The following is a 49,551-nucleotide window of genomic DNA, read 5'->3' as shown; positions in this document are numbered from 1 at the left end:
TGGGGCTCGCCACCGAGCGCGCCCTGGGGGGGGGGGTCGTGCTCTCCAGTTGGGGGGGAGGGTGACGTCCGCGACCACGCCACTGAGGGCCCGTCCGGACGAGGGGGATCGCCCGTCGGGCGGATGAACGGGGGAACGGCATGACGGATGCGTCCGTCTCCGGCGGCGGTCGGCTGATCGTGTACGTCGGAGGACTGATCGAAAAGCGCCACGACGCCGACGAGTTGTTCGAGAAGCTGCAGGCCGAGCCGGGGCACGCCGACGACGAGGTCTGGGTGTACCCGGACTGGATCAGGCCGTTGACGCGCGGCTCACTCGCCGTTCTGGCCGACACGCTCAACCAACGCATCGGCGCCCTGTGGGCGGAGGGCGGACGCGCCCGCGAGATCGTCCTCGTCGGTCACAGTGCCGGCGGGGTACTGCTGCGCTACGCCTACCTGTGCGGGCGCGGCCGTCTGGACGGCCATCGGTCGGCGTGGGTCCACCAGGTGACCCGGATCGTGCTGCTCGCCGCTCCCAACCGAGGCGTCCCGCCGTCCCGGCTCAATGGGCCGACCCGTGTCGCCGCGATCATGGCGGCCGGCACGTTCCGCAGGTTCGCCGCGCTCGAACTCCTCGCCGGTGCCGCCTTCATGACCGACCTCCGGCTGGAGTGGATCAGGCTGTTCAACGAACTGGGCGCCGAGGCACCGCTGGTGGTCCAGGTGCGCGGCGCCGCCGACCCATTGGTGCGGCCGGAGGACAGCAGGGACGTCGAGGGCCGGGCGACCGGGGCCGACCTCTACATCCCGCAGGCCGACCACCGGGACATCATGAAGGTGTCCAAGGTCCCCCAGGACAGAGAGGGACAGCGGTACGACATCCTGCGCCGGGCCGTCCTCGGCACGGTCGAGATCACCGAGCCGGCGGCGCTGCCCGAGCAGGAGGCCGAGGTGACCGACATCGTGTTCCTGCTCCACGGCATCCGCGCCGGGATCAACAGCTGGGTCACCGACCTCGAACGGGCGCTGCAGAACGGAACCACGAGCCGGACCCTGGTGGTCACCGCCTCCTACGGATGGCTGTCGGCGTTCAACTTCGCGTTTCCGGTGAGCCGTCGGCGAACGCTGCGCTGGTTCCAGGACCAGTACAGCTACCAGTTCGCCCGCCACCCGGACGCGCGGATCCACTTCGTGGGTCACAGCAACGGCACCTATATGTTCGGCCAGTCCCTGCGCCAGGTGCGGACCCTGCGCTTCGACCGGGTGTACCTCGCCGGCAGCGTGCTGCCGCGGGAGTTCGGCTGGCGCGACTTCGCCGACCGGCTGCAGATCGCGACTCTGGTCAACGCCTGTGGTTCCAGGGACAAACCGGTCGGATGGCTGTGCAGCGGTCTGCGCGGGCTCGGCATGCGCGACATCGGGCTCGGCGGGTTCGCCGGCTTCGACGTCACCCCCTCCGGCACGGTCCAGTTCCTCCATCTCGACGGCGGTCATGGCGCCGGGCTCACCGCACAGCACCTCCCGGCCGTCGCGGAGTACATCCGTGACGGCAAGCAGCCGAACCCGTCCGTCACCGAGCCTTCCCAGCTGTTCAGCCAGGTGTCCCGGCTCGCCCCGCTCCTGGCCGTGCTGCTCGTGCTCGGTCTCCTCGGCATGGTGGCGTGGACGGTGGTCGCCTTCAGCCTCGTCAAGCTGGTCGCGGTGCTCGGCGGGGCGGCCGCGGCCTGCCTGATCCTGAAGGCCGTATAGGGAAAGACACCGCGCGCTCACGGGCCTGCTGACACCGACGGTCCGGTCAACGGCCCGGCGGCAGACCCTCCGCCGGGCCGTTCATCAAGTGGCCGTCGGCCGGGCCGGGTTCACCCCATCTCCACGGGCACACCCACCAGCGAGCCGTACTCGGTCCAGGAGCCGTCGTAGTTCTTGACGTCCGGGTAGCCGAGCAGCTCGTGCAGGGCGAACCAGGTGTGCGAGGAGCGTTCGCCGATACGGCAGTACGCGATGACCTCGCTGTCCGGGGTGATGCCCTTGGCCTCGTACAGGTCGCGCAGTTGCGCCGCCGACTTGAACGTCCCGTCGTCGTTGGCGGCCTGCGCCCAGGGGATGTTCGCCGCGTGCGGAATGTGGCCCGGCACCTGCGCCTGTTCCTGCGGAAGGTGTGGAGGCGCCAGCTTCTCGCCCCGGAACTCCTCGGGGGAACGTACGTCGACCAGGCCGATGCCGGTTTCCTCCTTGGCCAGCACCTCGTCGCGCAGGGCACGGATCTCGGGGTGGGCCGGCCCGGTCACCTCGAAGGAGGTGCGCGGATGGTCCACGGTCTCCCGTGTCATCGGGCGGCTCTCCAGCTCCCACTTCTTGCGGCCCCCGTCGAGCAGCTTCGCCTTCTCGAAGCCGCGCAGCCGCAGGACCCAGTAGGCGTAGGCGGCGAACCAGTTGTTGTTGCCGCCGTACAGCACGACGGTGGTGTCGTCCGCCACGCCGGCCGCGCCGAGAAGTTCTGCGAGGCCGACGCGGTCGACGTACTCCCGGCCGACCTCGGTGTGCAGGTCGGTCGTCCAGTTCCAGCCGACGGAGCCGGGGATGTGGCCGCTGTCGTAGGCGCTGGTGTCCTCGTCGACGTCGATGATCCGCAGTGTCCTGTCGGTCAGATGGCCTGCCAGCCACTCCGTGTCGACCAGCGTCTCCGGATGTGCGTAACCGTTCGTACTCATCCTGCTCTCCCTTCAATGATCGGCTGTATCAGGTCGTGTGCGCCGCCCCTGACCACCGCGGTGACCGGGATGCCGGCCCGGTCGAGGAGGCTGGCCGCGGCGGCCGCGCGGCGCCCGCGACTGCAGACCGTCCACACCTCGCGGTCCCGGGGGATCTCGGCGAGCCGCCGGGGCAGTTCGCCGACCGGAATGGCCAGTGCTCCCGGTACGGTTCCGGGCTCGTTCGGGGACCGGACGTCGAGGATGCGCACCGGGGCGCCGCGCGCGAGGAGCGCGAGCAGGTCGGCGGGGTCCGCGGTACGGAAGGAACCGACCGGGCGGCCCTCGGCCTGCCAGCATTCGATGCCGCCGTCCAGATAGCCCTCGACCCGCTCGTAGCCGATCCGCAGCAACTGGGTCACCGCTTCGGCCGCTGCCTCGCCCGCCGGTTCCGGGAGGACCAGGACCAGGGGTGTGCCGAAGGGCACGACCTGCCCGACCAGGCCGGCGAAGCCGTCGTCCAGTTCGTCGCAGAGCGATCCGGGCAGATGCGCCCGGGCGAACGTCCGGCGGTCACGGGCGTCGACCACCAGCGCCCCGCCGCCGGTCAGCCGGGCCACGGTCTCCGGCGTGAGCGGCCGGGCGCCGCGGGGCGGACCTCCGAGCACGGTGGGCCCGGCGCGGTTGATCGAGGCCATGTGCCGGTAGTACGCCGGGTACGGGGGCAGCCCGAACCGCTCGCTGACGAACTCCTCCTCGTCCACCGCCAGCGCCGGATTGGCGCGCCGCTCCGCGCCCACCGTCGTCGTCCGTTCCCCCGATGCCGGCCCGGCGGCACAGGAGCTGCCGGCCCCGTGGGTGGGCAGTACCCGGGTGCCGTCCGGCAGCAGGGCCAGCCGTCGCAGCGACCGGAACTGTGCGTGGGCGAGGCTCTCGGTCCGTTCCTCGCCCGACAGATCGGTGCGGCCCGAGCTGCCGACCAGCAGGCTGCCGCCGGTGAACACGGCCCTCGGGTCGCGCTCGCGGTCGCCGAGGACCAGGTACGAGGTGTGCTCGGCGGTGTGGCCGGGCGTCTCCATGGCCCGGACCAGCAATTCCCCGACGGTGATCTCGTCGTCCTCGGCCAGGGGAAGATGCTCGAAGGCGTAGGCGGCCCGGGCGGGTCCGGCCACGGTGGCGCCGGTGGCGGCCCGTACCTCCAGGGCACCGGAGACGTAGTCGTTGTGCACATGTGTCTCCAGGACGTACCGGACCCGCACCCCGCGTGCGTCGCAGTCCGCGAGCAGCCCCCAGCAGTCCCGCTGGGGATCGACCAGGGCGGCCTCGTCACCGCTGACCAGGAGGTAGCTGGTGTCGCCGAGCGGGGCGGTGGTGACGATCCCGATCTCGTACTCGTCCATGTCGGCCCCGCTCTCGAACTCGTCGTCAGTCGGGCTGTCCCGCGTCCCCCGGCCGGCCGGACCGTCGCCGGACCAGCACGTCCACGCCGGCCGCCGCGTTGCAGCCGTAGCCCTGGGCGTTCCACGGAGCCCGCAGCGGCTGTGTCTCGCCGTGCGCGTCACTCGCGCGGGCCTGCAGCCGGTGGTGCCCGGTCCGCCGCGGGGTCCAGCGCAGCGACCACCCCGTCCATGCATACGGTCCGCTCGGGCGGTCGAGGCGGGCCCGGTGCCATGCGTCGTCGTCCGCCCGGACCTGGACCAGCCGCACGGGTACACCGCCCGACCAGGCCCAGCCGCGGACGGTCACCGCGGTGCCGAGCGCGAGGACCGCCTCCGGCTCCGGGGCGGTGATCAGCGACTTGACGCGCAGGGTGGTGACCGGGCCGTCGGCCGTACCGCCGCGGGCGTCGCGGTAGACGTACTCGTCGGTCTGGAACACCCCGGTGAACGGTTCGGCCACGGCCCGGGCCCCGACGAGCCACTTCACATCGGCCACCCCGAACCGGCCCGGCACCACCAGGCGCACCGGGGCCCCGTGGACGGGGGCGAGCGGTTCACCGTTCATATGGGTGGCCAGCAGGGTGTCCGGGTGCAGCGCGACCTCCAGCGGCAGACTGCGTTCGAAGGCCACGCTCCGGCCGTGCTCGTCGCCGGCGTCCGCTCCGGTGAACACGAACTCCACCGCCCGCGGGTCCGGCCGGGCCCGCGCGGCGACCGCCCGGAACGGCACACCGCCGAACCGTGCACAGCCCACCGCCCGCTCGCCCCAGGGCAGTCCCGGCGGTGGCGGGGTCATCCGGCCGCGTCCGTTCCCGGCACATTCCAGCACGACGTCGAGCTCCCGCATCCCCAGCGCCGGCAGCTCGTCGTACCGGACCTCGCAGGGTGCCCCGACCAGACCGCCGAGGCGCAGCCGCCACCTCCCCGGCTCCAGCCGCGGGACTGCGAAGTGAGCGCGGACGAAGAACGCGTCCACGGGCGTGATCCATTCGGCGAGCGCGACCGCGGGGGTCTGGGCGTTGTACGGGTCGGCCGTCAGCGTGTCGGGCGTGAGGGTCCCGGGCCCCCGGGGCAGGATCCCTCCGGTCATCGCGCTCACCACGTCCAGGAACTGCTCCGGCCCTCGCGGCCGGCACTTTTCAATCTACGCCTGGAGCGCCCGCGTCGCGTCGGCGCGAGGAGCGGCCCGGAAAACGACCGAGGGCCTTGTCCCACCGAAGTGGTCCAAGGCCCTGTCCCGGACAGACAGCCGGTTCGGCTGTCGGGACGACAGGATTTGAACCTGCGACCCCTTGACCCCCAGTCAAGTGCGCTACCAAGCTGCGCCACGTCCCGGTGCGGTGCCACGGTGACTCGTGGGAACACGCAGGTGAACCCTACCTCATGCGGTCGATCCGACGTGGCTGTCGGCCTGCCGGACGGCGTTCACCAGGGTGTCCCCGGCGCGACGAAGTGTCCTGTCACCGGGGCCGGTACCGCACACTCTGTCGGCGTCCTGGCGGGGAACGATCTCGCTAGGGTCGCCGTATGACCCACAGCTTCGCCCTCCATGTCCCCGACGCCGAGCTCGAACCCGAGCCCCTCGCCCCGGAGCAGATCGTCTCCGGGACACCGGAGGTGAGCGGAAGGGTCGTCTGGGAGTCGGCGGACGGCCGCCGGATCCGGGGCATCTGGCAGATCACCCCGGGGGTGGTCACCGACACCGAGGCGGACGAACTGTTCGTGGTGCTCGGCGGTTCCGCGACCATCGAGGTGGCGGACGGGCCGACGCTGACCGTCGGGCCCGGCGACATGGCCGTGCTGCGGGCGGGCGACCGTACGACCTGGACGGTGCACGAGACGCTGCGCAAGGTGTACGCCATCAACCTGTAGGCGGCGCTCCCGTGGTCCCGCGGATCTCCAGCGCGGGCGCCGCCAGTTGGACGCGCCCCGCTCCCCCGGGCGCCTCGATACGGTCGAGGAGGCAGCGCGCGGCGCGGCGGCCGACCTCGTGCCCCGCGTTGTCGACGGTGGTCAGCCACAGATGGCGCAGCCGCGAGATGCTCGTGTTGTCGTAGCCGGTCACGGACAGGTCGTGCGGAACGCGCAGGCCGAGTTCCCCGGCGGCCGACAGCGCGCCGACGGCGGCGATGTCGTTGACGGCGATCACGGCGGTGGGCCGCACCGGGCGGCCGAGCAGACGGACGGTGGCGCGGTAGCCGCCCTCCTCCGTCATGTCGCAGGACTCGACGGCCGCTTCGGCGCCGAGGCCGTGGCCCCGCATGGTCGCCTCGAAGCTGCGGCGGCGCAGTTCTCCGACGGCTCCGTAGCCCGCAAGGTGCGCGATACGGCGGTGGCCGAGGCCGACGAGGTGCTCGGTGACCAGTCGCGTGCCCTGCTCGTCGTCACCCGCGACGACGTCGACACCGGGCGGAACCGGGTCGCGGGCGCCGGCCACCACGACCGGCATCCGCTCGGCCACCGCGCCGAGGGCGGCCGGGTCGGGCAGCGTGCCGACCACGACCAGGCCGTCGGCCCGCAGGTCCAGGAACGGGCCGGTCAGATCCTGTCCGGTACGACGGCTCAGCCGGGCGTCGGCCAGCAGCATGTGCAGGCCGTGGTCGTGCAGCAGCGGGTTCAGTCCGTCGAGGAGATCCACGTACCAGGGATTGCGCAGGTCGTGGAGGAGGACGCCGACGGTGCGGGTGCGCTGCTCGCTGAGGCTGCGCGCCGCCGCGTTCGGGCGGTAGCCGAGTTCGCGTACGGAACGCAGCACCGCCTCCCGCTTCTCCGGCCGCACCTGGGCGGAGCCGCGCAGCACCAGCGACACCAGCGACTTGGAGACGCCGGCGTGTTCGGCCACGTCGCGGATGGTCGGCGGTTTCATGTTCTGGACCGTTCCATGGGGCACGCCGGGTTGTCAAAGGGGTTGACACCACTCGTTATGAAGCTCAGGGTGACCTGGACAGGTTGTGGACCGGTCCAAAAGCGCCAGAGAAGGGCTGTCATGGTGGATGCGCTCGGTGTCGCCGTCGTCGGGTTCGGCTGGATGGGCCGGGTGCACACCCAGGCGTACGCCCGTGTCCTGCACCACTACCCGGATCTTCCGCTGCGTCCGCGGTTGGTGACGGTCGCCGAGGAGGTACCCGGCCGGGCCGAACAGGCCGCCGCGCAGTTCGGGTTCGCCTCGACGACCCGTGACTGGCGCGAGGTGGCGGCGGATCCCCGGGTGCAGGCGGTGAGCATCACCGCCCCCAACTTCCTGCACCGTGAGATCGGTGTCGCGATGGCCGGGGCCGGCAAACACATCTGGATCGAGAAGCCGGTGGGCCTGACGGCGGCCGACGCCCGTGCGGTCGCCGACGCCGTCGCCGAGGCGGGCGTCCAGGGAGCGGTCGGCTTCAACTACCGCAACGCGCCCGCCGTCGAGGCGGCCCGTGAGCTGATCGCCTCCGGCTCGATCGGCACGGTCACCCATGTCCGCATGCGGCTGTTCAGCGACTACGCGGCCCATCCCGACAGCGCGCTGACCTGGCGGTACGAGCGGGAGCGCGGCGGCAGCGGAGTGCTCGGCGACCTCGCCTCGCACGGCGCGGACCTGGCCCGGTATCTGCTCGGCGACATCACGTCCCTGACCGCCGACACCGCCGTCTTTCTGCCCGAGCGGGCCCGCCCCACCGCCGCGACCGCGGGTCACTCGCGTGCCGCGGGCGGTGAGCTCGGCCCGGTCGAGAACGAGGACTACGTCGGCTGCCTGCTGCGCTTCGCCTCCGGCGCCCGCGGTGTCCTGGAGGCCTGCCGGGTCTCGGTCGGCGAGCAGAACAACTACGGCTTCGAGGTGCACGGCACCCGGGGCGCGGTGTTCTGGGACTTCCGCCGGATGAACGAGCTCGGCGTCAGCCGCGGCACGGACTACCAGGACCAGCCCGTCAGCACGGTGTACGTCGGCCCGGGCGACGGCGAGTTCGGCGCGTTCCAGCCGGGCGCGGCGAACGCCATGGGCTATGACGACCTCAAGGTCGTCGAGGCCTGTCGCTTCCTGCGGTCCGTCGCCGAGGGCACGCCGCACGGGGCGACCCTGCGGGACGCCGTGCACAGCGCCGCCGTACTGGACGCGATGGAGCGGTCCGCCCGGAGCCGCGCGTGGGTGGATGTGGAAGGGACCTCGTGACGGCAGCCCGGCTCAGCCGGTCGTCCCGGTGGTCGCCCTGCCCCATCGCCCGATGACGATCTTGGTCGGGATCATGACGAGCCACCACAGCATGGCCACCGATCCGAACGTCAGGGCCAGGGGGATGGTGAGGAGGAAGATCACCACGGTGCTGCCGAGATCGACGGCGTAGAGGGTGGTGCCCGGAGCGGGTGCGGGTTCGGGGGTCGGTTCGCCCCGCAGCCAGGGACGCCGGGCCAGGACCAGGAGCAGCGCGAGGTGGGTGGCGCCGAGTGCGGCGACCGCCGCCGCGTAGATGGCGACCGACGCGGGCTCGGTGGCGTACTCCGCGACCAGCTTGGTGGGGAAGGGCACGAGTGCCGCGACCCCCAGGCCCAGCACGGACAGCCCGATCACCTGCGCGTCCACCTGCCGCACGCTCCGGAAGATGCTGCGGTGGCCGCGCCAGTACTCCCCCAGCACCCACAGGCTCAGCCCATAGGCCCCGAGGTTCGGCAGGAGCTCGCTGAGCGCGTCCCGGTACTCCGAGGAGCTCAGGCCCCGAGGCACCGACAGATCCAGGACGAGCAGGGTGATGGCGATGGCGTACACGCCGTCGGCGAGTGCCAGCAACCGCTCGGGCCCGCCGTCGGGGGTCGATTTCCACATACGCACGACGGTAGGAAGCCCGGACCCGCGGGAGCGGGAACACGCCCGGGCCGCGCCCCGATGTGCCGTCAGGTGTCACACGGTCGTCGTCTGCGACGGCATGTTGTACGGCGTCACCACCTGGATCGCCGACGGCAGTGTCGGGCCGGCCGGCGGCAGGGCACCATGGGCGCGCATCACGATGTGGCAGGCCTCGCGCATGTCCTGGCGCAGATCGTGGTGGAGGACCACGGACAGCCGCCTCTCGCGCAGCAGCCGGGTGTTGTCGTGGTCGAGGTCGTGCGCGATGAACACCGCGCAGCCGCGGCCCAGGTCCTCGAAGGCGCGCAGGGTGGCGATGTTGCCGCCGCCGATCGAGTACACCGCCCGGATCTCCGGGTCGCGTTCCAGCGCCGCCCGGACGAGGTTGTACTGGGTGGCGTCCAGGCCCTGGCCCTCGGCGATCTCCACCAGCATGCGCTCCGGATGCCGGGCGCGCATGGCGCTGCGGAAGCCCATCTCGCGCTCCTCCTCGTTGCGGAAGAAGCCGCTGCTGAGGCTGGTGAGCACATTGCCGGGCCGGTCGCCGAGCCACTGGCCCATCAGATACGCGGCGGTCGCCCCGGCGGCCCGGTTGTCGATGCCGACGTAGGCGAGGCGCGCGGTGGAGGGCAGGTCGGTCACCAGGGTCACCACGGGTATGCCCGCCGCGGTCAGCCGGCCGACCGCGGCGGCGACCTCGGGGACGTCCGGGGCCTTGAGGATCACGCCCTGCGAGCCGCGCCGGGCGATCCGGTCCAGGGTCCCGGTCAGCTCCCGCACCGGGCCGGTCTCCCGGAAGTGGAACCGCGAGCGCACGACGGCCGGGTGCAGCGCCGGCAGTTCGGCCTCCAGGGCGGCCCGTACGGCGGTGGAGAACCGTTCCGGAGTCTGCATCACGATGTCGACCATGAAGGTACGGCCGACGAGCCGGACCTGGGTGCGCTGCCGGTCCAGGTCGGTGATGGCCTGCCGGACCTCCCGGGCGGTGCTCTCCCGCACCCCTCCGCGGCCGTTGAGGACCCGGTCGACGGTGGCCTCGCTCAGGCCCGCCTGACGTGCGATCTCCCGGATCGGGAAGGGATGGCCCATACGGGGGCTCCTTGAGGGGTTTTTGATGGCTTCCTGCTGGTTGTTCGACGGGTTTGTACTGACAAGAATGACAGCACGGAGTCGCCCGCCGGAAGCCGGGCGACCCCCGTTGCCGCCCCTGCCACCGAGAGGACCGACGATGTCCTTCGCCTCCGTCCAGCGCCGGACCTGGCTCGCCGAGCGGGACTGCGACCTCGCCGCCTTCCGTGAGCACGTCGAGCGCACCACCGACCTCGCCGACCACCCGTACGCCGCGTCCGTGGAACGGAACGTCCTCGTCTACGACAGCGAGCGCATCCGTGCCGCCGCGGACCGCCGTGACGTCCAGGCCGAACTGGTCCACGCCCTCGCCGACGGGCCCGGCATCGTGGTCCTCAAGGGCGCCTTCCCCCGGGCGGACGCAGTCGACCGGCTCACCGACGTCTTCGACGCCCTGATCGCCGAGCAGCGCTCCTCGGGCGCGGGCGCCGGCGACCACTTCGCCAGGCCCGGCGCCAACGACCGCGTCTGGAACGCCCTGGAGAAGGCCGCCCTGTACGACCCCGAGGCGTTCGCCGGCTACTACGCCAACGACGTCCTCGCCCTGGTCTCGGCCGCCTGGCTGGGGCCCCGCTACCAGATCACCTCACAGGTCAACGTGGTCAACCCGGGCGGCCGGGCCCAGACCGCACACCGCGACTACCACCTGGGGTTCCTGTCCACCGAGGCCGCGGCCGCCTATCCCGCGCACGCGCACCGCCTCTCCCCCGCGCTCACGCTCCAGGGCGCGGTCGCGCACTGCGACATGCCGGTGGAGTCCGGCCCGACGATGTACCTGCCCCACTCGCAGTCGTACGAGCCCGGATACCTGGCGTGGCGACTGCCCGAGTTCCAGGCGTACTTCGAGACCCACCACGTCCAGCTCCCGCTGGCCAAGGGCGACGCGGTCTTCTTCAACCCCGCGCTGTTCCACGCCGCGGGCACCAACCGCTCCGCGGACATCCGGCGCATGGCCAACCTCCTCCAGGTCTCCTCCGCGTTCTGTCGGGCGATGGAGACGGTGGACCGTGAGGCGGTCGTGAACGCCGTCTTCCCCGTGCTGCTCCGGCGCCGGGCCGAGGGCGCGGGCGAGGAGTGGCTGGAGCAGGTGATCGCCGCGAGCGCCGAGGGCTACCCCTTCCCCACCAACCTCGACAGCGATCCGCCGGTCGAGGGTCTCGCCCCGCCGTCCCAGGCCGACGTCGTACGGCGGGCACTGCGCGAGTCATGGACCGCAGACGTGCTGCGGGACGCACTGCGGGCCTGCGCCGAGCGGCGCCGGAGCTGAAAGGAACCGTCCGTCCATGGGACTTCTCGACGACAAGGTCGTCCTCGTCAACGGCGGCAGCCAGGGGGTCGGTGCCGCCGTCGCGCGGGCCGCGGCCCGCGAAGGCGCGGTGGTGGCCGTGACCGGGCGGCGCCCGGAGCCGGGCGAGGCGCTGGTGGCCGAGCTGACGGCCGCCGGGAGCAAGGCGATGTTCGTACGCGCCGACCTCTCCGACCCCGGCCGGGCGAAGACCTCGGTGGCCGAGGTGGTCGCGGCGTACGGCCGTGTCGACTCTCTGGTGAACTCCGCCGGGCTGACGTCGCGGGGGACGCTGCTGGACACGACGCCCGAGCTGTTCGACCAGCACATCGCGATCAACCTCAGGGCGCCGTTCTTCGCCATGCAGGCCGCGGTCGCGGACATGGTGGCACGGGAGGCGCCCGGCACGATCGTCAACATCATCACGTCCTCGGCACACGGCGGGCAGCCGTTCCTGACGCCATACGTCTGCGCCAAGGCCGGGCTGGTCGGCCTGACCCGCAACGCCGCGCACGCGCACCGCTGGGACCGGATCCGGATCAACGGGCTGAACATCGGCTGGACCGCGACCGAGGGCGAGGACGCGACGCAGCGGACCTTTCACGCCGCGGGCGACGACTGGCGCGAACAGGCGGCCGCCGGGCTGCCGATGGGCAGGCTGGGCCAACCGGACGAGATCGCCGACTTCGTCGTCTTCCTCCTGTCGGACCGGTCGGGCGTGGTCACCGGTTCGGTGATCGACTGGGACCAGAACGTGCTGGGCGGGCTGGACTGAATCACGGAAGCCCGTCCGGCGATGGAGGACGGGCCCGAAGGGCAACGGGGTTTGAGGCAGAGCCCCGGCAACGAACAGCAACCACATACGGAAAGCAGCGGAACCCATGCGTATCGGCATCCTCGGCCTCGGCCGCATCGGCGCCTTCCACGCCGAGACCCTCTCCGGACTCGACGCGGTCGAGTCGCTCCTACTCGCCGACCCGTTCGCGGACGCCGCCAAGTCGGCCGCCGAGCGGTTCGGCGGCGAGGTCGCGGACTCGCCCGAGGCGGTGCTCGCCGCCGGGGTGGACGGTGTGGTGGTCGCCGCCGCCACGGACGCCCACCCCGGCCTGATCCTGGCCGCCGTCGAGGCCGGCATCCCGGTCTTCTGCGAGAAGCCCGTCGCCAGGACCATGAGCGAGGGCGTACAGGTGCTCAAGGCGGTCGAGACTTCCGACGTCCCGATCCAGATCGGCTACAACCGCCGCTTCGACGCCGGGTTCGTGGCCGCCCGGGCCGCCGTGCAGAGCGGCGAGCTGGGCACGCTGCACACCGTACGGTCGACCACGCTGGACCCGGCGCCGCCCCCTGCCGCGTACATCGCCTCCTCCGGCGGCATCTTCCGGGACTGCTCGGTGCACGACTTCGACATCATCCGCTGGGTGACGGGCCGCGAGGTCACCGAGGTCTACGCCGTCGGCGGCAACCGGGGCGCGGACTTCATCAAGGAGGCGGGCGACGCCGACACCACCGGCGCGGTCCTCACCCTGGACGACGGCACGATCGCGGTGGTCTCCAACAGCCGCCACAACGCCCGGGGTTACGACGTGCGCATGGAGATCCACGGCTTCCAGGACTCCATCGCCGTCGGTCTGGAGGACAAGCTGCCGCTGCGCTCCGTAGAGCCCGGCGTGACCTTCCCGGCCGGCACCCCGCACGACTTCTTCATGGACCGCTTCACCGAGGCCTACCGCGCCGAACTCACCGCATTCACCGAGGTGGCGGCGGGTCGGCGGCCCTCGCCGTGCACGGTCGCGGACGCCCTGGAGGCGGGCTGGATCGCGGAGGCGTGCACGCTGTCGCTGCACGAGCACCGGCCGGTGCGTATCGACGAGGTCCGCTCCCTCTGACGAACGGCTGCTCCCGCGGGGACCCGGTCCCTGCGGGAGCAGCGCGCGGTGCGCGCAATGCGCTTCATCTGGCCGCGGGTTGCGCCGGCAGGTCGAAGATGTGGTCCGGGGAGATGATCCGTGTGATGGCGTCGCCGAACAGGGTGCTGGGTTCCTGGCCCTTGTAGTCGATGTCGGTGTTCAGCACCACGACGAGGGTCGCCTGCTCCGACGGCATGTAGACCGTCAGGGACTCGTAACCGGGCAGGGAACCATTGTGGCCGATCCAGCCCTGCACATCGAAGATCCCGAGGCCGTACCCGGTGCCGGGCATCGGCGTCGGCGGGAACGTCAGCCGCTGCTTCTGCGTGGCGGGGCTGATCAGCGTGTCCCCGTCGGGCAGTTGGCCCGTGGCCACCGTGCGTGCCCACACGCGCAGGTCCTGCAGATCGGAGATCATGGCTCCGGCCGCCCAGGCCGAGGAGGGGTTCCAGGTCGCGGCGTCCTCGACCTGGCCGTTCGCGGTCTGGTCGGTGTAGCCCTGCGAGTGCGGCCGGGGGAACTCCGCGCCGGTCGGGAAGAGGGTGTGGTTCATGCCGGCCGGTTCGAGGACGGTGTCGTGGATGTAGTCCGCGAGCGTCTGCCCGGAGATCTTCTCCACGACCAGGCCGAGCAGGATCAGGTTCGTGTTGCAGTAGTAGAACTGCTGGCCGGGCGGGAACATCACGGGGTGTCTGAAGGAGTAGCCGAGCAGTTCCTGCGGGGTGAACGGGCGCCTGGGATTGGACGTCAGCGCCTTGAAGAAGCCCTCGTCCTGGGAGTAGTTGAACAACCCGCTGCGCATGCCGGCCAGTTGACGCAGGGTGATCTTGCCGCCGTTCGGCACGCCGTCGACGTACTTGTCGATCGTGTCGTCCAGGCTGATGCTGCCCTGGTCGACCAGTTCCAGCAGCGCCGTGACGGTGAACGTCTTGGTCTCGCTGCCGATCCGCATGTACAGGTCCGGGGACATCGGCTCGCCGGTGTTCTTGTCGGCGATGCCGAAGGACTTCACGTACTCGCCCTTGTCGGGCGTCCAGATGCCGACGGTCACCCCGGGGACCTTCGCCTGCCTCATGACCCGCTGCACGGTGAGGTCGAGCTCCCGCTTCACGTCGGGCGTGAGTTCGCGGACGTCGTCCCCGGAGGGAGACGGTGAGGGCTGGCGGGCGGCGGAGGCGACGGAGGCGGATTCGGATGAGGACGGCAGCGCCACGGCGGTCCCGGCCGCGGCCTGCGCCAGCAGAACCCCCACCACGGTGGCGACGACGGCCACCCTGCGCAGGCGCGGTCGAGTGCACGGGTGTGTCATGGGCCCACTCCCCTGTGAGGAGACACGCACCGCACACCACACTCGCGCCACTGGGCACAGCCCGGGCGGGGCCCATCACCCACCCGCGGCCGGGTGCGGCCATCACCACCAGCATAGGAGTGCCCACACACCGCCGCCTGTCGGCAGGGGCGCGCGGGCACTCCGGCGTTCACGCCCCGCAGGACCTCAGGAACGTGCGTGTGCGCACCGCGATCGGCAGCGGCCGCTCCGGCTCGCAGGGGGACATGTCCTGCTCGACGATCGCGAACAGCTCGACGCCGAGTGTCTGGGCGGCCATCAGCACCGGTCCCAACTCCGGGACACCGGAGGGCGGTTCGCACAGCACTCCACGCCACACCGCCGGGCCGAACGGTGCGGCGAGGGGGGTCCCCCCTGCTCGAATAGCTTGGGGGAGCGTGCATGGCGTCAAGTGGCAGGCGGGAGTTCAGGAGGTCCCTTCGGGCGGGGCCGACTCCGGCGCCGTGAGGTCCTTCTCGTCGGGGAGCTCCTCCACGTCGACACCCCGGACGGCGGCCAACTCGTGCTTGAGCGCGGCGAGTTCGGCGCCGCCGGCCATGTGGTTGGTCAGTTCCTCCAGGCTGACCTGGCTGCGGTCGGCGGACAGTTCGAGGGTGCCCAGACGCAGCACGCTGAAGTGGTCGCCCACCATGTAGGCGTGGTGCGGGTTGTGGGTGATGAAGATGACGCCGAGGCCACGGTCGCGGGCGGCGGCGATGTACTTCAGCACGACGCCGGACTGTTTGACGCCGAGGGCGGCGGTCGGCTCGTCCAGGATCAGGACGCGGGCACCGAAGTACACCGCGCGCGCGATCGCCACGCACTGGCGCTGGCCGCCGGACAGCGTGCCGATGGACTGCTCCAGGTCGTCGAGGACGATGCCCATGTTGCGCAGTTCGCCGTCGGCGGTCTGCTTCATCTTCTCGATGTCGAGACGGCGGACGGGCCAGGGGCCCTTGGTCATCTCCGACCCGAGGAAGAAGTTGCGCCACACCGGCATCAGCGGCACGGTGGCGAGGTCCTGGTAGACGGCCGCGATGCCCTTGTCGAGGGCCTCGCGGGGGGAGTTGAAGCGGACCGGCCGGCCGTCCACGAGGAAGTCGCCCTCGGTGTGCTGGTGCAGACCCGAGACGATCTTGATGAGGGTTGACTTGCCGGCGCCGTTGTCACCGAGCACACAGGTGACCCGGCTGGGGTGGACCTTGAGGTCGACGCCGTGCAGGGCGCGGATGTTGCCGTACGACTTGCCCGCGTTGCGCAGTTCGACGATCGCGCCGTCCTGGGCGGCGACGGTGTCCTCGAGGACGGTCCCGTGGGTGCCGGCTTTGTTGGTGGAAGTCATCGGGTCACCTCCGGGTCGCCGTACGGCTGACCCACAGATTGATCAGGACGGCGCCGAGCAGCATCACGCCGAGGAAGGCCTTGAACCAGTCCGGGTTCCAGCCGGCGTAGACGATGCCCTGCTGCACCATGCCGAACATGAACGCGCCGAAGACCGGGCCGATCGCGGAACCGGCGCCGCCGGTCAGCAGACAGCCGCCGATCACCGCCGCGGAGATGTAGATCAGCTCCTGGCCCACGCCCTCGCCGGACTGGACGGTGTTGAAGGTGAACAGCTGGTGCATGCCCACGAACCAGGCGCCGAAGCCGACCAGCATGAACAGCGAGATCTTGGTGAATTTCACCGGCACACCGACCGCTCGCGCGGACTCCTTGTTGCCGCCCACCGCGAAGATCCAGTTGCCGTACCTGGTGCGCAGCAGCACCCAGGTGGCCAGCGCGGCGAACACCAGCCAGTACAAGATGGTGATCTTGATCTGGACGCCGCCGATCTCGAAGGACGACGCGAAGATCTTCTTCGCCTGGCTGAAACCGTCCATGTCGCTGATGTCGTCGGTGGCCACGTTGGTGGTGACCAGCTTGGTCACCGCCAGGTTGACACCCTGGAGGATCAGGAAGGTGCCCAGGGTGACCAGGAAGCTGGGCAGCCCGGTCTTGACCACCATCCAGCCGTTGAGGAAGCCGATCCCCAGGGACACGGCCAGTGCGACGATCACGCCGACCCATACGTTCACGGTCAGTTGATAGCTGAACATGCTCGCGGTGAGCGCGGAGGTGATCACCGCGACACCGGCCGACAGGTCGAACTCCCCGCCGATCATCAGCAGCGCCACGGGCAGCGCCATGATCCCGATCGTCGAGGACTGGTACAGGATGTTCGCCATCGAGCTGCCGTCACGCACCGGCGGCGCCTCGACGAGGAAGAACACATACACGGCCAACGCACCGAGGAAGACCCCCACCTCGGGACGGGCGAGCAGCCGCAGCACCAGGGGGCGCTGCGCGGTCCGCCCGTCGGTCTCCTTCGGGCCGGAGGCCGGCGGTGTGGTCACCGCCGGCTCAGCCTGCTGGGTCATGCCGATCACCGAGTGCCCTTCGCGGCGAACTGCGCGACGGCGTCGACGTTGGACTTGTCGACGAAGGCCGGACCGGTCAGCACCGGCTGCTCACCGCCGCCCATGTAGTTGCCGTTGTTCTTGTAGAGCCACAGCGAGTCGATCGCCAGGTAGCCCTGGAGGTAGGGCTGCTGGTCGACCGCGAACTGGATCGAGCCGCTGCTGATGGCTCCGGTCAGCGCCTTGTTGAGGTCGAAGGTGGCGATCTTCGCCTTGCTGGCGGCGTCGTCCACCGACTGCACCGCGGTCAGCGCGAACGGGGCGCCGAGCGTGACCACGTAGTCGATGGCCTTGTCCTGCTTGAGCTTGGCGGTGATCGTCGACTTCACGGACGGCATGTCGGTTCCGTTGACGTACAGCGTCTCGGTCGAGCCGGAGAACGTCTTCTTCACACCGTCGCAGCGCTGGGTGAGGCCGATGTTGCCCTGCTCCTGGATGACACAGACGGCCTTCTTGGCGCCGGCCTCGTTGAGCTTCTTGCCGAGCGCCTCGCCGGCCACGACCTCGTCCTGGCCGAAGAACTCCATGAGGCCGAGCTTCTGCCACTCGCTCACACCGGAGTTGAGGCCGACGACGGGTATGTTGGCCGCCTTCGCCTTGGCCACGACGTCCTTCAGAGCGTCCGGCTTGGCCAGCGTGATGGCGATGCCGTCGACCTTCTGGTCGATCGCGTTCTGCACCAGGTTGGCCTGGTTGCCCGCGTTCGGGTCGGCCGAGTAGACCAGCTTGACGTTGTCCTTGGCCGCTGCGGCCTCGGCGCCCTTGCGGACGATGTCCCAGAAGGTGTCACCGGGCGACTGGTGGGTCACCAGGGCGACCGTCATCTGCGGAGTGGTCGCCTTGCCCGCGGAGGCGCCTCCCGCGCTCTCCTCGGCTTTCTTGCCGCCGGAGCTGCTGGAGCAGCCCGCGAGGGTCAGGGCCGCTGCCGCGGCCACGGCCACGACGGGGGCGAATCTGCGGGAGCGGGAGTGCGAAGAGCGGTCCATCTTTCCTGCACCTCACTGTGCGACGGGGGAAAGGGAAGGCGGATCACGGTGATCCGAAGCCCCTGGATAGCAAAGTCCGGGTGGTGCGCCGCGCATCGCGGCTTGCTTGCGTTGGGACGGGATTCCACCCCTTGATGCGGCCGCTGTCAATACTTTGTTAAGACATCATTTCACGATCAGGTCCGAATGTAAGTACAAAACATTGACAGCGCCGGCCTCCGAGCCCAACATCTGAGAGGCGGCGGGCCCCTCGGGACCCACACCCCCAGCACAGCTCCAGGAGCGTCGCACATGGCCGAAACAGCGCAGCCCTTCGATGTGATCACGATGGGCCGCATCGGAGTCGATCTCTACCCGCTGCAGTGCGGCGTACCCCTGGGGCATGTGGAGACCTTCGGAAAGTTCCTCGGCGGTTCGGAGGTCGAACCCCTCCTCGTAGACGGCTGAACCCTGAACGGAGCGTCCCTTGCCCCTCACCATCCCCGAGCTCACCGCGGTCAGGGCCCGGCATCCGGAAGCGGTCGCCGAAGCCGCCACCCGCCGGATCCGCCGGCCGCTCCTCGGCGGCTCCGGCAGGCTGATGATCGTGGCCGCCGACCACCCGGCCCGCGGCGCGCTCGGCGCCGGCGGACGCCCGCTCGCCCTGGCCCACCGCGCCGACCTGCTGGAGCGCCTGTGCATCGCGCTGTCCCGGCCCGGCGTCGACGGTGTGCTCGGTACCGCCGACATCCTGGAGGACCTGCTGCTGCTCGGCGTGCTCGACGACAAGGTCGTGATGGGCTCGATGAACCGGGGCGGCCTTCAGGGCGCCTCCTTCGAACTCGACGACCGCTTCACCGGCCACCGCCCCGAGGACCTGGCCCGTCTCCGCTTCGACGCCGGCAAGCTGCTGCTGCGCATCGACTACGACGACCCGGGCTCCCTCACCACGCTGGAGTCGACGGCCCGCGCCGTCGACGAGATGGCGGCCAACCGGCTCCCCGTGTTCATCGAGCCCTTCGTCTCCCGCCGCGTCGAAGGGACGGTCCGCAACGACCTGTCCGCCGAGGCCGTCACCCGCTCCATCGCCATCGCGTCCGGGCTGGGCGGCACCTCCGCCTACACCTGGCTGAAGCTCCCCGTCACCCACGACCCGGACGACATGGCCGAGGTCCTTCAGACGTCCACCCTGCCCGCCGTTCTGCTGGGCGGCGAGGTCGACGACCAGGAAGGCGCGTACGAGCGCTGGCGGGAGGCGCTGCGCCTGCCCACGGTCCAGGGGCTGGTCGTCGGCCGCTCGCTGCTCTACCCGGCCGAGGGCGAGGTCGAGTCGGCGGTGGACACGGCCGTGTGCCTGCTGTGATGCGGAGGCACTTCCCATGACCTGCCGGCTTCCCGTGCCCCGTCCCTTCCCCGTGAGGTCCCGATTCCCCGTGAGGTCCCGATGAGCCACTCCACCAGCCGCCGCCTGACCGTCGCCCAGGCGCTGGTGCGGTTCCTGTCCGCCCAGTACACGGAACGGGACGGCGTACGTCATCGGCTGATCGCCGGCACCTGGGGCATCTTCGGCCACGGCAATGTGGCCGGCATCGGGCAGGCGCTCCTCGAAGCGGGCGAGGACGCGATGCCGTACCACCAGGGCCGCAACGAGCAGGCCATGGTCCATGCGGCCGTCGGCCGCGCCCGGCAGCTCAACCGGCTCTCCGCGCAGGCGGTCACGACCTCCATCGGCCCCGGCGCCACGAACCTCGTCACCGGCGCGGCCCTGGCGACGATCAACCGTCTGCCGGTCCTGCTGCTGCCCGGCGACTACTTCGCCACCCGCCCCGCCGACCCGCTGCTCCAGCAGCTGGAGCACCCGACCGAGGCCGACGTGTCCGTCAACGACACCCTGCGCCCGGTCTCCCGCTTCTTCGACCGGATCACCCGCCCCGACGCGCTGATCCCGTCCGCGCTGAACGCCCTGCGTGTGCTCGCCGACCCGGCCGAGACCGGCGCCGTCACCCTCGCCCTGCCGCAGGACGTGCAGGCGGAGGCGTACGACTGGCCCGAGGAGTTCTTCGCCGACCGCGTCTGGCACGTACGGCGGCCCGCACCCGACCCCTCCGAGCTGGCGGAGGCCGTGCACGCCGTCCGCGCCGCCGCACGCCCGTTGATCGTCGCGGGCGGCGGGGTGCACCACAGCGAGGCCGAGGAGGCGCTGCGGGCGCTGGTGGACGCCACCGGCATCCCGGTCGCCTCGACCCAGGCGGGCAAGGGATCCCTGCGGTACGACCACCCCGCCGACCTCGGCGGGATCGGCCACACCGGCACGGCGGTCTGCGACGACATGGCCCGCACCGCGGACCTGGTGATCGGTGTCGGCACACGGTACTCCGACTTCACCACCGCCTCCGGCACGCTCTTCCAGAACCCGGACGTCCGGTTCCTCAACCTCAACATCACGGCGTTCGACGCGCACAAGCTGGCGGCGCGCACTGTCGTCTGCGACGCGCGGGCCGGCCTCGCGGCCCTCACCGAGGCGCTCGCCGGTCACCGTGTCTCCCCCGCCTACGTGGACGAGTACCGCACCGGCAAGGACCGCTGGGAGCAGGTCGTCGAGGCCGTCTACCGCGCCGACGACGAGAACGCCGTACCGACCCAGACCCAGTTGCTCGGTGCCCTGGACGCGGTCGTCGGGGACGACGACGTTGTCATCAACGCCGCCGGCTCGCTCCCCGGCGATCTGCACAAGCTCTGGCGCGCCCGCTCGCCGCGCCAGTACCACCTCGAGTACGGCTACTCCTGCATGGGCTACGAGATCCCGGCCGCGATCGGCGTCCAGCAGGCCGAGCCCGACACGCCCGTATGGGCCCTCGTCGGCGACGGCACCTATCTGATGATGCCGACCGAGATCGTCACCGCCGTCCAGGAGGGCCTGCCCGTCAATCTGGTCCTGGTCCAGAACCACGGTTACGCCTCCATCGGCGGTCTGTCGCAGTCGGTGGGCGGCGAGCGCTTCGGCACCGCCTACCGCTACCGGGCCGCCGACGGCACCTTCAGCGGCGCCCCGCTGCCGGTGGACCTCGCCGCCAACGCGGCCAGCCTCGGCATGGACGTGCTGCGCGCCAAGACCGTGCGCGAGCTGCGCGAGGCGCTGGCCGCGGCCCGCGCCTGCGACCGGCCGACGTGCGTGTACGTCGAGACCGACCCGGCGCCCGCCGCTCTGCCGGCCGAGGCCTGGTGGGATGTGCCCGTCGCCGAGGTCGCCTCCCGCGAGGCGGCCCTGCGGGCCCGCGAGGCGTACGACCGCCAGGTCACCGACCGCCGCCGGCACCTGTGACCCCAGCCGTTCCAGACTCTTGCGACGGAGGTACGTCCATGGCGAAGAACCGTGGTTACGGCCGTGCCGAGACCACCACCCCGGCTCTCGGCTCCCTGGACTTCGCCCTGGACCGGGGCAGTCCGGTACCGCTGTACTACCAGCTCGCCCAGCAGCTGGAGGCGGCGATAGAGCACGGGGTCCTCGCCCCGGGAAACCTCCTGGGCAACGAGATCGACCTGTCCGTGCGCCTCGGCCTGTCCCGGCCGACGGTCCGGCAAGCCATCCAGACCCTGGTCGACAAGGGGCTGCTGGTGCGCCGTCGCGGGGTCGGCACGCAGGTCGTGCACAGTCAGGTCAAGCGGCCGCTGGAGCTCAGCAGTCTGTACGACGACCTGGAGGAGGCCGGACAGGGTCCGACCACCCAGGTCGTGCGCAACGAGCTCGTACCGGCGGCCCCCGACGTGGCGGCGGCCCTCGGCATCGCGGAGGGCGGCGAGGTCACGGTCCTGGAGCGGCTGCGCTTCACCCACGGCCAGCCCGTGGCCTTCCTCTGCAACTACCTGCCGGCGGGCCTGCTCGACCTCGACACCGCCCGGCTGGAGGCGACCGGCCTGTACCGGATGATGCGCTCGGCGGGCATCACCCTGCACAGTGCCCACCAGACCATCGGCGCCCGCGCCGCCACCGCCGAGGAGGCGTCCCGCCTCGACGAGAAGGAGGGCGCGGCGCTCCTGACGATGCAGCGCACGGCGTACGACGACACGGGCAGACCGGTCGAGTACGGCACCCACGTCTACCGGGCGTCACGGTACGCGTTCGACTTCCAGCTGCTGGTCAGACCCTGATCGGATCAGGGCGCTCACCCTTGGTACGGACGCAAGCCCGACCCCGCCAGGCCTTGACTCGCGGGAGGAAGCGGCGCACAGTCGAATATACGGCGTAAACGTACGCCGTTGGGACTACGTCGTCTTTACCCAGCACGGACACCTCGGCCGCGACCGGCAGGGAGCGCGGAGATGAGCGCACCGTCAACCGTCCTCGTCACCGGCGGGGCCGGCTTCATCGGCAGCCACGCCTGCGTCGAACTGCTGGACCATGGTTATGAGCTGATCGTGGTCGACGACTTCTCCAACAGCACTCCGGAGGCCTTCGCCCGGGTGGAGCGGATCGCAGGCCGCTTCGTCGGCGCCGTATACGAACTGGACATCTGTGACCGGCACGCTCTGTCGGCCGTCTTCGACCGGCACTGCGTCGACGCGGTCGTGCACTTCGCCGCGCGCAAGTCCCTGGGCCCCTCGGCCCAGAAGCCCGTGGCGTACTACGACACCAACGTCGGCGGCACCACCACCCTGCTGCGGGCCATGCACGAACACGGGGTGCACCAGCTGGTGTTCTCCTCGTCCTGCTCGGTTTACGGCGAGGCCGGACCGGGAGCACTCGATGAGTCCACCCCCGCGCGGCCCACCAACCCCTACGCGATCTCGAAGTGGATCTGCGAGCAGATCCTCTCCGACGTGTGCCGACACCGCCCGGAGTACACCGTGATGTGCCTGCGGTACTTCAACCCGGCCGGCGCCCATCCCAGCGGACTGCTCGGCGAGGATCCGCGCGGCGAGCCGGACAATCTCATGCCGTACCTGGCCCAGGTGGCCGTCGGCCGGCGGGAGCGGCTGCGCGTCTTCGGCACGGACTACCCCACCCGCGACGGCACCGCGATCCGCGACTACATCCACGTCATGGACACCGTGGAGGCCCACCGGGTCGCCCTCGACCACCTTGCCGACGCCCCCGGCATGCACATCTTCAACCTCGGCCTCGGCAAGGGCAGTTCGGTCCTGGAGGTCGTCGACGCGTTCTCCCGGGCGAGCGGAAGGACCATTCCGTACGAGGCCGCGCCCCGCCGCCCCGGCGATGTGACCGAACTCGTCGCGGACGCGACCGCCGTGGCCCGCGCCTGGGCCTGGCACCCCACCCGGGACCTGGACGACATGTGCCGGGACGCCTGGCGCTTCCAGCGGCACAATCCGAACGGCTACACCGGCTCCGCCCGGCGAACGAAGGGCGGGCACGGCTGACCACCCTGCGCCGAGATGCAGCCCGGCACGCCCTGCGCCTAGGATTTTTACGTTAAGTCCTGGTTAACACGTGCTTCGGACCCGGCCCTGCGACCCGGGAGGCGCTTGCTCTTGTCGACAAGCCGCCGGTTGATGGCCGCCTACATCACGCTGGTCGGGATCTTCACGTGCCTTTATCTGGCCGTCCCCGCACCGAGGGCACGCCTGTCGGCCGTCATCGGGCTGGCTGGTGTCGCGGCCGTCCTCGGCGGGCTCCGTATCCACCGCCCTGCGCACAGATGGCCCTGGCTGGTGATCGCCGCCGCGCTGCTGGCCTACGCCGCGGGCGACGCGTACTACAACGTACAGGAGCTGTACCTCCAGTCGTCCCCTGCGTCCCCCTCGCCCGCGGACGCGTGCCATCTGCTCGTGTATCCGCTCCTCGCCGCGGGCCTGTTCGGTCTGGTCCGCTACCGCTCGCCGGACCATGACCTGCCCGGCCTGTTGGACGCGCTGATCATCACCGCCGGCCTCGCACTGCCGGTCTGGGTGTATCTGGTGCAGCCGCTGACCACAGTGGACGGCCTGACCTGGCAGCAACGCGCGATCAGCATCGCGTACCCGATGGGGGACGTCCTGGTACTGGCGGTCCTGCTCCGGCTGCTCATCGGGAGCACGCGCGCAGTCCGCAACCGCTCCGTGCAGCTGCTCGTCCTGGGCACCGGGACGCTGCTCGGCTTCGACATCGCGTACGGGATCCTCCGGCTCGACGGGACATGGCATGCCGGCACGCTGCCGGACTCCGGTCGGCTCGTCTTCTGCACGGCCTGGGGACTGGCCGCGCTCCACCCCTCCATGAGGGAGCTGACCGAGCCGGAACCCCGGCCGCAGGCCCCCCTGCCGCCCTGGCACCGTCTCCCCGTGCTTGCCGCGGCGACACTCGTCGCGCCCGTGATCCTGCTCTTCGAGCAGCCCGTGGGCACCGTCCACGACGCAATGGCGCTGGCCATCTTCTCCGGCCTGCTGTTCGTGCTCGTGATCCTCCGCCTCGGGAGCATGATCGTGGCGCATCGCAGGTCCGTGGCGCGTGAACTGACCCTGCGCGGGGCCACCGGCTCACTCGTCGCGGCAGAGGAAGCCCAGGACGTCGAGGTGTCCTGCGTCACGGCAGTGGCGGCACTGTTCGGCCCGAAGGTCCAGAACGCAACCGTGTTGCTGTCGCCCCAGCAGGCCCAGTTCCTGTACGCGTCTCTGGCGCGGTCGCCCGTCGGCCGGCACGGCGCGGACGGCAGTGAGCCGACCGCCGGTGAACTCCCCCGCACCTTCATCCTCCCCGTTCCGGAGCTGGGGCCGGACCTCGCCGACCGTCTCGGCGACCTGCCGACCGCCCTCGTTTGCCCCATGGGCCGGTCCGGCCGCCCAGCCGGCGACGAGCCCCCGGGCGTCCTGCTGGTCGCGGGACCCGAGCGGCAGCTCACCGAGATACGCGGCTCGGTGGAGATCCTGGCCTCGTACGCGGGGCTGGCGGCGGAACGCGTGGCGCTCCGGCAGGAGATCTCCCGCAAGGAGAGCGAGGCCTACTTCCGCACGCTGGTGCACAACGCCTCGGACGTCATCCTCATCCTCAACGACGACACGACCGTGCGGTACGCCAGTCCGTCCGCCGAAGCCGTCTTCGGCAGGTCCGCGCTGACGGGTACGGCCCTGCAGGAACTGGTGGATCCGCGGGACCGCGAACGGGTGCACCGGACGCTGACGGTCCTGCGCAGCGACACGCAGGAGGAGGCCCACGACTACTGGTGGATCGTCCGGGAACTCAGCAACATCGAGGTGGAGGTCCGGTGTCGTGACCTACGGCAGGACAGGACCGTCGCCGGCTTGGTGATCACCCTGCGGGACGTGACCGAACAGCGTCAGCTGGAGCACGAACTCACCCAGCGGGCCTTCCACGACTCACTGACCGGTCTGCCCAACCGGACGCTGCTGCTGGAGCGGACCGAACGCGCGCTGCTGCGCGGCCGCAGGGAGTCGACTCTCACCTGTCTGCTCTTCATCGACCTGGACGACTTCAAGATCGTCAACGACACCCTGGGACACCAGGTGGGCGACCGGCTCCTCGCCGCGGTGGGAGAGCGTCTGTCGAGGACGCTGCGCCGCACCGACACCGCGGCGCGTCTGGGCGGTGACGAGTTCGCGGTGCTGATGGAGGGCGCGAAGCAGCCGGTCGACGCCGAGCTTCTGGCCGCACAGGTGATCCAGAGCCTGGGCAGGCCCTTCCGGTTGTCCGACGACTCGGTGAACGTCTCCGCCAGCGTGGGCGTGGCCACGGCCTGGGACAGCGCGGACCCCGAAGAGCTGCTGGCCCTCGCCGATCTGGCCCTGTATGCCGCCAAGGCCGCGGGGAAACGCCAGTGGCGCCGGTTCCTGCCGGAACTGCGCGACAACATGACGGAGCGCCACGATCTGCGGGCGCGTCTGGACCGGGCGATCGCCGACGAGGAGTTCAGCCTGCTCTACCAGCCGGTGGTGGACATGACCGCGGGCCAGGTCGTGGGCTTCGAGGCGCTGGCCCGCTGGCCGCACACCCGGCGCGGCATGATCCCACCGCTGCAGTTCATCGCGCTGGCCGAGGAGACCGGGCAGATCACGCCTCTGGGCGCCTGGGTGCTGCGGAACGCCGCGGCCGACATCGCCCGGCTTCAGAGCCGGACGCCACGGCCCGTACCGCCGTACGTCAGCGTCAATGTGTCCGCCCGCCAGTGGCGGGACTCGAACTTCCTGAACGAGGTGCGAACGTCCCTCGACACCGCCGGTCTGCGCCCGGACTCGCTGCAGCTGGAGCTGACCGAGTCGGTACTCATGCGGCCGGACGCCCATATCGACGCACTCCTTCGGACGCTGAAGGACCTCGGGGTCCGTATCGCGGTGGACGACTTCGGAACGGGATTCTCCTCGCTGCGCTACCTGCGGGAGTTCCCCATCGATGTGCTCAAGATCGACAAGACGTTCATCGACGACATCCCGGAGGACCCCCGGCAGGTCGCGCTCGTCGAGGGTATCGTCCATCTGGCCGACACACTCGGCCTCCAGGTGATCGCCGAGGGCATCGAGGAGCAGTCGCAGCGCGAGCTGCTGGCCGGCATCGGCTGCCGGTTCGGGCAGGGATATCTGTTCGCCCCGCCGATGAACCTGGAGGAGAGCGAGATCGTCCTGCGCCGGACGGAGTCGGAAACCGGAGAGCAGGGGACATGACCCGGGCTCACGCCCCTGACCGACCGCCTTGAGAGGAACCGGACCGACGCCGACCCGACGCTGCCGCGCAGCCGCGGCTCCGGGGCGGTGCGGCGGACAGGGCGAACGCCGTCTCCGCCAGGGCGATATGGCTGAACGCCTGCGGCGCGTTGCCCAGTTGGCGTCCGGCGTCCGGATCCCACTGCTCCGACAGCAGTCCGACGTCGTTGCGCACGGCGAGGACCCGTTCGAAGGCCTCGTGGGCCTGTTCGGGGTGGCCGGTCAGGGCGAGGGCATCGGCGTACCACAGGGAGCACGCCACGAACGCGCCCTCACGGCCGTGCATGCCGTCCACGCGGTGGGCTCCGGCACCACCGGGCGCGTACCGCCGTATGAACCCGCCGTGGTCCAGTCGGCGCATCTCCTGCACGGTGCACAGCACTCGCGGGTCCCGGGCGGGCAGGAAGCCGAGCCGGGGCATCAGCAGGGCCGAGGCGTCCAGGTCGGCCGAGCCGTAGGACTGCACGAAGGACCGCTGTTTCGCGTCCCAGCCCTGGTGGAGGACCTGCTGCCACACCTCCTGGCGCATGGCCCGCCACTGGGCCGACGATCCGTTGCGGCCGAGCAGCTCCCCCATGCGCAGGGCACGGTCGGCGGCCACCCACACCATGACCTTGGAATGGACGAACTGCCGCCGCGGCCCCCGCACCTGCCACAGCCCCTGGTCGGGTTCGCGCCAGTGCCGCAGCAGGAAGGCCATCAGCGACTCCACCAGTTCCCACACATGGGCGGGCATGGGGATGCCCGCCTGCACGGACTGCAACAGCGCGTCCATGACCTCGCCGTACACGTCCAGCTGGAAGTGACCGACCGCCGAGTTCCCGAACCGCACCGGCTGCGAGCCCTCGTAGCCGGGCAGCCAGGGGGCCTCTGTCTCGTGCAGCAGCCGCTGTCCGCCGAGGCCGTACACAGTTTGCAGATCGGCCGGGTCGCCCGCCATGGCCCGGACCAGCCAGTCCAGCCAGGCCCAGGCCTCGTCGCGGTAGCCGCTGTGCAGCAGGCAGGACAGGGTGAGGGTGGAGTCGCGCAGCCAGCAGTACCGGTAGTCCCAGTTGCGTTCGCCGCCGAGGCAGCCGGGCAACGAGGTGGTCGGTGCGGCGACGATGCCGCCGGTGGGTGCGAAGGTGAGCGCCTTCAGCGTGATCAGCGAGCGCACCACAGCCTCCCGCCACGGCCCCTGGTAGCTGCACTGGCCTGCCCAGCGCCGCCAGAAGTCCTCCGTCTCCTTGAGCATCGTCTCCGCGGGGATGTCCACGGGCGCCGGCGGTGCCGGGAAGTGCGAGGGCGCCCAGACCAGGGTGAGGGCGATCCGCCGACCGGCCGGGACGGTGAAGTCGAGCACCGTGGAGCCTTCCTGGCCGAGGGCGCGCACAGGACCGTCGGCGCCCAGCCACACGGCGTCCGGCCCGGCGATCGCCACGGTGCAGTCGTCGGTGACCCGGACCCAGGGCACCACGCGGCCCTGGTGGAAGCGCAGACGCAGTTCGCTGCGCATCGGCACGGCCCCGGACACACCCTCGATCACGCGGACGACGCACGGCAGTTGGGCGCGAGGCGGCATGAAGTCGGTGACCCGCACCGCGCCCTCCGCGGTCTCCCACCAGGTGTCCAGGACCAGCGTGTCGGGCCGGTAGGCGCGACGGGTACAGGTCCCGGGGGAGGCGGTGGGGGCGACCCGCCAGAAGCCGTTGTCCTGCGTGCCGATCAGCGCGGCCAGGCAGGCCTCCGAGTCGAAGCGGGGCAGGCAGAGCCAGTCGACCGACCCGTTCCGGCCGACCATGGCCGCGGTCTCAAGGTCGCTGAGGAGGGCGTAGTCCTCGATGGGTGCGTTCATGATCGATGTCTCTGTCCCCGTTGTGCTTTCGTCACGACCGTCCCACCGGGAAGTGCTGGGACGGACGCCGGGACGTGTCCGACTGGGTCGCGAACCAGGAGGCGGTGCGGATCAGCCCTTCCTCCAGCGGCACCCTCGGCTGCCAGCCGAGCCCCTCATGGGCCCGTGTGATGACGGGGCGACGGCGGACCGGGTCGTCGGCCGGCCGGGGCCGGAAGCGCAGTCCGGCGTCCGAGCCGGTGATCAGCAGCACCAGCTCGGCGAGCTCTCGCACGGTCCGCTCGCTGGGGCTGCCCAGGTTGAACGGGCCCGGCAGATGGGCGTCGGCCATGGCCACCAGGCCTCTGATCAGGTCGGCCACATAGCAGAAGCTGCGCGTCTGACTGCCGTCCCCGAAGATCGTCAGGTCCTCTCCGTCCAGCGCCTGCCGGATGAAGGTGGGGACGACCCGGCCGTCGTCCCTCCGCATGCGCGGACCGTAGGTGTTGAAGATCCGCACGATGCCCACGTCGGCGCCCTCGCTGCGTCGGTACGCCATGGACAGGGCCTCGGCGAAGCGCTTGGCCTCGTCGTGGACGCTGCGTGGTCCGACGGGGTCCACGTGCCCCCGGTAGTCCTCGTCCTGCGGGTGCACCTCGGGGTCGCCGTAGACCGCGCCGGTGGACGCCAGGACGAAGCGTGCCTGGTGCCTGAGGGCCAGCCTCAGCAGGTTCTCGGTGCCCCGGCTGCCGGCGGCCAGGGTCTCGAGCGGGCGGCGGGAGTGGTCGCGCGGAGTGGCGCCGCTCGCCAGGTGGAAGACGGCGTCCACCTCCCCGGAGACCCTGACCCGCTCCGTGACGTCGCACGGAGCGCACTCGAATCCGGGGTCGCCCAGGAGGTGGCCGACGTTCGCCGCGCGGCCCGAGGAGAAGTCGTCCAGGCAGCAGACCCGGTCGCCCCTGCGGAGCAGGGCTTCGCACAGATGCGATCCGAGGAAGCCGCTGCCACCGGACACCACCGCACGCATGGTCCCTCCAGCCGGTCGGCCGAGCCGCGGGCGGCCCGGAGGATGGCGCGTATATTTACGTCGTATACGTACATAGTCACCCTCCCGGGAGCTCAGGTCAACATGCATTCCGGAGAGATTCAGGGACCGAGTCGGCCCCGCGGCCCGGCGGACCGCACATGCAGACACCCCGCCGACCACGACGTCGACGGGGTGCCGGTGGATTCTTCGGTCAAGGGCATCCGCCCCGGCCGGAGCGCACCGACCGCATCAGACGGCGCGTGACCAGCCCGGAGAACCGGATCGCCTCGGCAACGGCCGGCAGGGGGTCGTCCCTGCTGAGCCAGGCCCGCTCGGTGGCCGGCTCACTGAACAGGTCGGACGGCAGTCGGCGCTCCCGGCGCAGCCACACCGCCGCCGACGGAAAGTCCAGTTGGCCGGCGACGAAGACCCGCCCCTCGACCTGAGCGCCGTCGGGCACGTCACGGCCGGTCAGGTCCAGATGCATGGCACGGACGACATCGACTCCGTGGACGTTCTCGAAGAGGCGGAACTGGGCGCCGGTACGCGGGTTGAAGTCGACGAGTTTGTACTGCCCGTCCCGACGGTCGTAACGCCAGTCGAGATCCGCCAGTCCGCTGTAGCCGATCCGGTGGCACAGCCGCTCAGCCAGCCGGGCCAGCTCGGGGTTGCGCAGCGACACCGCCCGGGCGGTCACCCCCGCGTAAGGGGGCCAGGAGCGCAGTTTCAGGCCGGTGAACAGGACGCGCGGCACACCACCCGCACCGCAGTAGATGTGGGTGATCCAGTCCTCCGCCTGCTGTCTGGGGATGAACTCCTGCACGAGGACGGGCGGCGGCGCGGACTTCGGAAAGCGGTCGAGCAGGTCCCGTTCGGCATGCACCACGGTGGTGCTGCCGCTGACGGCCGGGGTACGCAGCCTGCTGAACGGCGCCAGGTTCTTGAGTACCAGCGGATAGCCGAGCTCCCTGCCCGCGTCGATCAGTTCGTCGCGGCTCTCCGGCGCCCATGACCGCGGCGAGGGCACCCCGGCCTCGATGCAGATCCGGTGCAGGCTCGCCTTGCACGCCAGCAGACGCGGCAGGTGGGACGGCACGGACGGCAGGAGGAAAGACTCCTTCAGCCGGTCGGCGTGCTCCGCCAGCAGGATCGCCGCCTCGTCGTCCGTCGGCACCGCCACACTCCGGACACCGATCGTCCGCCCGATGGACAGCAGGCCGTCCGCGAGCCGCTCCGGATCCTCACAGCCGGTCGTCGGCCAGACGATCCTGCGCGTCAAATGGCGGGAGAGCGCGACGGGAGTGAAACGGTCCTCGACGACGGCGTGGACCGGAACGCCCAGCCGCCCGAGCGTGCGCACCACGCCCAGACTGCCGTGGTGCAGCGGGTAGTTGCCGATCCTGGCGAGGAGCACGGGCACCTCGTTGTCCAGCAAGGAGACCACCCGGCCCTCTCTGGGAAGCATTCTCTCGGAAGGTACAAACGAGAACGAAGCTCTAGAATCTACCGAAATAGTGACATAACGCTCACATCCCATTATCCCCAGTAGCGCGGGTCGTGCCCGCGGACGGTCCGGCAAGGTCTGGTATGAAGACACCCGCCAAGATGTCCTCGCTCTCCGGTTTGCTACCGCTCTACTTCCCTCGCGCGCTGGCCGGGCTCGACGACCGCCTCCGGGCGCACTGGCTCATGCGCGGCGCCGCTCGCGGCGACATCACCGTGGTCCGGCGCCCCTCCCGGCCCAAGGCGGGCCTTCTGGTGTTCGAGCTGCGGCGCGGCGCGGGGAGCCTGGTGGTCAAGCATCCGAGGAACGAGGCCGGGGCCACGGTGACGGCGCGGGAGCGGGAAGTCCTGCAACAGCTCGACGCCGACGGCCGGCTCGACCCCTGGCGTCCCCTGCTGCCCCGGGTGGTCGGCTCACCCGGGCCCTCGGGGACGCTCGCCCAGAGCACGCTCCCGGGTGTCCCGCTGGAAAGGCTGATCCAGGACACCCCTGACGACCCGTACGCCGCCGTCGAGCCCGCCCTGCGCCTGCTGGCGGAGCTGCGGGCCGCCACCGGGCAACGCCGTCCCGCAGCCGACCGGGCCCGGGCCTGGTGCGAGTCGGAGCTGACGGCTCTCTCCGCCGGAATACCCCGCTACCGGTCGGGCCGGAAAGCGGCCGAGTTCGAGGCCCTGCGCCACCGGCTGGACGCGGCCCTGGCCGGCGCGGTGCTGACCGAGGGCTGGACCCATGGCGACTACCACCCCGGCAATGTGCTGCTCGGAGGCGACCCCCTCAAGGTCACCGGAATCTTCGACTGGAGCAGCGGCCGCGCGGACGGGCCGTGCGAGATCGACGCGTACACCTTCGTGCTGGCCCTGCGCAGCACGCTGACCGGCCGCCCGCTGGGTGTCCTGGTCGCCGAGACGCTGCGCACCGGCCGGGTCCCGGACGCCGACCGCGCCCTGCTCGCGCTCGCCGGGCTGGACCCGGACCACGGTGTCGCCGATCCGGTGGCGATTCCCCTGCTGAGCTGGCTGTGGCACGTGGCGAACAACGTCCGCAAGTCCCCGAGGTTCGGACACAGCTTCGGCTGGTTGGCCCACACGGTCGCGCCCGTCCTCCGGGAGTCCGCCCGCTGGGCCGGTGCCCGGCCGTGACGGCCCGGCGCCCCACGACAGGAAAGGAAGTGACCATGCCCGCGAACACCGGCTTCATCACCCGGCACAAGGCGGCCAGGGGCGGGGGGACCCATGACTCCCGTCGGCGACCGCCCACCGTGGTCATCGGCGCGGGCCCCTACGGGCTCGCCACAGCCGCCTGGCTGAGCGCGGCGGGAACACCGCGGCGGGTGTTCGGGGAGCCCATGGAGTGCTGGCACGCCAATATGCCGACGGGCATGTATCTGAAGTCGGTGCCCGCCGCCTCCTCCATCTCCGCGCCGGAGCCCGGATACCGCCTGGAGGACTTCCGTACCGCGCGGGGACTCGGACCCGTGGGCGACCGGTACCCCATCCCCCTCGACGAGATGATCGCCTACGGAAGGTGGTTCCAGGAGCGCCGCGTGCCCGAGCTGGAGCGGCAGAAGGTACGGGGAGTCGAGGCGGTGGACGGGCTGTTCGCCGTCACCCTGGACTCCGGGGAGGAGTTCCCCGCCGAGAACGTGGTGCTCGCCACCGGACTGGTCCCGTTCGCCTACGAACCTCCCGGACTGAACGCCCTTCCTGCGGAGCTGGTCTCGCACACCAGCCGGCACCGTGATCTGACCCGGTTCTCGGGGCAGCGGGTCGCCGTCCTCGGCGCCGGGCAGTCGGCCCTGGAGAGCGCCGCGCTGCTGCACGAGGCCGGTGCCCGTCCCACCGTGATCGTCCGCGCCGAGTCCGTCGCGTTCGGCAGCCCGCCCGACTCCGACCGGCCGGCGGACCGGCCGCGCCCCGAACGGGTCGCCAAGCCGGGTTCACCGCTCGGACCGGGCTGGTCGCTGCTCGCGTGCAGCTACGGCGGCGGTGCCTTCCGCCATCTGCCGGAGGGGCTGCGGATGCGGCTGCTGCACGATGTGCTCGGCCCGTCCGGCGGCTGGTGGCTGCGGCACCGCGTGGACGACCGGTTCCCGGTGCTGTGCCGCCGTACGGTCCGTTCCGTCGGCGTCGAGGACGGTGCGGTGCGCCTCGACCTGGTGGACACCGACGGGCGTACGGAGGTACTGGCGGCCGACCATCTGCTGCTGGCCACCGGATACCGGGTGGACGTCGACCGGCTCGGGTTCCTGGCACCCGAACTCCGCCGGGAGATCAGGACGTTCCGCGGCGCGCCGCGACTGTCGTCGGGGTTCGAGTCGTCCGTGCCCGGACTGTTCTTCACCGGACTGGCCGCCGCTCCCACCTTCGGCCCCGTGCTGCGGTTCGTCGCCGGCACCGGATTCGCCGCCCGCAGGGTGGCCCGCTCCGTCGCGGCCAGGACGCGCGCCCACCCATGACGTCACGAGGCGCGGTGCTCGGTGTGCTCATGCTGCTGCTGATGGCATGCTGCGCCTGCAGTTCCACGCCCGGCACCACGGCGCCCAAGCCCTCGGCGGACGGGAACTGGCGCCTCGTCTTCCACGACGACTTCGACGGCGATCGACTCGACACGGACCACTGGGCCACCTGCTACGACTGGAACGAGAACGGCTGCACCATCAGCTCCAACAACGAACTGGAGTGGTACCAGCCCGGTCAGGTCTCCGTGGGCGGGGGAAGGCTGGCCCTCACCGCCCAGCGCCGTGCCATCCGCGGCAGCGACGGGCGGACCTACCCCTGGGTGTCCGGGATGATCTCCACCGGGCGGGACCACTGGTACGCCGAACCGCGGGAGACCTTCACCTACGGCTACTTCGAGGCGGCCATCCGCATCCCGGCGCAGGGCGGGATGGCACCCGCGTTCTGGATGATGCCCGCGAGCCGCTACACCCCGCCCGAGATCGACATCATGGAGTTTCTCGGCACCACCCGCGAGTTGTCCATGTTCGTGCACTGGCGGGACACGGACGGGGACAAGCGGAAACAGCAGGGAACCTTCACGGCGGCCGGATTCCCCGATGCCTTCCATGTCTTCGCGGTGCTCTGGGAGAAGGACAGACTGGTCTGGTACGTGGACGGGGTGGAACGGTTCCGGGTGACCGCCCCGGAGCGGATTCCCCACGTGCCCATGGAGGTGCTCATCAATCTGGCCGTCGGCCTCCCCCACGCCCCGCCCCCCGGCACCGACTCGGCGCGGATGCTCGTGGACTGGGTCCGGGTCTGGCAGCACTGACGCGCCGTCAGCGGCCCGTCCGTCGCACCCGCTCGCGGTTCCTCGCGGTTCAGGCGGGAATCGCCCGGTACGGCCGTCCGGTCATCGCCCTCGCCCGGCGATAGGCCCGCCAGCCCCTGGTCCGCAGACTTTCCGCGAACGGTGCGACGGGGGCGCCCTCCCCGCTGGTCCAGAGCGCGAACTGGTCCCGGCCGGTGTCGGCCCGGACCATCAGCCGGCCGAACCGCAGCGGGTCGTCCGCCTCCGAGCTGAAGGCCGAGGCGGCCCGGATGGCGGCGGCCGAGGTCCATCCGGCCTCGCGCACCACGGCGCGAACGGCGCGGCTGGAATAGCCGTGCGGGTAGGCGAACGCGTCGACGGAGTGCCCGAGCGCCTCCTCGATCTGCCGCTTGCAGCCGGCCACCTCCTCCCTCACCGACGCGCGGGGCAGCGTGTCCAGTTGCGGATGAGTCATGGTGTGTCCGCCGATCTCGACCCCGGCCGCGTCCAGTTCCCCGACCTGGGCCCAGCTGAGCGTCTGAACGGACGGGAACGGTCCGCTCCCCGACGCCCTCAGCGCGCCCGTGGTCACGTACAGGGTGGCGGGAAGTCCCCGTGCGGCGAGCAGCGGTGCCACCGTGGAGGCGAAGTCCGCGTATCCGTCGTCGAAGGTCAGCACCGCCGACCGGGGTGGCACGGGAGGGCCGCCGTGCAGCGCCGCGACCAGCTGCCGCAGCGGGATCACTTGGAGCCCGCTGTCGGCGATCATGTCCAGGTGCTCCACGAACGTGCGGGGGCTCACCGTGAACGGCGCGAGCCACGGCGGCGCGTCGTGCGACACCGCGTGGTAGAGGAAGACGGGGACGACGCTCAGGGACGGCCCGGCGTCGACGGACAGCGGTACGGGTACGACGCTCATGAGCGGCCCTCCGACGGCAGCTGCGCCCCTCCTTGCGGACGGCGGAAGAAGTCCCGGGGTCCCCACTGCCGGACACGTCCGACGAGGTATCCGGTGACGGTGACGCACACCCCCGCGGACAGCGCGCCGACGGTGCGCAGCGCGCCGGGACGACCCGTGCCGCGCAGGTTGCGGGCGAGGGCCCGGGGAATGGTCGAGCGCAGATAGGTGCGCTCGCTGGCCAGCGCGGACCCCCTGCCGCGGTGCCGTGCCACCAGAGCCTTGGACAGGCCCTCCCCGTAGCAGCGGGAGCGGAAGTAGGACCAGTGGGTACGGGCCTCGGGGACCCGGTGCCGTACCTGCACGGCGGGGTCGTACAGCAGCACGGCTTCCGGACGGCGGGCCGCGATCCGCAGGCACATCTCCGTCTCCTCGCACCCGGCGGGCCGGGTACCCACCCGGCCGAGCGTGCCCAGGAACCCGCCGGCGGCGAGCAGTTCCGTCCTGCGGAACGACATGTTGGCGCCGATGAAGTTCCGCACGGGGGTGGCCCGTTCGGGCAGTCCACGGTAGGAGCAGCCCACCACCCAGTCGAACTCCGCCGGGAACCACACCGGCCGCCCGGTCGACCACCGCGGCCGGACGAACCCGCCGACGCCCGCCACCCTGGGATCCCCGTACGGCGCCAGCAGACGGCCCGTCCATCCCGGTTCCGCGGTCGCGTCGTCGTCGAGGAAGGCCACCACGTCGCCGTGCGCCACCTCGACCCCGGTGTTGCGTCCCCCGGACAGGCCGCGCCGGCCCCGGCTGGGCACCACACGGACGCCGGTCAGCTCCCGCTCGGCCCGCTCCAGCAGCGCCTGGTTGTGGTCGACCACCAGCACGACCTCGTCGGCGGGCCGTTCCTGGGCCAGCACCGATCCGATCGCGGCCCGCAGGTCCTCCCAGCGGTCGAGGGTGTAGGCGCAGACGACGACCGACAGGGTGGGGGCGCTGCGTCCGGCGGAGTGTGCGTCGTTCATGATGACCTTTCCGTCACGGGGACGAGCCAGCGGGACCAGGACAGGACCAGGACGAGGGCGATCGCGCACTGGGTGACGAGCCAGGCGACGCCCGCGCCCACGATGCCGAGTTCGGGCACCAGCATCTTGGTGAGCCCCAGCACCAGCACGCACATCGCGATCTGCACCGCCACCGCCCAGCGCAGGCGTCGCCGCGCCCGGGCCACGTCGATGGCCACACTCAGCAGCAGGTTCGGCAGTGCGGACAGGGCCATCAGCCGCAGCACGGTGGTTCCCTCGGCCGCGTACGCGCCGCCGAAGAGCGACAGGATCTGCGGGGCGAAGACGACCAGGACGACCGTGACGCCGGCCAGCAGGAGACCCGAGTGGCGCAGGACGCGCAGAGCGTGTTCCACGAGTCGTTCGGGCCCGCGCATCGCCTCCGCGAGCAGGGACGTTCCCATGTTGCGGGCGAGCAGATAGGGCACGTAGGCGACGTTCCAGGCCACCGAGAAGTAGGCACTCTCCTCCGCGCCCAGGTTGTTCAGCACGATCAGCGGGACCAGGGTGTAGGCGGCCATCCGGAACACGGAGCCGACCCAGTCGGTCGCGGCGTACCCGAGCATGCGGGGCGGAGGTGGCGCGGTCTTCGTCTCCCGCTCGTGCCGGGGAATGGCCCTGCCCATCAGGATGTAGTTGGCCACGACCAGTGAGACCACGAGGGCTCCCGCCCAGGAGAGCAGGATGCCGGAGAAGAGGCCGAGGAGGGCGCCGAGGCCGAGCAGCAGCAGCTTCGTGAAGGCGAAGATCACGTTCTCGCCCACCACCCAGCCGGGGCAGCGGACCGCGGTGAGCGCGCCGTCCTGCAGAACGAAGATGGCGTAACCGGCGGTTGCCACCACGAAGCAGGTCGCCGTGACCGGTGTCAGCAGGAACTCGAGCCGTGGGGCGAGCACCGGCACCAGCGCCAGGAACCCCACGGCCACCACCACGCCGAAGCCCATGCTCGCGGTGTAGCAGGTGAGGACCAGTCGGCGGGTGCGACGGCCGGCGGACGGCACGAACCGCACCAGGAAGTCGTTCAGATTGAGCTGCCCGATCCCCGCGAGCAGCAAGGACGCAGAGAGGGCGGAGTAGCTCAGGCCCACGACCTTCTCGTCGTACCAGTGCGTCGCGAAGATCCAGAAGATGAAGCCGACGCCCGCGTTGACAAGGGAACTGACGGCGAGAAGGTGTCCGGTGCGCAGCACGGGCTCGCCGGGGAGCGCGGCGGCGACACCGGCGCGCAGCACGGAGAGGGGGCGTCGTCGCATACCGGTGGCACCCGCAGCCGGGTCGGTTACCGAAGTGGTGTCCAAGCCGCTCACCTCGATCATCGGGGTCCGGCGCCGGTGAGACGTCCGCGGAGGTAGCCGCAAGGGCCGTAGACCATCCCCCGCACTTCCAGGAGCGCCAGTCGCCGGGACCAGTCGGCCTCGGGATCGGCGCTGCGGTCGCGCGATCTGGTCATGGCGTAGCGGATGCCGCGCGGCAGCCGCCGCAGCAGGGCGGGCAGCCGCCTGGGGTTCCTCACCAGCGCCCCGGTGAGATAGGCGCCGAGCCCGGCGCCATAGCCGAACACCTGCGCGGCCACGGCGTCCCACGTACGACGATGACTGTGCCAGACGATGGCACTCGGCTGGTAGGCGAGCAGGTGACCGGCCGTCAGGACCTCGAAGAAGGCCAGCAGGTCGTCGCCGCCCCGGCCCGGGGTCCCGGCACCGGTCGCGGTGTCGAAGCCGCCCAGGGAGAGCAGCACATCGGTACGGAAGGCCATGTTGGCGCCGGAGCCGAAGCGTCCCGCGGTGAACGGGAACAGCGGGTCCGCCGGCGGATCGGACACCGACCAGGTGCGCGGCACATACCCCTTCGCGAATGCGCCCTGCCGCTCCAGCGCGGTCTGGGCCGGGGTCTCCAGTTCGGCGGGCACGATCAGCCCGGTGACACAGCCGATCCGGGTGTCGTGTGCGAAGGCCTCGGCCAGGGCCGACAGCCATCCGGGGTCGACGAGCGTGTCGTCGTCCGTGAAGGCGACGAGGCAGCCGCGTGCCCGGGCGAGCCCGCGATTGTGCGCGCGGGCCAGGCCGGCGACGGGCTCGCGGACGTAGCGGACCTGTCCCCTGAACTCCCCGCGGACCAGGGCTTCGGTCGCCCCGTCGGAGGAGGCGTTGTCGACGACGATGATCTCGAACTCGGGGTACTCCGACCGCAGCAGCGAACGAAGGCAGCGGCGCAGCAGCTCCGGCCGGTCACGGGTGGCGACGACCACGCTGATGGCGGGTGCGTCATGGAGTGCATGGCGCCTCAGGGCCTGACAGGGCCATTCGCCGACGCCGCCCTCCGGTGTTCCGGTCCCGTCCACGGTCCGGTCCACGGCGCGGTGCCGGGCCAGCTGACCCGACAGCTCCACGTACGCGGCATTGGCCACCGCCCGCCACAGGCCCTCGGGTCCCGATGTGTCCATGGCGCTGACCATGCCCAGGGGAAGACCGTGCAGTCGTACGAGAGCACGGACCTTCCCCTGTGGCCGGACCGGCCCCCGGTCGCCGGGCAGCCGGAACTCGCCTGGGCGGGCCAGGTCGATGTCGACCACCGGCACGGGGGGCCGGACGGGAGCGGAGCGCATCGCGAGGGAGTTCACGAAGCGCTCCTCTCGTGCCGGGCGGTGGAGGACCGGGCGCCCGGCCGTTCCGAGAACAGGGTGCGCAGCACCCGGCGCCCGTCGGATATGGCGTGGAGATTGGAGCGACCGTTGCGCCGGGGCAGTTCGAGGCTCGGGACCTCGGCGATGCGCAGTCCGGAGCGCAGGGCGTGCGTGATCATCTCGGCCTCGATCTCGAAACCGGCGGCGTGCAGGTCGAGCTGGTCCAGGAAGCTGCGCCGGAAGGCACAGAAGCCGTAGCACAGATCGGTCAGCGAAGCGTGGTAGAGCCGGTTCGTGGCCATCAGGAGCACATGGTTGCCCATCCGGCGGATGCGGGTGATGTCGAGCGAGCCGCCGCCCGCGACGAACCGCGAACCCTTGACGAAGTCGTATCCGTGCTCGAGGAAGTGCAGGAAGTGGGGGATCTCCCCGGGTGACATGCTGCCGTCGGCGTCCATCATCACGACGTAGTCGCCCTTGGCTTCGAGGAAGCCGGTGCGCAGGGCGTTGCCCTTGCCGGGGCCGCTCTGCTGCACGTTGCGCACGGTCGGCAGGCAGTGCTGGGCCATGGGGATCGTGGCGTCGGTGGAGTCGCCGTCGACGAGGATGACCTCGTCCACACATGCCGGAATCTGCTCGAAGACCCACGGGATGTTCCGCGCCTCGTTGCGGGCCGGTACGACCAGGCTCACGGTCGGGGACGTCATGGCGTCTCGCTCATTGCTGATGATCGGGTCGTTGTACATGATCATGTATCTCCGAGTACATACCTACGACATATGTTTACGACGTATATGTACACCTTCACCCGATTTGGAAGCGACGTCAAGAGGGGGCAGCGGGGTTCTTCGGACAACACGAATCCGCCCCCACCACAAAGGCGGGGGCGGAGCTGGGATTTCGGGCCGTACGGGGACTGCCGCGCGGCCTCACTCGGAGGCGCGCGGCTCGGGCTGATCGGCGACGGCCGTTGGGGTACCCGCGTCCGGGACGGCTCGCGGCGCCAGGCGACGACGTCCGAGGCGCCTCGGCACGAGGGCGAGCACGGAGGTGACGGCCGCGAGAGCGACCAGCGCTCGCGTGATCGTGAAGGTGTCGCTCAGATACAGCGGCACCACGACGAGCACCGCCAGCGACAGACTGAGCACGACGCCCAGAACACCCGCCTCCAGCAAGGCCGTCCGGTCGCCGGCGTACGGCGGAGCGGAACGGGCCCACCGGGAGGCCGCCAGCCCGGGACAGACGACCAGGAACGCCGTCGCCGCCGCGACGCGCAGGACGCCGCCGTCCGGCAGGAAGGTCACCGCCGCCAGGGCCGCCCAGCCGGACAGCGCCAGTACCCAGCGCAGGGGGATCATGACCCGTCTCCGCTCTTCGTGCCTTGATACCGGTAGACCACGGCGTCCTTGCTGCGGTAGACGGGGATGTAACCCGAGCCCTTCGCCAGGGCCGACTGCACGCGCTGCATGGTGTCCGCCGGCAGGACCCCCCTCAGGTAGGTGTCGGCGGCCTGGGCGCGGCTGAGGATGATGTAGGCGGGCCGGGCAGGCGTGGCTCCCTCGACGAACGGCTCCAGACCTTCGACCGGGTTCCTGACCAGGCGCCGCCGGTCCTCGATGTCCTGCTGGTCCAGCTGCACCCGGAGGTTTTCGTCGTAGCGCAGATACAGTCCCGGCACGGTCGAGGTGAGGGAGACGATCGTGGACCCGGGGGGAGCGGTGGCCGCGAGGAAGCGTCCGGCGGCGACCTCGCTCTTCGTGAAGTAGTCCGCGGCCTCCTTGCCGTAGTAGCCGAAGACCAGCCCCCCGAGCAGCGCCAGCAGCAGCGGGAAGAGCGCGAGAGTGCGCAGGCGCGGCCGCTTGCCCCACTTGAAGAGCAGGGCCGCGATCAGGAAAGCAGCTGCGGGCAGCGCGAACAGATAGGCACGGAAGATCATCTCTCCGCCGTAGGCATTCGCGGTCAGGATCGGCAGGGGAGCCAGGACGAGCAGGGGCAGGCCGGTGCGGCGGACCCACGGCCGGGCCAGGAAGGCGATGGCCGCCAGCAGGAACACGGCGGCCGACAGGCTCCGGTCGACCCAGGACACCACGACCTGGCCCGGTGGCGCGGCGCCCAGCGCGGCCAGCCCGGAGACGACGTTGCTGTCGGGTTGGAGCAACGAGCCCAGGAAGTCGTGCACATTGTCCGAGATGTAGGGCCGGGCGACGGTGGCATCCCAGGCCGCGGTCAGCACCAGCGCACTGCCCAGGGCCGGCAGCACCACGCGCCGGTTGCGGCGCGGAATCGACAGCACCACCAGCGCACTGAGCAGCATCAGTGGTGTGAGCGGATGCGAGCAGATGATGGCGAACTGAACCAGTACGAGCAGCACGAAGCGGCCGACGGGCCATCGGTCCGTACGGATGTCACCGGGACGGTACAGGGCGGAGGTGGGCAACTGCCCCATGACCAGGGCAATCACCGTCACGAAAAGCAGGAACGCGAAGGCCTGGGGGGCGAAGTAGTCCTGTCCCACCCAGGAGCACGAGTAGAAGATCCACGCTCCGCCCCAGATCAGCCGGCGATCACGGGTCACCGTCCGGTAGAGCAGCAGCAGGGGGGCGAGCAGTACGGCGTTGAAGACGGGCGGGGTCCAGGTCGCGTAGCCGAGGGCCGAGTCCAGGCCGGTCGCCTGCATGAAGAACGCGTTGAGGTCGAAGAATCCCGGCCACTGGTTGTAGATGTCGAGCTTCTCCGCGTGCGGCACAGTACCGCGGTTGCGGATCACCGCGTCGACGACGGCGACGTGCTTCCAGGCCCAGCTGTAGCGCAGAGTCGGGAAGAGCAGCGTGGGGGTCGCGTGGATGACCGCGATGAGGCCCAGGACGTAGCCCGCGAACCAGCCGCCGGCGGTCCGCCGGTCGGTCAGCGCCAGGCAGAAGCCGAGGGTGAGCAGGGCGAGGGCCACCCAGAAGAGCACCGGCAGCACCTGGAGCAGCCCGTAGTCGCGCATTCCGCCGAGGTCCACATGGCGCAGGGAGAGCAGCCACAGCGCGAGGGCCACCGGGAGGACGCAGCGTGCGGTCCACTGGCGGGGTGTGGTCCGGTTCGAGCCGCGCCGGTCGGTGGCTCCCGAGCCGGGCCACCGTCTCACGGCGCTGGTGAGGGCGGCCATCGGCCCGTTCGTCAGCGTCGGGAGCTTGCCCATGAAGAGATCTCCCCGGGAACCCCATCGCCGAAGGGGGCGTTGACGCGACTCATGTGCGACCTCCCGGATCCGGCCTGTCCACACCGGCTGACGTCACTCCCGCCCATTGCTCCGCACCAGCGATCCGCATCGACCGATATGAGGTATTAGTACCGATTGTGACGTCATTGGCGATCGCTGCAAGCGGCAGCGGGTAACCGTCACAGAAGCCGGGTGTCGAGACGGGTTCCGGGAGGGAGAGCGGTGAGGCCACGACCGAGGAGTGCACGACCTGGACCGGGACGCCTCATCGCGAGGGGGCTCGTCGCCTGGGCGGCCGTGACGGCGCTGCTCCTGACGACAGCGGGCTGTGACAATTCATCGGCCCAGGAGGGAATCCCCCGTCCGGACCACATCGTCGTGGTGATCGAGGAGAACCAGCCGTTCGACGCCGTCATCGGCAGCCCGGAAGCCCCGTACCTCAACGAACTGGCCCGGCAGGGTGCCTCGCTCACCCAGTTCTTCGCCATCACCCATCCGAGTCAGCCCAATTACCTGGCGCTCTTCTCGGGCTCCACCCAGGGCGTGAGCGACAATTCCTGCCCGCACACGCTGACGGCCCGCAATCTCGCCTCCCAACTCCTGCAGGCCGGCCTGACCTTCGTCGGCTATGCGGAGGGCCTGCCCCGGGTCGGCTTCACCGGCTGCAGCAGCGGTGCCTATGTGCGCCGGCACAACCCCTGGGTGAACTTCACCAACCTTCCCGCCTCCCTCAACCGCCCGTGGACCGACTTCCCGCGTGACTTCGACGAGCTGCCGACCATCTCGTTCGTCGTCCCGGACCTGAACAACGACATGCACGACGGCAGCGTGCGGCAGGCGGACACCTGGCTGCGGGACAACCTCGGCGACTACGCCGACTGGGCGATGAAGCACAACAGTCTGCTGGTCGTCACCTGGGACGAGGACGACTCGGAAGGGCCCAATCACATCCCCACGATCCTGGCGGGCGAGCATGTCCAGCGGGGCAGCAACACCCAGCCGAACAATCTCTACGGACTGCTGCGCACGCTGATGGACGCCTACGAGCTGAAACCGCTGGAGCACAGCGCCGAGGCCGACCCCGTCGACGTATGGGCGAACGACTGAAAGGCGCGAGGTCAGGCGTCCCGGAAGCGGATCACGCGTTTGACCGCGGTCCGCAGCCGGCGCTCCGCCGCCGAGACGGGAAGGCGTTCGCGGAGGTAGCGCGGCGAGGGGAGGCCTTCCGCCCCGAAGCCTTCCTTGAACTGGGCGAGGGAGGATCCCGGGGTGGACTCCCCCATGTCGAAGGCCCGGCAGCCAGCCGCGCACGCATCCTCGATCGCCAACCGGTACAGCAGCGGAACGGCACGGACCGGATGGGCCAGTTCCCGGTCCATGGCGGCGCGCCACAGCTTGGCGTGCCCGCCGTGGCGGAGGACCACGAGCGCCCCGGCGGGCTCACCGGCCCGCCAGGCCATCCAGATCGCGCATCCCTCGCCGAGCCGGGAGGCCACCGCCGCCAGCCGCCGCACGGGGAAGGCCCGGGTCCTGCGCCAGCGGGCCAGCGCGAGCGGCTCGTGCTGCTGCTCGGCCCAGCGCAGAATCGACTTCTGGTACAGCTCGTAGAAGACGGGAACGAGCCGGCCGCTGCGGTCGACCTCGACCTCGACGTCCGAGCGCTCGGCGCGGCGGACCTGGCGCCGCACATGAGGCCGGAAGCGGCTCTCCCAGACGGTGCCGAAGCCACCGTCGAGGTTCACGATCTGTGTCATGTGGGGCTCGGGACGAAAGCCCGCGGGTGCGGCCTTCGCCCAGACGGCCTGATCCGCCGGCCGCAGCCGTACACCGACCCGCAGGGCGCGCAGCCGCGCGAGGTCGTCGAAGACCGCGCGCGCCTCCGCCGGGCTCGCCTCTCCCGGGCACACCGGCCCCCCGATGCCCCAGTCGACGGGCCAGGACTCCTCCGCGTCCAGACGCTGCGGGAGATGCCTCCTGCCGACGAGGGGCAGGACGAGCCGACGGCCACCCTCGAACTCGTAGAGGCGGCTCGTGTCCCGGTAGGGCCCGGAGTCGCACAGGCCGTCCAGCCAGGCCGGGGTCTGGGTGACGTGGGTGTGCGCGTCCTGGCCGGCCAGGTCCCACCAGACGTCACGTGGCGCCGGGGTGGTGATGTGCGCGAGACCGGCCGGGGTGTCGACCAGGAGGACAGCGGGTGCGTTCACGGGCCTTCTCCTGCCGGGCGTACGGGTCCCGCAAGGACGACGCTCGCGGACCGAGGACCCACGTGCCCATGACCGATGCTAGGCGGGGCGTACATGCCGGGCATCTCGGCCCGCGTCGGGCGAGTTGGCGGCTCTGGTGTCCTGTGTGCTGAGATCCTGGACCTGCCATGGGCAGGCGTGTATGTTTACGCTGTATACGTACTGTCGAGATTCGTTGTGCGGTGAGCGGACAGGACGGGAGAAGAGACGATGGCGCAAGACTCGGGGGCCGACCCGGCCCGGCGCGCGAGCGACCGCGGGCGGTACGGCAGGCTGAGCCGGGAACGGGTCCTGGCCGCTGCCCTGGAGCTCGTGGACCGCGAAGGACTCTCGACGCTGAGCATGCGCCGGCTCGGCGCCGAGCTCGGCGTGGAGGCGATGGCGCTCTACCGGTACGCGTCCAGCAAGGACGCCCTGCTGGACGGCCTGGTCGAGGCCCTCTACCTGGAGCTGGAGGACCGGCTCGGCGCCGAGCCCGAGAACGCCGCCTCGACCGAGAAGGCATGGCGCGGCGAGCTCCACCGCATCGCGCGGGCGATGTACGAGGTCTGTCTCGCCCATCCGCGGGCCGTGCCGCTGCTGTCCACCCGCATGCTGGCCGTCCCGCTGGTCCGGCGGCCGCCGGCGGTCCTGAAGGAACACGAGCGGGTGCTCGCCCTGCTCCGGGAAGCCGGGCTGGACGAGGCCGCCACCTCCGCCGTCTTCCGGGCCTTCACCGCCTGGCTGCTCGGCTATGTGTCCGTGGAACTGCGCCCCATGGTGGACAACCCCGAAGAGACCGATCCCGCCTTCCGCCTGGGCCTGCACCGGCTGTCGCCCCAGGAGCTGCCCACGCTGCGGGAGACCGCCGCGGCCCTCGCCGACCCGGGCGGGCCCGAGGGCCTGGCCGCCGGGCTGGACGCCCTGCTCGACCGGTTCACGCGGGGTGAGGGGTAGCTGGCGTCAGCAGCCGCACCGGCCTCGACATGCAGAAAGGGCCCCGCAGGCTGCCGCCCGCGAAGGCCCTCCACACCGTCGGGACGACAGGATTTGAACCTGCGACCCCTTGACCCCCAGTCAAGTGCGCTACCAAGCTGCGCCACGTCCCGGTGCGCTTCCCGCGGTGACCCGCGTGATCGCGCGAACAGCACTTTACCTCACGCGGGGGGCGTCGCCGAAGCGGGTCACGGGCGGGGCACAATCGGCGTATGGGCAGCACATCCTCAGGACGGCCGGTGGGAGCGCGGGACCGCGACAGCGAGGGGCGGGCCCGCAACGCCCGGCCACGGGACGGGCTGGGGCGGCCCCTGCCCTACGGCACGGAAGGCGTCGCCCGCCAGCCCGAGGGCGTCCCGCGCACACCGCAGGAGACCGTCGCCCAGGCGCAGGAGCTGCTGGACGCGGGCAAGCCCTTCCACGCCCATGAGGTGTTCGAGGACGCCTGGAAGTCGGGGCCCGAGGAGGAACGCGAGCTGTGGCGCGGTCTCGCCCAGCTCGCGGTGGGGCTCACGCACGCCGCCCGGGGAAACGTCACGGGCGGGGCGCGGCTGCTGCGACGCGGGGCCGCGGCCGTGGAGGCATGGGCATCGGCTTCCGGGCGGGGACGGCCGCACGGGATGGATCTGGCGGGGCTGACCGTCTGGGCACGGGGCCTCGCGCGGGACGTGGAGGACCGCGCGCTCCTGGCGGACGGCGGCGGGGTCGTCGACGCGGCCGCGCGGGCGCCGCGGCTGCGGGGGTAGCGGGCGCGGCCCGGACTCGGTGTCCCCGCTGTCGGTGCCGTGCGGCAGACTCGGGGCGTGCGAAAGATTCATGTCATCGGTATCGGTGCGGGCGACCCCGACCAGCTCACGCTGCAGGCGGTCAAGGCACTGCGCGGCACGGACGTGTTCTTCGTCCTCGACAAGGGCGAGGTGAAGAACGACCTGGTCCGGCTGCGCCGGGACATGCTCGACGCGCACATACCGGAGGGGACGTACCGCGTCGTGGAGGCGCGCGACCCCGAGCGGGACCGGACCGCGGGCGGCAGCGCCTACTCCCCCGCCGTCGGCGACTGGCGCAGCGCCCGCGCCGACATCTACGAGCGGCTGATCGCCGAGGAACTGTGTGAGGACGAGAGCGGCGCGTTTCTGGTGTGGGGGGATCCCGCGCTGTACGACAGCACGCTCGGGATCCTTCAGGAGATCCTCGACCGGGGCTCGGTGGCCTTCGAGTACGACGTGGTGCCGGGCATCAGCAGTGTCTCGGCGCTCGTCGCCCGGCACCGGACCGGTCTGAACCGGGTCGCCCGGCCCGTGCAGATCACCACCGGGCGGCGGCTCGCGGAGGGCTTCCCGGAAGGTGTGGACGACGTGGTGGTCATGCTCGACGCCCACCAGACCTTCCGGCAGTACGCGGACCAGGACCTCGACATCTACTGGGGCGCCTACATCGGCACACCCGACGAGATCCTCGCCTCGGGCCCGATCGCCGAGGCCGCGCCCCGCATCGAGCGGCTGCGTGCGGAGGCGCGCGAGCGCAAGGGCTGGATCATGGACACGTATCTGCTGCGGAGACACCCGAAGAACCACTGAGGCGTACGGCACCGGCTGCGGGCCCGGTCGTCACGGCGGGCCGAGGCCGAGCTCGTCGAGGGCGCCCGCCACGTCCGGCACCGCCACCACGCCGTCCGGCAGGGGCGGCCGTCGTACGACCACGACGGGCAGCGCGAGCTCGCGTGCGGCCGTGAGCTTGGCCGCTGTCGCCTCTCCCCCGCTGTCCTTCGTCACCAGTACGTCGATGCAGTGCTCGCGCAGCAGTGCCGACTCGTCGGCCACGGTGAACGGGCCGCGCGCCAGCAGCACTTCCCTGTGCGGCGGAACCGGCGGCTCGGGCGGTTCCACGGAGCGGACGACGAAGTGAAGGTCCGTCAGGTGCGCGAAGGCCGCCAGGCCCATCCGGCCCGTGGTCAGGAACACCCGGCTGCCGAACCGCGGCAGCAGGTCCGCCGCCGCGCCCAGGGAGTCGACCGGGTGCCAGCGGTCCCCGGGGCCGGGCCGCCAGCCCGGCCGGCGCAGCACCACCGCCGGGACCCCGGTGGCGGCCGCGGCCCGCGCCGCGTTCGCGGTGATCGTCTCCGCGAACGGGTGGGTGGCGTCGACCAGGGCGTCCACGCGCTGCTCACGCAGCCACCGGGCCAGCCCCTCGGCCCCGCCGAAGCCCCCGACGCGTACCTCCCCGGCGAGCGCCCCCGGCCGCGACACACGCCCCGCGAGGGACGTGGTCACCCGGACACCGGGGCGTGCCGCGAGCACGGCAGCCAGCTCGCGCGCCTCGGCGGTGCCGCCGAGGACGAGGACGTGGGGCGACATGGCGACGAGCGTACGAGGTCCCGCGCGAGCGCTATCGTCCGGGCATGGAATCCGTGCGCGCCGTACTGATCGACATCGACGGGGTCCTCACCGTGTCGTGGCAGCCGCTGCCCGGTGCGGTGGAGGCGTTGCGGGAGCTCCGGGAGGCCGGGCTCGCCCTCGCGCTGGTGACCAATACGACCTCGCGGACCCGGGCGTCGATCGCCGCGACGCTGGAGAGCGCGGGGTTCTGGGTGGCCACCGAGGACATCCTGACCGCGCCGGCCGTCACCGCCGCGCATCTGGCCGAGCGCAGTCCCGGCGCACGGTGTGTCCTGCTGAACAGCGGTGACATCGGGGAGGACCTCGACGGTGTGACCGTCCTGGACGCGACGGACTCCGGGACCGTGCCGGATGTCGTGATCGTCGGCGGGGCCGGGCCCGAGTTCGACTACGCGGCGCTCAACCGCGCCTTCGGCCATCTCCAGCGCGGGGCACGGCTGGTGGCCATGCACCGCAATCTGTACTGGCGGACCGAGGACGGGCTGCAGCTCGACTCGGGCGCGTTCCTGATCGGTCTGGAGCAGGCCGCCCGCACCGAGGCCGAGGTCACCGGGAAGCCGTCGCCCGCGTTCTTCGAAGCGGCGCTGGCTCGTCTGGGCGTCGGCGCCGACGAGACGGTGATGGTGGGGGACGACATCGAGTCCGATGTCCTGGCCGCACAGCGCGCCGGGATCACCGGGGTTCTCGTGAAGACCGGCAAGTACCTGCCGGAGACCCACCGGGCCGCCGGCGGCACGCCCGACCATGTGATCGACTCCTTCGCGGACCTGCCCGCACTGCTGCGCCGGTCAGCGCAGTAGCTGTACGGCACCCACGACCGTCGCCGCGATCACCAGTCGCTCGAACAGCCGCTGGTTGATCCTGCTCACCGCCCAGGTGCCGAGCAGCGCTCCGGGCACGACGAACAGCGCGAGCGCCGCGTCGAGCAGCAGCGAACGTCCGTCGATCAGGCCGAGGCCGACGCTGAAGGGGACCTTGGAGAGGTTGACGATCAGGAAGAAGAACGCGGAGGTGCCGAGGAAACCGAGCTTCCGGAAGCCCGCCGAGAGCAGATACATCGACATCACCGGGCCACCGGCGTTGGCGACCATCGTGGTGAAGCCGCCGAGGACGCCGTACGAGCGGGCCTTGACGCGGCCCGCCCGGGTGGTGACCGCATCCGGATCCGGCTCCGTGCCGGCCGAGCGGCGGCGGCGCCACACCGTCACCGCGGCCATCAGCAGCAGGATCGCGCCGATCGAGGTCCGTACGATCGCGTCGTCCGCCCGCATCAGGTACAGCGTGCCCGCGACCACGCCCGCCGCGACCGCCGGGAACAGCCGCAGCAGTGTGGGCCAGTGCGCGTGCCGCCGGTAGGTGAGGACGGCGAACACGTCCCCGGCGATCAGTACGGGCAGCAGGACGCCGGTGGAGGCGCGGGCCGGCAGGACCGCCGCGAAGATCGCGAGGCTGACCGTGTTGGCACCGCTCACCGCGGTCTTCGAGAAACCGACGAGGAGGGCCGCGAAGGCGAGCGCGGCGAACTCCCAGCCGGTGATGTGCCAGAGCGTCGTGGTGTTCATGCGGAGGCCGATGCTATGCGGAGCGGACCTCCGGCAGTAAGGAGCGTCTCGAAAGGTGACCCGTGTTTGTGGCAGGTCACCCGTGTTGGTGTGGGCGTCGCCGGGGCTGCCGCCCCCAGGCCCCGCTTCGGCCTGGACGGCCTCGTCCTCAAACGCCGGACGGGCTGTAGGTGCCGCGACCGGGCTGAGTTGCCCGGACCGGGCTGACAAATGTGCCGCCTAGGGCCTGTGTGATGTCGTGATCAATCTTGCCGATCCGGGTCCGTCTGGAAGGCGGATCCGGTAGGAAGAAGACCGTGACGCGCAGGCAACTCACCGACGAACAGTGGAAGTTGATCGAGCCGTT

Annotated in this window: 43 protein-coding genes, 2 tRNA genes and 2 pseudogenes; 20 read left to right on the top strand and 27 right to left on the bottom strand. The window is 71.1% G+C overall.

What is annotated here, in order from left to right:
- Positions 1–140 precede the first annotated feature (140 nt).
- Positions 141–1,730, top strand: coding sequence for an esterase/lipase family protein (locus F7R91_RS13875; RefSeq protein ID WP_150948154.1), 1,590 nt, complete (start codon positions 141–143; stop codon positions 1,728–1,730).
- Between the two features lie 110 nt (positions 1,731–1,840).
- Here F7R91_RS13875 and F7R91_RS13870 read toward each other — a convergent pair whose 3' ends face one another.
- From F7R91_RS13870 to F7R91_RS13855, 4 genes are all read right to left on the bottom strand, one after another.
- A complete protein-coding gene (locus F7R91_RS13870) occupies positions 1,841–2,692 on the bottom strand; it encodes a sulfurtransferase (protein ID WP_150948152.1) in 852 nt (283 codons plus the stop codon).
- Entirely contained in the window at positions 2,689–4,071 is a 1,383-nt protein-coding gene (locus F7R91_RS13865) for an MBL fold metallo-hydrolase (RefSeq protein ID WP_150948151.1), read from the bottom strand. The genes F7R91_RS13870 and F7R91_RS13865 overlap by 4 nt, the downstream gene beginning before the upstream one ends.
- Before the next feature lie 25 nt (positions 4,072–4,096).
- Positions 4,097–5,200 carry a molybdopterin-dependent oxidoreductase gene (locus tag F7R91_RS13860; protein WP_150948149.1) on the bottom strand — a complete coding sequence of 368 codons (1,104 nt, stop codon included), beginning with the start codon at positions 5,198–5,200 and terminating at the stop codon, positions 4,097–4,099.
- Positions 5,201–5,371: 171 nt separating this feature from the next.
- Positions 5,372–5,445 (bottom strand) — tRNA-Pro (locus F7R91_RS13855).
- Positions 5,446–5,637: 192 nt separating this feature from the next.
- Between F7R91_RS13855 and F7R91_RS13850 the strand changes: the two genes are divergently transcribed.
- A complete protein-coding gene (locus F7R91_RS13850) occupies positions 5,638–5,982 on the top strand; it encodes a cupin domain-containing protein (protein WP_150948147.1) in 345 nt (114 codons plus the stop codon).
- Here the strand turns inward: F7R91_RS13850 and F7R91_RS13845 are convergent.
- Positions 5,972–6,976: a LacI family DNA-binding transcriptional regulator gene (locus tag F7R91_RS13845; RefSeq protein ID WP_150948145.1), complete on the bottom strand. Its 1,005-nt coding sequence runs from the start codon at positions 6,974–6,976 to the stop codon at positions 5,972–5,974. The genes F7R91_RS13850 and F7R91_RS13845 overlap by 11 nt on opposite strands.
- 120 nt (positions 6,977–7,096) lie before the next feature.
- Between F7R91_RS13845 and F7R91_RS13840 the strand changes: the two genes are divergently transcribed.
- Complete coding sequence (locus F7R91_RS13840; protein ID WP_150948144.1) at positions 7,097–8,260, top strand: Gfo/Idh/MocA family protein; 1,164 nt, start codon at positions 7,097–7,099, stop codon at positions 8,258–8,260.
- Between the two features lie 12 nt (positions 8,261–8,272).
- Here the strand turns inward: F7R91_RS13840 and F7R91_RS13835 are convergent, their stop codons facing one another.
- A complete protein-coding gene (locus F7R91_RS13835; protein ID WP_191971475.1) occupies positions 8,273–8,908 on the bottom strand; it encodes a TMEM175 family protein in 636 nt (211 codons plus the stop codon).
- 75 nt (positions 8,909–8,983) lie between these two features.
- Entirely contained in the window at positions 8,984–10,018 is a 1,035-nt protein-coding gene (locus tag F7R91_RS13830; protein WP_150948142.1) for a LacI family DNA-binding transcriptional regulator, read from the bottom strand.
- A gap of 139 nt (positions 10,019–10,157) precedes the next feature.
- Between F7R91_RS13830 and F7R91_RS13825 the strand changes: the two genes are divergently transcribed.
- The 3 genes from F7R91_RS13825 (at position 10,158) to F7R91_RS13815 (ending at position 13,228) form a co-directional block, all read left to right on the top strand.
- The gene (locus tag F7R91_RS13825; protein ID WP_150948140.1) at positions 10,158–11,324 is read left to right on the top strand and encodes a phytanoyl-CoA dioxygenase family protein; all 1,167 of its coding nucleotides are present in this window, start codon (positions 10,158–10,160) and stop codon (positions 11,322–11,324) included.
- A 16-nt stretch (positions 11,325–11,340) separates the two neighbouring features.
- Positions 11,341–12,117, top strand: coding sequence for an SDR family oxidoreductase (locus F7R91_RS13820; protein WP_150948138.1), 777 nt, complete (start codon positions 11,341–11,343; stop codon positions 12,115–12,117).
- A gap of 106 nt (positions 12,118–12,223) precedes the next feature.
- Entirely contained in the window at positions 12,224–13,228 is a 1,005-nt protein-coding gene (locus tag F7R91_RS13815) for a Gfo/Idh/MocA family protein (RefSeq protein ID WP_150948136.1), read from the top strand.
- Between the two features lie 64 nt (positions 13,229–13,292).
- Here F7R91_RS13815 and F7R91_RS13810 read toward each other — a convergent pair whose 3' ends face one another.
- From F7R91_RS13810 to F7R91_RS13790, 5 genes and pseudogenes are all read right to left on the bottom strand, one after another.
- Entirely contained in the window at positions 13,293–14,558 is a 1,266-nt protein-coding gene (locus tag F7R91_RS13810; protein WP_150948134.1) for a serine hydrolase domain-containing protein, read from the bottom strand.
- Between the two features lie 169 nt (positions 14,559–14,727).
- A pseudogene (locus F7R91_RS13805) lies at positions 14,728–14,931 on the bottom strand (2-keto-myo-inositol dehydratase); the annotation flags it as partial.
- A gap of 72 nt (positions 14,932–15,003) precedes the next feature.
- The gene (locus F7R91_RS13800) at positions 15,004–15,918 is read right to left on the bottom strand and encodes an ATP-binding cassette domain-containing protein (protein ID WP_150948133.1); all 915 of its coding nucleotides are present in this window, start codon (positions 15,916–15,918) and stop codon (positions 15,004–15,006) included.
- A gap of 4 nt (positions 15,919–15,922) precedes the next feature.
- Positions 15,923–16,999 (bottom strand): ABC transporter permease, encoded by a 1,077-nt coding sequence (locus F7R91_RS13795; protein ID WP_191971495.1) that lies wholly within the window; start codon positions 16,997–16,999, stop codon positions 15,923–15,925.
- Positions 16,999–18,018, bottom strand: a complete 1,020-nt coding sequence (locus F7R91_RS13790) for a sugar ABC transporter substrate-binding protein (protein ID WP_150948129.1) — start codon at positions 18,016–18,018, stop codon at positions 16,999–17,001. Before F7R91_RS13790 ends, F7R91_RS13795 begins: the two co-directional genes overlap by 1 nt.
- A 291-nt stretch (positions 18,019–18,309) precedes the next feature.
- Here F7R91_RS13790 and F7R91_RS13785 point away from each other — a divergent pair.
- The 6 genes and pseudogenes from F7R91_RS13785 to F7R91_RS13760 form a co-directional block, all read left to right on the top strand.
- Positions 18,310–18,435 (top strand): annotated as a pseudogene (locus tag F7R91_RS13785) (5-dehydro-2-deoxygluconokinase); the annotation flags it as partial.
- Between the two features lie 49 nt (positions 18,436–18,484).
- Positions 18,485–19,360, top strand: coding sequence for a Cgl0159 family (beta/alpha)8-fold protein (locus F7R91_RS13780; RefSeq protein ID WP_150948127.1), 876 nt, complete (start codon positions 18,485–18,487; stop codon positions 19,358–19,360).
- Positions 19,361–19,441: 81 nt separating this feature from the next.
- A complete protein-coding gene (gene iolD / locus F7R91_RS13775; protein WP_150948125.1) occupies positions 19,442–21,319 on the top strand; it encodes a 3D-(3,5/4)-trihydroxycyclohexane-1,2-dione acylhydrolase (decyclizing) in 1,878 nt (625 codons plus the stop codon).
- A gap of 38 nt (positions 21,320–21,357) precedes the next feature.
- Positions 21,358–22,146 carry a GntR family transcriptional regulator gene (locus F7R91_RS13770; protein ID WP_150948123.1) on the top strand — a complete coding sequence of 263 codons (789 nt, stop codon included), beginning with the start codon at positions 21,358–21,360 and terminating at the stop codon, positions 22,144–22,146.
- 171 nt (positions 22,147–22,317) lie between these two features.
- Positions 22,318–23,376 carry a UDP-glucose 4-epimerase GalE gene (galE, locus tag F7R91_RS13765; protein ID WP_150948121.1) on the top strand — a complete coding sequence of 353 codons (1,059 nt, stop codon included), beginning with the start codon at positions 22,318–22,320 and terminating at the stop codon, positions 23,374–23,376.
- 132 nt (positions 23,377–23,508) lie between these two features.
- Complete coding sequence (locus tag F7R91_RS13760; RefSeq protein ID WP_150948120.1) at positions 23,509–26,607, top strand: putative bifunctional diguanylate cyclase/phosphodiesterase; 3,099 nt, start codon at positions 23,509–23,511, stop codon at positions 26,605–26,607.
- Positions 26,608–26,614: 7 nt separating this feature from the next.
- On the opposite strand, the gene F7R91_RS13755 is transcribed toward F7R91_RS13760, so the two are convergent.
- The 3 genes from F7R91_RS13755 to F7R91_RS13745 form a co-directional block, all read right to left on the bottom strand.
- Positions 26,615–28,480 (bottom strand): glycoside hydrolase family 15 protein, encoded by a 1,866-nt coding sequence (locus F7R91_RS13755; protein WP_150948118.1) that lies wholly within the window; start codon positions 28,478–28,480, stop codon positions 26,615–26,617.
- 31 nt (positions 28,481–28,511) lie between these two features.
- Positions 28,512–29,486, bottom strand: a complete 975-nt coding sequence (locus F7R91_RS13750; protein ID WP_150948116.1) for an NAD-dependent epimerase/dehydratase family protein — start codon at positions 29,484–29,486, stop codon at positions 28,512–28,514.
- Between the two features lie 211 nt (positions 29,487–29,697).
- Positions 29,698–30,951, bottom strand: coding sequence for a carboxylate--amine ligase (locus F7R91_RS13745; protein WP_191971474.1), 1,254 nt, complete (start codon positions 30,949–30,951; stop codon positions 29,698–29,700).
- Between the two features lie 122 nt (positions 30,952–31,073).
- Between F7R91_RS13745 and F7R91_RS43805 the strand changes: the two genes are divergently transcribed.
- From F7R91_RS43805 to F7R91_RS13730, 3 genes are read left to right on the top strand one after another with little or no spacing between them, the layout of a single operon-like run.
- On the top strand, positions 31,074–32,129 hold the full coding sequence (locus tag F7R91_RS43805) for a phosphotransferase family protein (protein WP_150948114.1): 1,056 nt from the start codon (positions 31,074–31,076) through the stop codon (positions 32,127–32,129).
- A gap of 35 nt (positions 32,130–32,164) precedes the next feature.
- Positions 32,165–33,445, top strand: coding sequence for an NAD(P)-binding domain-containing protein (locus F7R91_RS13735; protein WP_150948112.1), 1,281 nt, complete (start codon positions 32,165–32,167; stop codon positions 33,443–33,445).
- Positions 33,442–34,260, top strand: coding sequence for a glycoside hydrolase family 16 protein (locus F7R91_RS13730; RefSeq protein WP_150948110.1), 819 nt, complete (start codon positions 33,442–33,444; stop codon positions 34,258–34,260). Before F7R91_RS13735 ends, F7R91_RS13730 begins: the two co-directional genes overlap by 4 nt.
- A gap of 49 nt (positions 34,261–34,309) precedes the next feature.
- On the opposite strand, the gene F7R91_RS13725 is transcribed toward F7R91_RS13730, so the two are convergent.
- The 7 genes from F7R91_RS13725 to F7R91_RS13695 all read right to left on the bottom strand — a co-directional run bounded on the left by F7R91_RS13725 (position 34,310) and on the right by F7R91_RS13695 (position 42,008).
- Positions 34,310–35,158: a polysaccharide deacetylase family protein gene (locus F7R91_RS13725; protein WP_150948108.1), complete on the bottom strand. Its 849-nt coding sequence runs from the start codon at positions 35,156–35,158 to the stop codon at positions 34,310–34,312.
- Positions 35,155–36,159, bottom strand: coding sequence for a glycosyltransferase family 2 protein (locus tag F7R91_RS13720; protein WP_150948106.1), 1,005 nt, complete (start codon positions 36,157–36,159; stop codon positions 35,155–35,157). The genes F7R91_RS13725 and F7R91_RS13720 overlap by 4 nt, the downstream gene beginning before the upstream one ends.
- Positions 36,156–37,496, bottom strand: coding sequence for a lipopolysaccharide biosynthesis protein (locus F7R91_RS13715; protein WP_150948104.1), 1,341 nt, complete (start codon positions 37,494–37,496; stop codon positions 36,156–36,158). Before F7R91_RS13715 ends, F7R91_RS13720 begins: the two co-directional genes overlap by 4 nt.
- A gap of 14 nt (positions 37,497–37,510) precedes the next feature.
- A complete protein-coding gene (locus tag F7R91_RS13710; protein ID WP_225320640.1) occupies positions 37,511–38,818 on the bottom strand; it encodes a glycosyltransferase in 1,308 nt (435 codons plus the stop codon).
- A complete protein-coding gene (locus tag F7R91_RS13705; RefSeq protein ID WP_225320639.1) occupies positions 38,815–39,528 on the bottom strand; it encodes a glycosyltransferase family 2 protein in 714 nt (237 codons plus the stop codon). Before F7R91_RS13705 ends, F7R91_RS13710 begins: the two co-directional genes overlap by 4 nt.
- Positions 39,529–39,750: 222 nt before the next feature.
- Positions 39,751–40,179, bottom strand: a complete 429-nt coding sequence (locus F7R91_RS13700; protein WP_150948099.1) for a hypothetical protein — start codon at positions 40,177–40,179, stop codon at positions 39,751–39,753.
- Entirely contained in the window at positions 40,176–42,008 is a 1,833-nt protein-coding gene (locus tag F7R91_RS13695; protein ID WP_150948097.1) for a glycosyltransferase, read from the bottom strand. The genes F7R91_RS13700 and F7R91_RS13695 overlap by 4 nt, the downstream gene beginning before the upstream one ends.
- A 318-nt stretch (positions 42,009–42,326) precedes the next feature.
- On the opposite strand from F7R91_RS13695, the gene F7R91_RS13690 reads away from it, so the two are divergent.
- Entirely contained in the window at positions 42,327–43,136 is an 810-nt protein-coding gene (locus tag F7R91_RS13690) for an alkaline phosphatase family protein (protein ID WP_225320638.1), read from the top strand.
- Positions 43,137–43,147: 11 nt separating this feature from the next.
- Here the strand turns inward: F7R91_RS13690 and F7R91_RS13685 are convergent, their stop codons facing one another.
- On the bottom strand, positions 43,148–44,233 hold the full coding sequence (locus F7R91_RS13685) for a GNAT family N-acetyltransferase (protein ID WP_150948096.1): 1,086 nt from the start codon (positions 44,231–44,233) through the stop codon (positions 43,148–43,150).
- 249 nt (positions 44,234–44,482) lie between these two features.
- On the opposite strand from F7R91_RS13685, the gene F7R91_RS13680 reads away from it, so the two are divergent.
- Positions 44,483–45,208: a TetR/AcrR family transcriptional regulator gene (locus tag F7R91_RS13680; RefSeq protein WP_150948094.1), complete on the top strand. Its 726-nt coding sequence runs from the start codon at positions 44,483–44,485 to the stop codon at positions 45,206–45,208.
- 78 nt (positions 45,209–45,286) lie between these two features.
- Here the strand turns inward: F7R91_RS13680 and F7R91_RS13675 are convergent.
- A tRNA-Pro gene (locus F7R91_RS13675) sits at positions 45,287–45,360 on the bottom strand.
- Positions 45,361–45,459: 99 nt separating this feature from the next.
- On the opposite strand from F7R91_RS13675, the gene F7R91_RS13670 reads away from it, so the two are divergent.
- Together F7R91_RS13670 and cobF are read left to right on the top strand one after the other, a co-directional pair.
- A complete protein-coding gene (locus F7R91_RS13670) occupies positions 45,460–45,993 on the top strand; it encodes a DUF309 domain-containing protein (RefSeq protein WP_150948092.1) in 534 nt (177 codons plus the stop codon).
- A 57-nt stretch (positions 45,994–46,050) separates the two neighbouring features.
- Positions 46,051–46,824: a precorrin-6A synthase (deacetylating) gene (gene cobF, locus F7R91_RS13665; RefSeq protein WP_150948090.1), complete on the top strand. Its 774-nt coding sequence runs from the start codon at positions 46,051–46,053 to the stop codon at positions 46,822–46,824.
- 30 nt (positions 46,825–46,854) lie between these two features.
- Here cobF and F7R91_RS13660 read toward each other — a convergent pair whose 3' ends face one another.
- Positions 46,855–47,601: a cobalt-precorrin-6A reductase gene (locus F7R91_RS13660; protein ID WP_150948088.1), complete on the bottom strand. Its 747-nt coding sequence runs from the start codon at positions 47,599–47,601 to the stop codon at positions 46,855–46,857.
- A gap of 44 nt (positions 47,602–47,645) precedes the next feature.
- Here F7R91_RS13660 and F7R91_RS13655 point away from each other — a divergent pair, with 44 nt between their 5' ends.
- Positions 47,646–48,443 carry a TIGR01458 family HAD-type hydrolase gene (locus F7R91_RS13655; RefSeq protein WP_150948086.1) on the top strand — a complete coding sequence of 266 codons (798 nt, stop codon included), beginning with the start codon at positions 47,646–47,648 and terminating at the stop codon, positions 48,441–48,443.
- Here the strand turns inward: F7R91_RS13655 and F7R91_RS13650 are convergent.
- The gene (locus F7R91_RS13650; RefSeq protein ID WP_150948085.1) at positions 48,432–49,205 is read right to left on the bottom strand and encodes a sulfite exporter TauE/SafE family protein; all 774 of its coding nucleotides are present in this window, start codon (positions 49,203–49,205) and stop codon (positions 48,432–48,434) included. The genes F7R91_RS13655 and F7R91_RS13650 overlap by 12 nt on opposite strands.
- 148 nt (positions 49,206–49,353) lie before the next feature.
- A partial coding sequence (locus F7R91_RS42680; protein ID WP_225320637.1) for a hypothetical protein occupies positions 49,354–49,551 on the bottom strand: 198 nt, incomplete at its 5' end.

The sequence above is a fragment of the Streptomyces luteolifulvus genome (assembly GCF_008806595.1).
GTDB classification, from domain to species: domain Bacteria; phylum Actinomycetota; class Actinomycetes; order Streptomycetales; family Streptomycetaceae; genus Streptomyces; species Streptomyces luteolifulvus.
Note: the sequence above shows the minus strand (reverse complement) of the source record. Positions and strands in the feature narration are given on the sequence as shown.

Bases quoted from the DNA above. Each gene is read 5' to 3' on its own strand.
- F7R91_RS13875 (WP_150948154.1), top strand. From the start codon at position 141: ATGACGGATGCGTCCGTCTCCGGCGGCGGTCGGCTGATCGTGTACGTC.
- F7R91_RS13870 (WP_150948152.1), bottom strand. From the start codon at position 2,692: ATGAGTACGAACGGTTACGCACATCCGGAGACGCTGGTCGACACGGAG.
- F7R91_RS13865 (WP_150948151.1), bottom strand. From the start codon at position 4,071: ATGGACGAGTACGAGATCGGGATCGTCACCACCGCCCCGCTCGGCGAC.
- F7R91_RS13860 (WP_150948149.1), bottom strand. From the start codon at position 5,200: ATGACCGGAGGGATCCTGCCCCGGGGGCCCGGGACCCTCACGCCCGAC.
- F7R91_RS13850 (WP_150948147.1), top strand. From the start codon at position 5,638: ATGACCCACAGCTTCGCCCTCCATGTCCCCGACGCCGAGCTCGAACCC.
- F7R91_RS13845 (WP_150948145.1), bottom strand. From the start codon at position 6,976: ATGAAACCGCCGACCATCCGCGACGTGGCCGAACACGCCGGCGTCTCC.
- F7R91_RS13840 (WP_150948144.1), top strand. From the start codon at position 7,097: ATGGTGGATGCGCTCGGTGTCGCCGTCGTCGGGTTCGGCTGGATGGGC.
- F7R91_RS13835 (WP_191971475.1), bottom strand. From the start codon at position 8,908: ATGTGGAAATCGACCCCCGACGGCGGGCCCGAGCGGTTGCTGGCACTC.
- F7R91_RS13830 (WP_150948142.1), bottom strand. From the start codon at position 10,018: ATGGGCCATCCCTTCCCGATCCGGGAGATCGCACGTCAGGCGGGCCTG.
- F7R91_RS13825 (WP_150948140.1), top strand. From the start codon at position 10,158: ATGTCCTTCGCCTCCGTCCAGCGCCGGACCTGGCTCGCCGAGCGGGAC.
- F7R91_RS13820 (WP_150948138.1), top strand. From the start codon at position 11,341: ATGGGACTTCTCGACGACAAGGTCGTCCTCGTCAACGGCGGCAGCCAG.
- F7R91_RS13815 (WP_150948136.1), top strand. From the start codon at position 12,224: ATGCGTATCGGCATCCTCGGCCTCGGCCGCATCGGCGCCTTCCACGCC.
- F7R91_RS13810 (WP_150948134.1), bottom strand. From the start codon at position 14,558: ATGACACACCCGTGCACTCGACCGCGCCTGCGCAGGGTGGCCGTCGTC.
- F7R91_RS13800 (WP_150948133.1), bottom strand. From the start codon at position 15,918: ATGACTTCCACCAACAAAGCCGGCACCCACGGGACCGTCCTCGAGGAC.
- F7R91_RS13790 (WP_150948129.1), bottom strand. From the start codon at position 18,018: ATGGACCGCTCTTCGCACTCCCGCTCCCGCAGATTCGCCCCCGTCGTG.
- iolD (WP_150948125.1), top strand. From the start codon at position 19,442: ATGAGCCACTCCACCAGCCGCCGCCTGACCGTCGCCCAGGCGCTGGTG.
- F7R91_RS13770 (WP_150948123.1), top strand. From the start codon at position 21,358: ATGGCGAAGAACCGTGGTTACGGCCGTGCCGAGACCACCACCCCGGCT.
- galE (WP_150948121.1), top strand. From the start codon at position 22,318: ATGAGCGCACCGTCAACCGTCCTCGTCACCGGCGGGGCCGGCTTCATC.
- F7R91_RS13760 (WP_150948120.1), top strand. From the start codon at position 23,509: ATGGCCGCCTACATCACGCTGGTCGGGATCTTCACGTGCCTTTATCTG.
- F7R91_RS13755 (WP_150948118.1), bottom strand. From the start codon at position 28,480: ATGAACGCACCCATCGAGGACTACGCCCTCCTCAGCGACCTTGAGACC.
- F7R91_RS13750 (WP_150948116.1), bottom strand. From the start codon at position 29,486: ATGCGTGCGGTGGTGTCCGGTGGCAGCGGCTTCCTCGGATCGCATCTG.
- F7R91_RS13745 (WP_191971474.1), bottom strand. From the start codon at position 30,951: ATGCTTCCCAGAGAGGGCCGGGTGGTCTCCTTGCTGGACAACGAGGTG.
- F7R91_RS43805 (WP_150948114.1), top strand. From the start codon at position 31,074: ATGAAGACACCCGCCAAGATGTCCTCGCTCTCCGGTTTGCTACCGCTC.
- F7R91_RS13735 (WP_150948112.1), top strand. From the start codon at position 32,165: ATGCCCGCGAACACCGGCTTCATCACCCGGCACAAGGCGGCCAGGGGC.
- F7R91_RS13730 (WP_150948110.1), top strand. From the start codon at position 33,442: ATGACGTCACGAGGCGCGGTGCTCGGTGTGCTCATGCTGCTGCTGATG.
- F7R91_RS13725 (WP_150948108.1), bottom strand. From the start codon at position 35,158: ATGAGCGTCGTACCCGTACCGCTGTCCGTCGACGCCGGGCCGTCCCTG.
- F7R91_RS13720 (WP_150948106.1), bottom strand. From the start codon at position 36,159: ATGAACGACGCACACTCCGCCGGACGCAGCGCCCCCACCCTGTCGGTC.
- F7R91_RS13705 (WP_225320639.1), bottom strand. From the start codon at position 39,528: ATGACGTCCCCGACCGTGAGCCTGGTCGTACCGGCCCGCAACGAGGCG.
- F7R91_RS13700 (WP_150948099.1), bottom strand. From the start codon at position 40,179: ATGATCCCCCTGCGCTGGGTACTGGCGCTGTCCGGCTGGGCGGCCCTG.
- F7R91_RS13695 (WP_150948097.1), bottom strand. From the start codon at position 42,008: ATGGGCAAGCTCCCGACGCTGACGAACGGGCCGATGGCCGCCCTCACC.
- F7R91_RS13680 (WP_150948094.1), top strand. From the start codon at position 44,483: ATGGCGCAAGACTCGGGGGCCGACCCGGCCCGGCGCGCGAGCGACCGC.
- F7R91_RS13670 (WP_150948092.1), top strand. From the start codon at position 45,460: ATGGGCAGCACATCCTCAGGACGGCCGGTGGGAGCGCGGGACCGCGAC.
- F7R91_RS13660 (WP_150948088.1), bottom strand. From the start codon at position 47,601: ATGTCGCCCCACGTCCTCGTCCTCGGCGGCACCGCCGAGGCGCGCGAG.
- F7R91_RS13655 (WP_150948086.1), top strand. From the start codon at position 47,646: ATGGAATCCGTGCGCGCCGTACTGATCGACATCGACGGGGTCCTCACC.
- F7R91_RS13650 (WP_150948085.1), bottom strand. From the start codon at position 49,205: ATGAACACCACGACGCTCTGGCACATCACCGGCTGGGAGTTCGCCGCG.